This window comes from Cytobacillus horneckiae, assembly GCF_002835735.1.
GTDB classification, from domain to species: domain Bacteria; phylum Bacillota; class Bacilli; order Bacillales; family Cytobacillaceae; genus Cytobacillus; species Cytobacillus horneckiae.
The window spans coordinates 1-57,671 of the sequence record NZ_PISD01000068.1 but is presented as its reverse complement, the minus strand read 5'-3'; the positions used below and the strand labels follow the sequence as shown (position 1 = coordinate 57,671).

Annotated in this window: 53 protein-coding genes (1 of these 53 running past the window's edge); 41 read left to right on the top strand and 12 right to left on the bottom strand. The window is 36.5% G+C overall.

Features of this window, described 5'->3' with window-relative positions; all coding sequences use genetic code 11:
* A protein-coding gene (locus CWS20_RS24335) for an ABC transporter ATP-binding protein (protein ID WP_066198410.1) crosses the window boundary here: on the top strand, positions 1–923 show its 3' portion. 814 nt of this gene lie to the left of the window's left edge; the window shows 923 of its 1,737 coding nt (coding positions 815–1,737); its start codon lies beyond the left edge, outside the window; the stop codon is at positions 921–923.
* Between the two features lie 318 nt (positions 924–1,241).
* Here CWS20_RS24335 and pdxT read toward each other — a convergent pair whose 3' ends face one another.
* Both pdxT and pdxS read right to left on the bottom strand, forming a co-directional pair.
* Positions 1,242–1,829, bottom strand: a complete 588-nt coding sequence (gene pdxT, locus CWS20_RS24330; RefSeq protein ID WP_066198406.1) for a pyridoxal 5'-phosphate synthase glutaminase subunit PdxT — start codon at positions 1,827–1,829, stop codon at positions 1,242–1,244.
* 1 nt (position 1,830) lies between these two features.
* Positions 1,831–2,718, bottom strand: coding sequence for a pyridoxal 5'-phosphate synthase lyase subunit PdxS (gene pdxS, locus CWS20_RS24325; protein WP_066198404.1), 888 nt, complete (start codon positions 2,716–2,718; stop codon positions 1,831–1,833).
* A gap of 124 nt (positions 2,719–2,842) precedes the next feature.
* Between pdxS and pdxR the strand changes: the two genes are divergently transcribed.
* The 14 genes from pdxR (at position 2,843) to CWS20_RS24250 (ending at position 16,379) form a co-directional block, all read left to right on the top strand.
* Positions 2,843–4,243, top strand: coding sequence for a MocR-like pyridoxine biosynthesis transcription factor PdxR (gene pdxR, locus CWS20_RS24320; RefSeq protein ID WP_066198402.1), 1,401 nt, complete (start codon positions 2,843–2,845; stop codon positions 4,241–4,243).
* Between the two features lie 611 nt (positions 4,244–4,854).
* On the top strand, positions 4,855–5,316 hold the full coding sequence (locus tag CWS20_RS24310; protein WP_066198398.1) for a flavin reductase family protein: 462 nt from the start codon (positions 4,855–4,857) through the stop codon (positions 5,314–5,316).
* A 24-nt stretch (positions 5,317–5,340) separates the two neighbouring features.
* Positions 5,341–6,822 (top strand): 4-hydroxyphenylacetate 3-hydroxylase family protein, encoded by a 1,482-nt coding sequence (locus CWS20_RS24305; protein ID WP_066198396.1) that lies wholly within the window; start codon positions 5,341–5,343, stop codon positions 6,820–6,822.
* A 35-nt stretch (positions 6,823–6,857) separates the two neighbouring features.
* On the top strand, positions 6,858–7,604 hold the full coding sequence (locus CWS20_RS24300; protein WP_066198393.1) for an IclR family transcriptional regulator: 747 nt from the start codon (positions 6,858–6,860) through the stop codon (positions 7,602–7,604).
* A 48-nt stretch (positions 7,605–7,652) separates the two neighbouring features.
* Positions 7,653–8,207: a 3-hydroxyanthranilate 3,4-dioxygenase gene (locus CWS20_RS24295; protein WP_066201655.1), complete on the top strand. Its 555-nt coding sequence runs from the start codon at positions 7,653–7,655 to the stop codon at positions 8,205–8,207.
* Positions 8,198–9,196, top strand: coding sequence for an amidohydrolase family protein (locus tag CWS20_RS24290; RefSeq protein ID WP_066198391.1), 999 nt, complete (start codon positions 8,198–8,200; stop codon positions 9,194–9,196). The genes CWS20_RS24295 and CWS20_RS24290 overlap by 10 nt, the downstream gene beginning before the upstream one ends.
* Positions 9,197–9,199: 3 nt before the next feature.
* The gene (locus CWS20_RS24285; RefSeq protein WP_066198388.1) at positions 9,200–9,661 is read left to right on the top strand and encodes a RidA family protein; all 462 of its coding nucleotides are present in this window, start codon (positions 9,200–9,202) and stop codon (positions 9,659–9,661) included.
* Positions 9,662–9,711: 50 nt separating this feature from the next.
* Positions 9,712–11,187, top strand: coding sequence for an aldehyde dehydrogenase (locus CWS20_RS24280; protein ID WP_066198386.1), 1,476 nt, complete (start codon positions 9,712–9,714; stop codon positions 11,185–11,187).
* A gap of 18 nt (positions 11,188–11,205) precedes the next feature.
* The gene (locus CWS20_RS24275; protein WP_066198384.1) at positions 11,206–11,988 is read left to right on the top strand and encodes a 2-keto-4-pentenoate hydratase; all 783 of its coding nucleotides are present in this window, start codon (positions 11,206–11,208) and stop codon (positions 11,986–11,988) included.
* A 427-nt stretch (positions 11,989–12,415) separates the two neighbouring features.
* On the top strand, positions 12,416–13,189 hold the full coding sequence (locus tag CWS20_RS24270; protein WP_066198382.1) for a 2-keto-4-pentenoate hydratase: 774 nt from the start codon (positions 12,416–12,418) through the stop codon (positions 13,187–13,189).
* Between the two features lie 24 nt (positions 13,190–13,213).
* Positions 13,214–13,408, top strand: coding sequence for a 2-hydroxymuconate tautomerase (gene thmT / locus CWS20_RS24265; RefSeq protein ID WP_066198380.1), 195 nt, complete (start codon positions 13,214–13,216; stop codon positions 13,406–13,408).
* Between the two features lie 171 nt (positions 13,409–13,579).
* Complete coding sequence (locus CWS20_RS24260) at positions 13,580–14,605, top strand: TRAP transporter substrate-binding protein (protein ID WP_066198377.1); 1,026 nt, start codon at positions 13,580–13,582, stop codon at positions 14,603–14,605.
* Positions 14,606–14,620: 15 nt separating this feature from the next.
* The gene (locus CWS20_RS24255) at positions 14,621–15,034 is read left to right on the top strand and encodes a TRAP transporter small permease (RefSeq protein ID WP_241504260.1); all 414 of its coding nucleotides are present in this window, start codon (positions 14,621–14,623) and stop codon (positions 15,032–15,034) included.
* Between the two features lie 64 nt (positions 15,035–15,098).
* Positions 15,099–16,379 carry a TRAP transporter large permease gene (locus CWS20_RS24250; RefSeq protein WP_066198374.1) on the top strand — a complete coding sequence of 427 codons (1,281 nt, stop codon included), beginning with the start codon at positions 15,099–15,101 and terminating at the stop codon, positions 16,377–16,379.
* A 339-nt stretch (positions 16,380–16,718) separates the two neighbouring features.
* Here the strand turns inward: CWS20_RS24250 and CWS20_RS24245 are convergent, their stop codons facing one another.
* The 3 genes from CWS20_RS24245 to CWS20_RS24235 are packed head-to-tail and all read right to left on the bottom strand — an operon-like array spanning position 16,719 to position 20,382.
* Positions 16,719–17,849, bottom strand: coding sequence for a Ger(x)C family spore germination protein (locus tag CWS20_RS24245; protein ID WP_066198372.1), 1,131 nt, complete (start codon positions 17,847–17,849; stop codon positions 16,719–16,721).
* Entirely contained in the window at positions 17,850–19,304 is a 1,455-nt protein-coding gene (locus tag CWS20_RS24240; RefSeq protein ID WP_066198369.1) for a spore germination protein, read from the bottom strand.
* Positions 19,291–20,382, bottom strand: coding sequence for a GerAB/ArcD/ProY family transporter (locus CWS20_RS24235; RefSeq protein WP_158237036.1), 1,092 nt, complete (start codon positions 20,380–20,382; stop codon positions 19,291–19,293). Before CWS20_RS24235 ends, CWS20_RS24240 begins: the two co-directional genes overlap by 14 nt.
* On the opposite strand from CWS20_RS24235, the gene CWS20_RS27800 reads away from it, so the two are divergent.
* Positions 20,363–20,659: a hypothetical protein gene (locus CWS20_RS27800; protein ID WP_142385416.1), complete on the top strand. Its 297-nt coding sequence runs from the start codon at positions 20,363–20,365 to the stop codon at positions 20,657–20,659. The two genes, CWS20_RS24235 and CWS20_RS27800, sit on opposite strands and share 20 nt — an antisense overlap.
* A gap of 71 nt (positions 20,660–20,730) precedes the next feature.
* Entirely contained in the window at positions 20,731–21,177 is a 447-nt protein-coding gene (locus CWS20_RS24230; RefSeq protein ID WP_066198363.1) for a GNAT family N-acetyltransferase, read from the top strand.
* Between the two features lie 63 nt (positions 21,178–21,240).
* Here the strand turns inward: CWS20_RS24230 and CWS20_RS24225 are convergent, their stop codons facing one another.
* Both CWS20_RS24225 and CWS20_RS24220 read right to left on the bottom strand, forming a co-directional pair.
* Positions 21,241–21,864 carry a LysE family transporter gene (locus CWS20_RS24225; protein ID WP_066198361.1) on the bottom strand — a complete coding sequence of 208 codons (624 nt, stop codon included), beginning with the start codon at positions 21,862–21,864 and terminating at the stop codon, positions 21,241–21,243.
* Positions 21,865–22,057: 193 nt separating this feature from the next.
* Positions 22,058–23,410: an amino acid permease gene (locus CWS20_RS24220; RefSeq protein ID WP_066198358.1), complete on the bottom strand. Its 1,353-nt coding sequence runs from the start codon at positions 23,408–23,410 to the stop codon at positions 22,058–22,060.
* 185 nt (positions 23,411–23,595) lie between these two features.
* Here CWS20_RS24220 and CWS20_RS24215 point away from each other — a divergent pair, with 185 nt between their 5' ends.
* Genes CWS20_RS24215 through CWS20_RS24205 form a run of 3 tightly spaced genes read left to right on the top strand, consistent with a single transcriptional unit; the run spans position 23,596 to position 27,286 of the window.
* A complete protein-coding gene (locus CWS20_RS24215; RefSeq protein ID WP_066198356.1) occupies positions 23,596–25,101 on the top strand; it encodes a spore germination protein in 1,506 nt (501 codons plus the stop codon).
* Between the two features lie 18 nt (positions 25,102–25,119).
* Complete coding sequence (locus CWS20_RS24210) at positions 25,120–26,220, top strand: GerAB/ArcD/ProY family transporter (RefSeq protein WP_066198353.1); 1,101 nt, start codon at positions 25,120–25,122, stop codon at positions 26,218–26,220.
* Entirely contained in the window at positions 26,201–27,286 is a 1,086-nt protein-coding gene (locus tag CWS20_RS24205) for a Ger(x)C family spore germination protein (protein WP_066198350.1), read from the top strand. The genes CWS20_RS24210 and CWS20_RS24205 overlap by 20 nt, the downstream gene beginning before the upstream one ends.
* 60 nt (positions 27,287–27,346) lie before the next feature.
* Here the strand turns inward: CWS20_RS24205 and CWS20_RS24200 are convergent, their stop codons facing one another.
* Complete coding sequence (locus CWS20_RS24200) at positions 27,347–28,237, bottom strand: selenium metabolism-associated LysR family transcriptional regulator (RefSeq protein WP_066198347.1); 891 nt, start codon at positions 28,235–28,237, stop codon at positions 27,347–27,349.
* Between the two features lie 29 nt (positions 28,238–28,266).
* Positions 28,267–29,313: a YeiH family protein gene (locus CWS20_RS24195; RefSeq protein ID WP_241504259.1), complete on the bottom strand. Its 1,047-nt coding sequence runs from the start codon at positions 29,311–29,313 to the stop codon at positions 28,267–28,269.
* A 192-nt stretch (positions 29,314–29,505) separates the two neighbouring features.
* Here CWS20_RS24195 and CWS20_RS24190 point away from each other — a divergent pair, with 192 nt between their 5' ends.
* From CWS20_RS24190 to CWS20_RS24120, 15 genes are all read left to right on the top strand, one after another.
* A complete protein-coding gene (locus tag CWS20_RS24190; protein WP_066198345.1) occupies positions 29,506–30,672 on the top strand; it encodes a MalY/PatB family protein in 1,167 nt (388 codons plus the stop codon).
* 347 nt (positions 30,673–31,019) lie between these two features.
* Positions 31,020–31,421, top strand: a complete 402-nt coding sequence (locus CWS20_RS24185) for an Rrf2 family transcriptional regulator (RefSeq protein ID WP_066198343.1) — start codon at positions 31,020–31,022, stop codon at positions 31,419–31,421.
* A gap of 75 nt (positions 31,422–31,496) precedes the next feature.
* Positions 31,497–32,402: an NAD(P)/FAD-dependent oxidoreductase gene (locus CWS20_RS24180; protein ID WP_066198341.1), complete on the top strand. Its 906-nt coding sequence runs from the start codon at positions 31,497–31,499 to the stop codon at positions 32,400–32,402.
* 161 nt (positions 32,403–32,563) lie between these two features.
* Positions 32,564–33,571, top strand: a complete 1,008-nt coding sequence (locus CWS20_RS24175) for a permease (RefSeq protein ID WP_066198338.1) — start codon at positions 32,564–32,566, stop codon at positions 33,569–33,571.
* Between the two features lie 3 nt (positions 33,572–33,574).
* Positions 33,575–34,351: a TIGR03943 family putative permease subunit gene (locus CWS20_RS24170; RefSeq protein ID WP_066198335.1), complete on the top strand. Its 777-nt coding sequence runs from the start codon at positions 33,575–33,577 to the stop codon at positions 34,349–34,351.
* A 515-nt stretch (positions 34,352–34,866) separates the two neighbouring features.
* Positions 34,867–35,277 (top strand): DoxX family protein, encoded by a 411-nt coding sequence (locus CWS20_RS24165; RefSeq protein WP_066198332.1) that lies wholly within the window; start codon positions 34,867–34,869, stop codon positions 35,275–35,277.
* A gap of 652 nt (positions 35,278–35,929) precedes the next feature.
* Complete coding sequence (gene ppsA, locus CWS20_RS24160) at positions 35,930–38,545, top strand: phosphoenolpyruvate synthase (RefSeq protein ID WP_066198329.1); 2,616 nt, start codon at positions 35,930–35,932, stop codon at positions 38,543–38,545.
* A gap of 546 nt (positions 38,546–39,091) precedes the next feature.
* Positions 39,092–39,616 (top strand): SMI1/KNR4 family protein, encoded by a 525-nt coding sequence (locus CWS20_RS24155; RefSeq protein ID WP_066198326.1) that lies wholly within the window; start codon positions 39,092–39,094, stop codon positions 39,614–39,616.
* 130 nt (positions 39,617–39,746) lie between these two features.
* Positions 39,747–39,929 (top strand): hypothetical protein, encoded by a 183-nt coding sequence (locus tag CWS20_RS24150; protein WP_066198323.1) that lies wholly within the window; start codon positions 39,747–39,749, stop codon positions 39,927–39,929.
* A 77-nt stretch (positions 39,930–40,006) separates the two neighbouring features.
* Positions 40,007–40,582: a TetR/AcrR family transcriptional regulator gene (locus CWS20_RS24145; protein ID WP_066198320.1), complete on the top strand. Its 576-nt coding sequence runs from the start codon at positions 40,007–40,009 to the stop codon at positions 40,580–40,582.
* A gap of 61 nt (positions 40,583–40,643) precedes the next feature.
* Positions 40,644–43,742: an MMPL family transporter gene (locus CWS20_RS24140; protein WP_066198317.1), complete on the top strand. Its 3,099-nt coding sequence runs from the start codon at positions 40,644–40,646 to the stop codon at positions 43,740–43,742.
* Between the two features lie 167 nt (positions 43,743–43,909).
* A complete protein-coding gene (locus CWS20_RS24135) occupies positions 43,910–44,413 on the top strand; it encodes a DinB family protein (RefSeq protein ID WP_066198314.1) in 504 nt (167 codons plus the stop codon).
* A gap of 708 nt (positions 44,414–45,121) precedes the next feature.
* The gene (locus CWS20_RS24130) at positions 45,122–46,351 is read left to right on the top strand and encodes a cytochrome P450 (RefSeq protein WP_066198311.1); all 1,230 of its coding nucleotides are present in this window, start codon (positions 45,122–45,124) and stop codon (positions 46,349–46,351) included.
* A gap of 150 nt (positions 46,352–46,501) precedes the next feature.
* Complete coding sequence (locus CWS20_RS24125) at positions 46,502–47,038, top strand: PadR family transcriptional regulator (RefSeq protein WP_083957393.1); 537 nt, start codon at positions 46,502–46,504, stop codon at positions 47,036–47,038.
* A 613-nt stretch (positions 47,039–47,651) separates the two neighbouring features.
* Complete coding sequence (locus CWS20_RS24120) at positions 47,652–48,440, top strand: alpha/beta fold hydrolase (RefSeq protein WP_066198305.1); 789 nt, start codon at positions 47,652–47,654, stop codon at positions 48,438–48,440.
* Between the two features lie 170 nt (positions 48,441–48,610).
* Here CWS20_RS24120 and CWS20_RS24115 read toward each other — a convergent pair whose 3' ends face one another.
* Entirely contained in the window at positions 48,611–49,627 is a 1,017-nt protein-coding gene (locus CWS20_RS24115; protein WP_066198302.1) for a 2-keto-3-deoxygluconate permease, read from the bottom strand.
* A 28-nt stretch (positions 49,628–49,655) separates the two neighbouring features.
* Positions 49,656–50,648: a sugar kinase gene (locus tag CWS20_RS24110; protein ID WP_066198299.1), complete on the bottom strand. Its 993-nt coding sequence runs from the start codon at positions 50,646–50,648 to the stop codon at positions 49,656–49,658.
* Positions 50,649–50,954: 306 nt separating this feature from the next.
* On the opposite strand from CWS20_RS24110, the gene kduI reads away from it, so the two are divergent.
* From kduI to CWS20_RS24090, 4 genes are all read left to right on the top strand, one after another.
* Entirely contained in the window at positions 50,955–51,785 is an 831-nt protein-coding gene (kduI, locus tag CWS20_RS24105; RefSeq protein ID WP_066201650.1) for a 5-dehydro-4-deoxy-D-glucuronate isomerase, read from the top strand.
* Between the two features lie 14 nt (positions 51,786–51,799).
* The gene (locus tag CWS20_RS24100; protein WP_066198297.1) at positions 51,800–52,438 is read left to right on the top strand and encodes a bifunctional 2-keto-4-hydroxyglutarate aldolase/2-keto-3-deoxy-6-phosphogluconate aldolase; all 639 of its coding nucleotides are present in this window, start codon (positions 51,800–51,802) and stop codon (positions 52,436–52,438) included.
* 16 nt (positions 52,439–52,454) lie between these two features.
* Positions 52,455–53,231 carry a 2-dehydro-3-deoxy-D-gluconate 5-dehydrogenase KduD gene (gene kduD, locus CWS20_RS24095; protein WP_180321536.1) on the top strand — a complete coding sequence of 259 codons (777 nt, stop codon included), beginning with the start codon at positions 52,455–52,457 and terminating at the stop codon, positions 53,229–53,231.
* Positions 53,232–53,386: 155 nt separating this feature from the next.
* Positions 53,387–54,397, top strand: coding sequence for a LacI family DNA-binding transcriptional regulator (locus tag CWS20_RS24090; protein WP_066198292.1), 1,011 nt, complete (start codon positions 53,387–53,389; stop codon positions 54,395–54,397).
* Positions 54,398–54,493: 96 nt separating this feature from the next.
* Here CWS20_RS24090 and CWS20_RS24085 read toward each other — a convergent pair whose 3' ends face one another.
* A complete protein-coding gene (locus tag CWS20_RS24085) occupies positions 54,494–54,931 on the bottom strand; it encodes a YhfM domain-containing protein (RefSeq protein WP_066198289.1) in 438 nt (145 codons plus the stop codon).
* A 260-nt stretch (positions 54,932–55,191) separates the two neighbouring features.
* On the opposite strand from CWS20_RS24085, the gene CWS20_RS24080 reads away from it, so the two are divergent.
* Positions 55,192–56,523, top strand: coding sequence for a CoA-disulfide reductase (locus CWS20_RS24080; RefSeq protein ID WP_066198287.1), 1,332 nt, complete (start codon positions 55,192–55,194; stop codon positions 56,521–56,523).
* Between the two features lie 301 nt (positions 56,524–56,824).
* Positions 56,825–57,622 carry a nucleotidyltransferase domain-containing protein gene (locus CWS20_RS24075; protein ID WP_066198285.1) on the top strand — a complete coding sequence of 266 codons (798 nt, stop codon included), beginning with the start codon at positions 56,825–56,827 and terminating at the stop codon, positions 57,620–57,622.
* The last annotated feature ends 49 nt before the right edge of the window (positions 57,623–57,671 follow it).

Genomic DNA, 57,671 nt, shown 5'->3' with positions numbered 1-57,671 from the left:
CGGAAATTGTCTCTGCGGGAACGCTATATGCTTTTGTCGATTATTTAACTCGATTATTCAATCCGATTACAAATATTGTGAATCAATTTTCTCAACTAGAGCGTTCACTTGTTGCTGGAAACCGAGTATTCGAGGTAATGGATTTAAAGGGGGAGATGGTATCTGAAGAAAAAATGAATCGTTACGATGGCCATGTGATATTTGAAGATGTCTCCTTCGCATATAAAGACGAAGAATATGTATTAAAAAACCTTTCATTTGAAGCAAAACGCGGAGAGACCGTTGCGCTTGTCGGTCATACAGGTTCAGGAAAAAGTTCAATTATGAACCTATTGTTCCGCTTCTACGATCCTTCAAAAGGAAAAATATATATTGACGGGATAGACATTACGTCATTATCGCGTCAGACAATCCGTGAGCATATGGGAATCGTCCTGCAGGACCCTTATTTATTTACTGGAACTATCGCATCTAATGTCAGTTTAAACAATCCAAACATCTCGATAAAACAAGTAGAGAAAGCTTTAAAAGCTGTTGGCGCAGACCGTGTCCTCCGTCATTTGGAAAATGGGATTGACGAACCGGTTATCGAAAAAGGTAGCACGCTTTCCTCTGGACAACGCCAGCTTATCTCATTCGCAAGAGCTTTGGCCTATGATCCGGCGATTCTCATATTAGATGAAGCAACTTCAAATATTGATACTGAGACCGAGGAAATCATCCAAAATGCAATGGAAGTACTAAAACAGGGAAGAACGACTTTTATTATCGCCCATCGATTATCGACAATAAAAAATGCTGATCGAATTTTAGTACTAGAGCACGGTGAGATTAAAGAACAAGGAACACATGAACAATTAGTTGCAGCTGGGGGAATATACGAACAAATGTATCAAATGCAGGCGAAATCATTGCAAGTTTAAGGATCGAATTTTTTTAGAAGCGCTCTTGCCATGCAAGAGTGGCTTTTTTTGATGATAGATGTTTTACTTTGACAAAGTAATGCCGAAAAGAGGAAAAAGTTAGTATTTAGGGTGTTACTTTTCCAAAGCAGCGCCCCAAATGAGAAGAAAGCACACCCACTACATAAACAACTCTCCATAACCTAGTCTCACAAATAAAACAAAGCGGAAATACTTAAAAAAGGATTTCCGCTTCACAGTAAAGACGTTTTCTTTCCTATTAAAGATTCTCATCATTATCGCAAGGAAAAATCGAGATTGTCATGCAGATTCCTTCAGCTAAACAGTCAATTTCTTGCTGGTTGCTATCATTTCCAAAAATAGCTGAAGGAGTGAACTATCCTCTGTTAGTTCAGGGTGAAAAGAGGTAACTAATAGATGATCTTGCTTCGCTGCAACAATATGGTTATCAATTTTGGCAAGAATCTCAACATCTTCACCAGCTTCAATTATAATCGGCGCTCTGATGAAAACAGCGGGAATTTCATTTTCAATGCCATACACATGTAAGCTTGTCTCAAAGCTTTCTTTCTGCCTGCCAAACGCATTTCTTTTTACGGTAATATCCATTAGCATTAAGTGACTATCTTCTGAATCTAATAAGTTTTTAGCTAACAAAACCATTCCAGCACATGTGCCAAATATCGGTTTATTCGCTTTTGAAAATTCTCTTATTGGGGTGAGAAAATCATAGCGATCAATTAATTTTTTGATTGCAGTACTTTCTCCACCTGGGATAATTAATCCATCAATCTCACTTAATTGTTCAGGGTGCTTGATTTGGATACCTTTAGCCCCTAGCTGATTAATTTGGTTAATATGCTCACTTACTGCTCCCTGAAGGCTCAATACACCAATTGTGTACATTTTACCAGCCACGCTCCTGCATTCTTTCTTCAGCAGACAATTTTGAAATATCGATTCCCTTCATTGCGCTACCAAGTTCTTGAGATAGACGGCCAATTAGGTCATAGTCTGTATAATGAGTTGTTGCCTGAACGATTGCGTTAGCAAATTTTTCAGGGTTTTCTGATTTGAAAATACCTGATCCTACGAAGACACCATCAGAGCCAAGCTCCATCATTAATGCTGCATCAGCCGGAGTGGCAATTCCGCCTGCGGCAAAGTTTACTACTGGAAGCTTGCCGTTTTTCTTAATTTCACGAAGGATTTCATAAGGTGCACCAAGGTTTTTTGCTTCTGTCATTAGCTCATCATCGCTCATCAATGTCACTTTGCGAATTTGTGCCTGTACCTTTCTCATATGACGAACAGCTTCAACAATATTACCTGTTCCAGGCTCACCTTTCGTGCGCAACATCGAAGCACCTTCACCAATACGTCTTGCAGCCTCACCAAGATCGCGGCAGCCACATACAAAAGGAACCGTATATTCACTTTTTAAAATATGGAACTCTTCATCAGCTGGTGTTAATACTTCACTTTCATCTATGTAATCAACACCCATTGCTTCCAGCACTCTTGCTTCAACAATATGACCGATTCTTGCTTTCGCCATTACAGGAATGGTAACGGCATTCATCACTTCTTCGACAATACGAGGGTCTGCCATTCTTGCTACTCCGCCAGCTGCTCTAATATCAGATGGTACTCGTTCTAATGCCATTACAGCTACTGCTCCGGATGCCTCAGCAATTTTTGCCTGCTCTGCATTTACAACATCCATGATGACGCCGCCTTTTTGCATTTGTGCCATTCCTCTTTTAACAGTTTCAGTACCTAATAGTTTATTCATCTTCACTACACCTCTCCATTGCAATTTTTAGATTTGTTTACTAGTATAGAAACTATCTGGTTGTATTAAAAGTATCAGTTTTTAATAAAATAATGAGGTCAGTTGAAAAAAGGAGCAAATCATATTGGAAATGTTAACATGTGAGTTAGATAGAAATAGCCAAGTCCCATTGTACGAACAATTATATTTATATATTAAAAATGAAATCACCAATGGAAGACTAGCTTATGGTACAAAGCTTCCTTCAAAAAGAAAACTTGCAGAATTTCTTGAAATTAGTCAAAATACGATTGAAACTGCTTATGATCAATTGAATGCAGAAGGCTATGTAGAAGTTATTCCACGAAAAGGATATTATGTGCAAACGTATGAAGATTTAGAATATGTTGAGAAAAACGACAAGCATGTCGAAAAAGACCAAAAACTTTCTGACCCTATTCTTTATAACTTTCATCCAAGCCATATTGACACGGTCAATTTTCCATTCGAAAAATGGCGAAAATATATGAAGAACACAATGGATTTATCAAACCATCACTTGCTTTTACTTGGCGATAACCAAGGCGAGCGGGAATTAAGAGAAGAAATTGCACATTATTTATATCACTCCCGTGGTGTTAGATGCAGACCTGATCAAATTATTGTTGGTGCAGGGATAGAAACATTATTGCAGCAGCTCATTCTTCTATTTGGAAATGACATTGTCTATGGTGTAGAGGATCCGGGATATCATCTAATGTTGAAAATATTAAAAAGCTACCCAAACGAGGTGGTGCCGCTTGGCGTAGATGAAGAAGGTGTGAAAGTTGATTGGATCACAGATTCAAAAATAAATGTCGTATACACCACCCCGTCACACCATTTTCCATATGGAACTGTGTTATCTATCAATCGCCGCAAAAAGCTATTAAACTGGGCGACTAGCAATGAAAATCATTATATTATAGAAGATGATTATGATAGTGAATTTCGCTATAATGGAAAAACGATACCATCGTTGCAAGGCATGGATGCCGGTAAAAATGTCATCTATCTAGGTGCATTTTCTAAATCTCTCATGCCTGCTATCAGAATAAGTTATATGATTTTACCAGAGCCTTTATACCATCTTTATCAAAACAAGCTCTCTTTCTATCACTCGACTGTTTCAAGGATTGATCAGTTAGTTCTTACGGAATTCATGAAAAACGGTGATTTTGAAAAGCATTTAAATCGCATGCGGAAAATTTACCGTCGTAAATTAGATATTGTTTTAGGACTTTTAAAGCCGTACGAAGAAAAGGTATCTATTATAGGTGAACGGTCAGGGTTACACATTGTCCTTGTCGTAGAGAATGGGATGGATGAACAATCTTTAGTGAACTGTGCATTGAATTTTAATTTAAGGATTTATCCACTTTCAAGTTATTCCATTAAGGAGAATCATAGTTTACCACCAAGAATAATACTCGGATTTGCTGGAATTCCTGAAAATGAGCTGGAACAGGCGATTTTTACATTACTTCATGCCTGGGGTATGAAATAATCTGACATTGCTCTCTCTTAGGTGTAGATTGTTATATACAAAGTACTATAGCTGATTTTGCACGCAGTTGTTTGGAACGGAAGCGGACCCTTCGCGAAAAGCAAGCGGGATGGAAATCATGAGTTCCTGCAGAATGAAAATCTGCTATATTACATGATTGCAGAAGATAAAAATAATAAACAAAACAAATCGTTACTGAGTGCAAAGAAGAAAGATATCATTAACTCGGCTCTTTTTTGCAGCAAAATCGATGTAAAGATTAAAATATATAGGCTGTTACCTTAATACGGTAACAGCCTTAGTATGTTGAGAAAGTGATATTAATAAAGCCTCGGAAAATCTCAAACCTTTCATTTTGTTTTTGAAATGAGCTTCCCTACAGCCCGTATATTCTTGTCTGAAGAACATGTCAATGTGATTTCCTTTTTTATATTTAAAAATATGTAAGACAGATAAATAGGAGACAAAAGTTTAAGTAAATGGTTATTTTTACTAACTTGAAACATTTATATTTTAAATATTTTAAATAATTTAACTATATGAAATATTCTTATTTTTATATGTGGCATTTCCACTATAATAATGGTTAATAAATAGACGGAGGTGAGAAAATGGATAAACGTTCTCTTAGGGATTGCTTTGGAAAGTTTTCAACAGGCGTGACTGTAGTAACTTGGTTTGATGAAGAAAGGCAAAAAGGGATTACGGTAAATTCATTTACTTCAGTTTCCTTAGACCCACCGCTTGCTCTAATATCAATCAATAAGAGTGCAAAGGCATACAGCGGACTGAAGGGAAAATCATTTTCTATCAATATTTTGGCTAGTGACCAAGAAGCTGTGGCATGGCAATTTGCTGGTCGTCGTCAAGAATCGATAAAACTAAACTGGGACAACTCAGGAATTGCACCTAAAATTAACGGAAGTGCGGCATGGCTGGAATGTGAGCAATGGAAAGAATATGATGCGGGAGATCATGTTCTTTTTGTGGGCGAAATTAAACAGTTTCATTATAGGGACGCAGACTCACTAACCTTCTATCAAGGGAAAATGGGTTCAACAAAGAACTTATAAAATAAAAATTTAAGGGGGATTTGCATGGGAATTAGAACAGGACAAGACTATATTAATGGCATTAAATCTAGAAACCCAGAGGTGTGGCTGAATGGTAGATTAGTAGAAGATATCTATAATGAACCGATTTTCAATCAACCTATTCATGAAATTGCTAAATTATATGATTTACAGCATGATCCAATATATCAAAATGATATCACACATATTTGTGAACAAACAAGTGAGCGTGTCAACAATGCTTTTTTATCCCCTAAAACAGGAGATGATTTGCAAAAAAGAAGTAAATTGTTTGAAGTATATGCACGAAAGACTTATGGCTTAATGGGAAGAACACCAGATTTTTTAAATGTTGTTGTTACATCCATGGCTCACAACTGTTGGTTTCTTGACAAATATAATAAAGACTGGTCGAAAAATATTCAAAATTACTATAAGCACATTCGCGACAATGATTTATTTCTTACACATGCAATCGTTAATCCACAAAATGATCGAAGCAAATCATCACATGAGCAAAAAGATCCTTTTACACACCTAGGAACTGTAGAAGAAACAAAAGATGGTATTATTGTTCGCGGTGCTAAAATGTTAGCAACTTTGGCACCAATTACAGATGAAGTAATTATTTATTCATTTCCTGGCTTTGTACCGGGAGATGAGCGGCATGCTCTAGCATTTGCTCTACCGATTGATGCCCCGGGCCTCCGCATTATTTGCCGTGAGCCAGTTCAGGATGGAAAACGGTCGATGTTCGATCACCCTCTTTCCTCACGTTATGATGAAATGGATGCTTTGCTTATTTTCAATGATGTTCTCGTCCCATGGAATAAGGTTTTCTTATACAACAATGTTGAAGCAGCAAATCTACTCTACCCTATGACTGGAATAGCGGAACAGCCTGCTCACCAGTCTGGCGTACGCGGTTATATTAAGTTAGCATTTGCCGTTGAAGTAGCGTGTAAAGTAGCTGACTCTATTGGAGTTGACGCTTATTTAAACGTTCAAAGAGATCTTGGCGAAGTCGTTCAATCCGTTGAAGTTATTCGTGCATTACTAAGGGTTGCAGAATATGAATACACGATCAATGAACATGGTGAAGCACGGCCAAACCCAGATGCACTAGAAACCATTCGCGGCTTTCTACCTGAAATGTATCCGCGCGCAATTGAAGTCATTCAAACAATTGGTGCAGGAGGTTTATTAATGTCACCAACTGGCGCTGATTTTGATCATCCAGACTTAAGAGAGGATGTGGAGAAATATTATGGAGGAAGAAGCGGGGTATCAGCTGAAGAGCGAGTAAGATTGTTTAAGCTTGCATGGGATTTATGTGGTGAAGCATTTGGGATGCGCCTCCTTCAATATGAGCGTTATTATACAGGAGATCCTGTAAGAAAGAGAGCCATTTTTTACAATAAATACAAAAAAGCTAAAAAATTTTCGATGGTAGATGAGGTGTTGGCTAAACCAACAAATGAGGGGTTAGAAACAATAAATCAATAGTATTTAAAAATTTGAATAATAAGGGGAGGAGTAAAATGATTTCTTCCATTGAAAAGATGACTAAAATACTTGATTTATTTAGCCATGATCATCCATCACTAGGAAATAAAGAAATAGCTGAATGGTTAGGAATTCACCAAAGCTCAGCCCACCATTTAATTAAAACAATGTGTAAAGAAGGCATATTAATTCAAGATAATAATAGAAGATACAGGCTAGGATGGAAACTACTTGAGTGGAGCAACAAGGTAATGTATCAGGAGGATATTCACAATGAAGCAGGACCAATCATAGGCAATCTTGTTAGGCATTATAAAGGAACGTCTCATATTGGTATGTTTCATGAGGGGGAGGTCAGGTTTGTTTTCAAAATGACTTCTTGCGAAATTGATCCAATCTCAACTTATATCGGGGCTAGAAAGCCCGCATATTGTACAAGCAGTGGGAAAGTTTTACTAGCTTATAATCCATCTTTTTTACGGCCGACGATGGCAAAGGGCTTATTAAAACAATCCAATAATACCATTACCTCAATTAATGACTTAGAAAGAGAATTAAAACTGATAAGAAAACAGGGGTATGCAATAAGTGATGATGAAAATGATCATGGGCTATATGGAGTAGCCGCGCCTATTTACTCTTATAATGGCGATGTAGTAGCCTCAGTAAATTTTGTTGGTGAACGACACTATATGAAAGTAAATCTCCCACATATTATTCGATCTGTTGTAAGTTCTGCCCAGACAATTTCTAAACAGCTTGGTTTTATTTCATTTGCTTAATGATTAATTTGAAATTAATTTAAAAATTTGGAGGTCGTATTAATGAGTATGCATACAAAATCAGAAAAGTTAAAGTTTAGATCCTTAGATTTATTAAAGGTGATAGAAGATAATAAGGATTTATTAAAACCCCCTGTGAACAATAAAGTTCTGTGGGAAGATTCGGAATTTATCGTCATGCTACTAGGTGGGCCAAATCGTAGACGTGATTTTCATGTCGATCCATCAGATGAACTTTTTTATCAAATAAAGGGCTCTTGTTATGTTGAGTGTATTAATGATAAGGGAGAACGAGAAGTGGTGGAAGTAAAAGAGGGGGAAATGTTTATGCTGCCGGCAAATGTTCCTCATTCACCACATCGGATTGCTGATACTTATGGAATTGTTGTTGAAAGAAAAAGAGCCGAAGGAGAATTGGAAGATTTCGTTTGGTTCTGTAATCATTGCAATCAAGAAATGCATAAAGTGACAATTCAATTAACTAATATCGAAGTACAAGTCAAACAGGCTATTGAAAACTTTAATGCGAATAAGGATCTTCGCACTTGTGCTGCATGTGGCCACTTGATGCCTGAAGAAGTGGGCGTCTGGGAATGCGAGTAGACTTCCATACCCATATTTTACCATTAGACCTGCCTGACTTAAATAAAAAATTTGGCCAAAGCCGCTGGCCAGTGCTGGAACAAAAGTGTTCTTGCGGTGCAGACATCATGGTAAGTGGAAAATTATTTAGGGAAGTAACTGATCAGGTGTGGAGCGCACAAAAGCGTATTCAAGACATGGATGCAGAAGGAATTGACATACAAGTCATTTCGCCAGTTCCTGTTACATTTTCATATTGGGCTCCTATAGATCAGGCACTTTATATGGCTCAATATCAAAATTATTTTATTTCTGAAACAGTTAATGAAAATCCACATCGCTTTATTGGTCTTGGTACCGTTCCACTCCAAAATACAAAGGCAGCGATAGATGAAATGGAACGCTGCATGTTTCAACTAAATTTAGCAGGTATTGAAATTGGTACAAATGTAAATGGAGAGAATCTAGATACGCCTGGCTTAAATGAGTTTTTCGAGATGGCAAATAAATGGAACGTACCGTTATTTGTTCACCCATGGGAAACTTTAGCAAAGGAGCGTACTGCCAGGCATAATTTCCTTTATACAGTTGGTATGCCAAGTGAAACAGCTTTGGCCGCTGCCAGCCTCGTTTGGAGTGGTATAATGGAAAGATTTCCAAATTTGAAAATATGCTTTGCGCATGGAGGCGGTTCTTTCCCATATCTGCTACCTCGCCTCGATCAAGGATGGAAAGTATGGCCAGACATCCGCAAGACTAATGAGCTACCAAGCTATTATGCTAAAAGATTTTATTTTGATTCTTTAAACTATGACCCAGTTAATATTAAGTATTTAATTGATCGATTTGGCCATGAAAAAATACTGATGGGATCTGATTATCCATTTTTATTGAGAGAAATTCCACCGGGTAAAGTCATAGATGACACACCAGACATTAGTAAAGAAATAAAAAAAGATCTGTTAGGAAGGAATGCATTAAAATTCCTAAACCTAGAGAGAGAGGGTTAAGGTATGCAAAATCAAGTCAAGACACCGGAAGCTAAACTTGAAGAGCTGGGCATTACGCTTTTACATCCAAGAAAGTCTGTCGGAAACTATGTCAGCTTTGTACGTACAGGAAACTTAATATATACGTCTGGACAAGGAGTCGACCAGTATCACGGTAAGCTTGGAGCGGAAATAAATTTGGAGGAAGGCTATTTAGCAGCGAGACAATCAGTCATTAATCTTTTATGTGTATTAAAAGAAGAGCTGGGTCAGTTATCAAAAGTTAAACAAATAGTGAAGATTTTAGGTATGGTAAATTCTGCTCCAGATTTTATCGATCATCCTAAAGTAATGAATGGTGCATCAGATCTTTTAGTTGATGTTTTCGGAGAAAAGGGAAAGCATGCTCGATCGGCAGTCGGAATGGCTCAGCTCCCTAATAATACAGCAATTGAAATCGAGATGATTGTAGAAGTTGAAGATTAATTGGACGGCGAGTTTTGCCGTCCAAGGTTGATAAGGGGAGATGTATTTCTATGAAAATGATAAGTAAAGAAAATAGGAGATCTAAAGCTATTAATTGTAAGCATTACATCGATGGGGAGTTTATCGAATCTGACCAACTAAAAACCTTTAACAATGTAAATCCCGCTACTGAAGAGATTATAGGCTTGGTTGCTGAAGGCGGAAAAGCCGAAGTGGACAGAGCAGTTTCAGCAGCCAGAAATGCTTTAAATGGGCCATGGAAAACATTTACCGATAACAAACGTTCGACGATTTTACGGAAAATTGGCGATTTAATTTTAGAAATAAAAGAAGAACTAGCCGTATTAGAAACACTAGATACTGGCAAGCCGTATAGCCTAGCGCTGGAAATGGATATTAAACGCTCGGCACATAACTTCCATTTTTTTGCTGATTATCTTACCACATTAGGGAATGAATCTTATAATCAGGACAATATCGCGTTACATTATTCTATTAGAAGGCCGGTAGGAGTTGTCGGTATGATTAATCCGTGGAACTTGCCACTGCTATTATTGACTTGGAAACTCGCACCTTGTTTAGCAGCCGGCAATACGACCGTCATGAAGCCTGCTGAACTAACACCAATGACAGCGACAAAATTAATGGAAATATGTAAAGAGGCGGGATTGCCTGACGGAGTGGTTAATCTTGTGCATGGCTTTGGTGCAGATTCGGCAGGGGCCGCTTTAAGCGAACATCCAGATGTCGATGCCATTACTTTTACTGGAGAAACAAAGACAGGAACAGAAATTATGAAAGCGGCCGCACCGACATTAAAAAAAGTTTCTTTTGAACTAGGCGGTAAAAATCCTAATATTATATTTGCAGATGCAAATCTTGAAGAAGTAATAGAAACAACATTAAAGTCAAGTTTTATGAATCAAGGTGAGGTATGCTTGTGTGGCTCTCGAATATATGTTGAGAATGAGTTGTACGAAGAATTCATTGAAAAACTGACTAACCGAACGAAAGCTTTGAAAATTGGTGACCCGTTTAATGAAGAGACAAATATTGGGGCAGTGATTGGAAAAGATCACTATGAAAAAGTTATTCGTTATATTGAATTAGCAAAATCAGAAGGCGCTACGATATTAACTGGTGGAGGCCGACCCGAGCAGTTTGAAAAAGGCTATTTTATAGAACCTACAATAATAACGGGAGTGAATCGCTATTCGCGCTGTGTCCGTGAGGAAATTTTCGGGCCGGTTGTAACAGTCATGCCGTTTTATACTGAGGAGGAGGTCATCGAACAAGCAAATGATACGCATTACGGTCTTGGTGCAACTATTTGGACAAACGAGTTAAGACGAGCCCATCGAGTTGCTTCACTTATAGAAGCCGGAATTATTTGGGTGAATACATGGTACTTACGCGATTTGCGTACACCTTTTGGCGGTATGAAGCATAGTGGAATTGGACGTGAGGGAGGAGCACATAGCTTTGAATTTTACAGTGAAGTCTCAAACATCACTATAAAATTATAAAGGAAGGAAGCGAACTGAATGACCGTCAACATTTCAACTTGGTCGGCCAAGTTTATTGAAGCAGAAAAGACAGGAATAGGTATAAAAGCACCATCAAGTATAGTTCCTAATATAGATGTAGAGGCTGCCTATCAAATTCAGCTAAAAACGATCGAGACGAAAGTATCTTCTGGACAGAAAGTAACAGGTAAGAAAATTGGGCTAACATCTGAAGCTATGCAGAAACTCCTTGGAGTCGATGAGCCGGACTATGGTCAATTATTAAACGGAATGGAAGTATCAAATCAAGGATGTGTATCCACTAGTAATACGATACAACCTAAGGTAGAAGCTGAAATAGCGTTTATTCTAAAGAGAGATTTGGTTGGACCGAATGTGACTGTAGAAGATGTGCTTGAAGCAACGAAATATATAGTAGCTTCAATTGAAATCGTTGATAGCCGCGTGTTGAATTGGAAAATTACGCTGCCAGATACTGTTGCAGATAATGCTTCATCTGGATTTTATATTTTAGGTGAAAATAAAGTTTCATTGACTAATATTGATCTTCCATCTATTCAAATGAGTTTATACAGAAATAATGGTCTAGTGAACAAAGGAAAAGGTGATGCTGTCCTTGGAAATCCGGCTACTTGTGTTGCCTGGCTCGCAAACAAACTGCATGAATATGATACAGGATTAAGGGCTGGAGAAGTCATTCTTTCTGGTGCTTTATCGGCTGCAGTTGAAGCAAAGGCTGGAGATCATTTTTTAGCTGATTTTGGAGCTATTCTCGGAACGGTATCGATTCAATTTAAATAGGAAAAGTGGTGCTTTTATTAAATTTTAGCTTAGAAATTGAGGTTCATGCGCGCAAAAAAATAATGGCGCTTACTGTTGCAAATTCTCTAATAGCGAATCCGCTATCTTGGTGTAGTTGCTGGAAACACGCTAACAGAAGTCGGCATTAGATCGCCTAGGTATGAAGACAAATATAGATATACACAAATTTCAAGATTTAGCAGAATAAGTAGGAGAGACTAAATTACCAAAGATGCAACGAAATAGTGCCTAAAGGTTAATCCGTTTTTCTATTATTTTGTAACATGAAAATAAAGCAGGTCAAAATATAACGATAGATGCAAGAGATATATTAGTGGAACTGACCGCCATAAATTTGTTGGAGGTCAGTATGAAACAATAATTAAGGTGGCAGAACAACTGCCGCTAGGAAAGATGGTGCTAGCAAATGACATTGATGCAAATAGCAAGACAAGTCGCAGAGTCACAAAAAACAGGACAGGAAATGGATAAGATTACCTTAGCCTATCCATCACTGTCAGTGGAAGAGGCCTATGTAATTCAGCGATTAAGCATCGATAGCATGATTTCTGAGGACAATAAAATGATCGGATGGAAAATGGGTTTAACGAGCAAAGCAAAACAACAGCAAGTGGGTGTGGGAGAAGCGATTTACGGACGGCTAACAAAATCAATGGAATTAACCACCCAAGTAATTAATGTAAAGGAATTTATACATCCAAGGGTTGAACCTGAGTTTGCTTTTTTAATCAAAGAAGAGTTAAAAGGAGATCATATTACTGCTAATGAAGTCTGGCCAGCTATTGATTGTGTTTTTCTTGCATTAGAAGTTATAGATAGTCGCTATAGAAACTTTTCATTTACCTTATCAGACGTAATAGCTGATAATGCCTCTTCTGCAAAAATTTTGCTCGGAAATCAACGTTTTTCACCTTATCATACTGATTGGGCAAAAGCTTCAGTTTCTCTTTATCATAATGGGAGAAAAGAAAAAAAAGGAACGGGAGCCGCTATTCTTGATCATCCAATAAACTCAATTGTAGAACTAGTAAAAATGATTAATAGAGAAGGGTTAACTGTAAAGCCAGGTATGGTTGTGCTTGTAGGCGCAATAACAGATGCAGTAGCTGTTCAATCTGGGGATGTAGTAGTAGCGGATTACGGAGAACTAGGAAAACTTAGATTAACAATTAGAGAATAGAAGTAATCAGGAGGAAGGTGTTTTATGCCAATCGTACATGTCCATTTACTAAGTGGGAGAACTGCCGAGCAAAATAGACAGATTATTCGTGAAGTTTCTGAAGCTACAGCCAAAAGTGCAGATGTACCATTAGAAAACGTTCGAGTGCTTTTACATGAAGTTCCAAAAAGTAATTGGGGCACAGGAGGAATATTAAAGGATGAAGTGAAGTCCGATTAAAAATAATACTCACTGACCAATGTTACCTGATAATCATGAAGGTTTAAATGCCTAAGATTATTTGAAATATGATAAACAAACCTTTTCAACACGATTACTGTATGGTGTAGCTCTTTTTAATCCAACTTTTGAAGGTATAGAAAAAAATTTAATGAATAAAGGAGAACTTAAATGAAAAAAAAGGTGAAATATTTTTACTTCGGTGCAATTATGTCCGCGCTGTTGTTTGCGGCAGGATGTGGAAATGGAAATGAAAGCAGCTCTGCTGCTAGTACGACGGAAGATAGCGGTAAACAGCATACATTTAAGCTTGCCCACATTACACCTACAGATCATATGTGGCATCAAGCTTCAGAAAAGTTTGGAGAAGAACTAGAGAGCCGCTCAGAGGGAAGGATGAAGCTGGAAGTTTATCCAGCAAGCCAGCTTGGCACAGAAGCTGATATGGTTCAACAAATTGAAAGTGGTTCTATTGACTTCGGTTTAATTACTGCTGCTTATTTAAGTTCAAGAGCGCCAGAATTTGCCGCATGGTTTATGCCATATGGATTTAAAACACTTGAGGAAGCAAATGAAGCACGAAAGACAGACGTTGCCAAAGAAGTGCTTGCGACTGTTGAAGGAACGGGTATAAAAGGACTTGATTATCTTTTCGCCGGGCAAAGAGTCATGCTTTTTAAAGATAAGGAGGTCAAAAGTCCATCCGATATGAATGGGTTGAAATTACGTGTAACGCCAAGTCCGCCAATGCAGGATTTCTATAAATCTAATGGTGCCTCGCCTGAAGGGCTGCCCCTCCCTGATGTATATGCTGCTCTGCAAACGGGTGTGATTGATGGGATGGATATGGATTTGGATGCGACGATTACAAATAAGTATTATGAGGTAGCAAAATACGGTGCAGTAACCAATCATATGGTTTGGCCAGCGGTAGTACTAGCAAATGAAGCTAAATTTGATGGATTATCACAAGAAGATCAAAAGATTGTTCATGAATCACTGCAGGCAGCAATTGATTTCGCGACGACAACACGATCTGGTCAAGAGCAGGAGTTTAGAGATGAGTTAACTAACAATGGTATGACCATTTATGAAATTCCGTCAGAAGAATTTGAAGACCAAATTAAAGAATTTGACCACAAATATAGCAAAAATTCTCCTCTAATTAAAAGATTTATTGAAACATTTCGTAAATAAAGGAGGTGGGGATAGATGACAAGAATTAGCGACGTAATTACGAAAGTAGAGGAGTGGTTAATGATTATTTTGATTGCAGCTTTGCTCATTATTATTACTCTTTCTGTCGCATTTCGATATTTTTTAAACGATCCGTTATCATGGGCTGGGGAAGTTTCTATTTTTATACTAGTTTGGATTACTTTTTTAGGAGGAAGCTGGGGATTAAAACATAACTCCCAGGCATCTGTGTCATTTTTAATCGATAAATTTTCAGGAAGAATGAAGAAAATGCTTGTTATTATTCAGCTACTATGTATGGTCACCTTCTTAGCATTCATTCTTTTTTTAGTTATAAATGGATTTTTCTTCCCTCTGTACTTGCTCAAAAATCCAGTTCCTTACTTCTCCCGATGTGGATTCCGTACAGCGCTGTTCCAATTGGCCTAACCTTTGCAACGATCCACTTACTCGTGCGCATTTCACAATTTTCAGTAAAAAAGGAGGAAGCAAGGTGACTTTTGTCATTATAGGGTTATTTACCTTATTATTGTTACTAGGCATTCCCATTTCAATCGTGCTAGGTATGATTACGGTTTTGTACTTTGTTCTCATTGGAGATCCTGTTCTCCTTGAATCTACCCCACAAAGGCTATATTCAGGTCTTGAAAATTTTGGATTGTTAGCAATTCCTCTATTTATGCTGGCTGGAGAAATTATGAATGAAGGCGGGATTACATCTAGATTGGTCCGATTTTCTAGAGTTCTAATCGGACATGTTCGAGGTGGACTTGCCTATGTAACTGTTATTTCTAATATGTTTCTTGCATCGATTCTTGGATCGGCAAATGCCCAGGCTGCTATGATGAGTAAAGTGATGGTGCCTGAAATGGAAAAGGAAGGATATTCAAGAGAGTTTTCTTCTGCTTTAACTCTTGGTTCTTCTGTTATTGCACCAATCATTCCCCCAAGTATGATATTTATCATATATGGAACTTTATCAGGGACATCAATCGGCGGATTATTTATGGCTGGCATTATTCCAGGTATACTATTTGGAATAGGTTTTATGTTATTAATCAGCTACTATGGGTTTAAGATGAAGTTTCCCAAAAGTAATAAGGCAACATTTAAAGAAATTTTGAAAAACACTTGGAATGTAATCCCAGCTTTACTTGTTCCAGTAGCTATTATTTTTGGGATATTGAGTGGTGTCTTTACAGCAACAGAATCTGCAGGAGTAGCTTGCTTTATCGCTTTGATAGTAGGGATATTCTTTTATAAAGAATTAAAGCTAAAAAAATTCCCTAAAATATTTGTCAGCACGGTAATAAATACTGCAACAGTTACTTTTTTAATTGCAATGGCCAATATTTTCGGATGGATGATAGCATTTGAACAAATTCCACAGATGATTGTAGATACCATGCTGGCTATTTCCGACAATCCATTTGTTTTTCTATTGATGGTGAACCTTGCTCTACTAATTATTGGCATGTTCTTAGATGGTATAGCAGCATTAATCATATTAACCCCTGTATTTTTACCTCTAATAACTGCATTTGAGATTGATCCAATTCATTTTGGACTAATCATTTGTATTAACTTAACAATCGGCTTACTCACTCCTCCAGTTGGCACAGGACTCTTTATCGTTTCTTCGATTGCGGAAGTCAAGTTTGAAAGGTTGATTAAAGCTACACTCCCATTTCTTGCTGTAGCAATATTTATGCTGTTTGTCATAACCTATTGGAGTGATGCCGTTCTTATCATTCCAAGAACATTTGGATTTTAAATCATAAGGATAGATTTGAATCATTAGATGCTAGTGAAAATATCGATTAAATGCGATGAACTGTTACCTGATGGATAGTTAGATTATAACCGTCAGGTAAATTTTCTTTTGCTCTCCTTTGAAATTAGATGTAAAAATCCATGTAACATCCGATGCTATTGGTATAAAAACACTATTCAGTTTGACGGATAATGACTGCTGAACATTTATGCCTGCAAATACCGAAAGAAACTTCATAGAAGGCTAAAAGCAGCTGAAGAAAAAATTCATTACGCACTTTGCAGCTGATAGGCTACTTTTCATCAAGATACATTAATAACAACAGTTTTAAAACAAGCTTTATTCATAAACACCCCTGCTCTCCAGCTGAAAATCAACAATTACATCTTGCAAAGAATCTGCAGTTAGCTTGTATTTATCCAGTTCGTTAGGTTTAACTCGTTCATGAAAAATTGTGTTTTTTAAATTAAATACATCGATGTCTTTTTTAAGCCCTTTTAAATAAGTGTCTTTAATTTCCTTCTCGATTTGGTCCATAACTATTTTTTCAATTTGGCTTCCAGAAAGATACTCCTCTAAACTCGTCAGTGTGCCTTCTGCTTTTACATGAAAATTGAATTGAAAATTATCTGCTTCTTTCAATACTTTAATCTTTGCAGATGGGTTTGTTATTCGAACAGTGCCCTTAATTTTACCGTCTTTTATTATATTTACCGGTGTATTTTTAGTTTTTGCATCCATCCACCTAATGCCAGAAAGCTCTTCATAAGGTAACCATACCTTTAATTTTCTGTCATAAAGTGGAAAGACACCGTCTATTTTAAGTGTTTCTTTTGGATTTGGCTTCACTTTTGCTTCAGTCCATTTACTGTCATCTATAGCAATGGATGGCAGTAATACAGTGCTGCCTGGCTCACTTAAAAGTGCAGAAAAATTATGCATTCTTAACGGTCTGATATACGAATAAATATAATAGGTGTCAGTAGGTTTATAAAGGATTGTGTATATTGGCGGCATTTGAAAAAATCCTGTAACACTAAGCACTTCCTCAATCGGGTCCTTTGTTCCAAACATCCATGGGGTGTAACGGAATTCTCCATTTTTTCGCAGTGCTTGACCGATTTCATGTAATCCTTTTTTCAATACAGCTTCAGAATAAATTATGGCGCCAATATGTGCCCAATTTATCGATTGCTGCGAGGTTCGATATAGATCATAAATGGCATCATCAATGTTGCGGCCTTTGCCTTTCCCAATATATAAAGGAACAGCTGCGCTTGGTTTCCCGGTTTCCTGTTTAGCGACATTTGAAAAATCGAGAAGCTGAACATACATAAGATAATTTTCATCTTTGTAATCAATAGCTAGCGTTGTTACATAATTTACTTGTCCAATTTCCTTTTCATCCCAGCAGCCAGTAAGAACAAATATTAAACATCCAATTAAGAGCATTAATTTAGTATGTTTCATTTACTTATCACCCTGTCTATCTTTATCTAATGGTCTAAGAATCTTGGCACGCTCATTTTGTTTTGACGTAGGATATTTTGTAATAGCTTTGAGAAAGTCTTTCTTTACAAAAGGAGATACTGGACTTAAATAGGGGATTCCAAATGACTCTAGTTTAGCCAGATGGCCAAGGACCAAAAAGACGCTGATAAAAAAGCCAAACATTCCAAATACAGAGGATAAGATAATGGAACCAATGCGGAGAAGCGATACTGTGCCAAATAATGCTTGATTACCTAACGTAAAAGTGGAAACTGCTGTTATTGAAGAAATAACGAGCATCGTTGGCGATGTTAGACCTGCACGTATGGCAGCATCTCCTACAACTAATCCGCCAACTACAGCTACAGTTTGTCCGACCGCTTTTGGTAATCGCACGCCGGCTTCACGAAACAGTTCAAACAAACCGATCATTAATAATAGCTCCAATGTCGTATTAAAAGGGATGCCGATTCTTGAAGATGCAATTGTCGCTAGTAACGGCAATGGAATTTGATCCATATTAAATGCAGATAGCGACACCCAGAAAGCTGGTAAAAAAATAGATAATATTAAACCAATTAATCTGAGCATCAGCTCAAAAGTGACATAGTAATAAGGAGAATGTTCGTCTTCTGAAGTATGCAATAATAATCCTAAATTAGCAGGCGCAATTAATGCATTCGGAACATTATCAACTAAAATCGCGAATCGCCCTCTTGCAAGACTGCTCACTACACCATCTGGCCGCGAAATGGATTGCAATAACGGAAAAGGAGAATAGTTTGATTCACCAATGAGACCTAATAATTGGTTGTCACTATTAAGGAAGTCAATATCAATTGCATTTAATCGGTTCGTTACTTCATGAATGATTTCATCATTTTGTATATCTGACAGAAAAATAAGCTGCACTTGTGTTTGACTTCGTTGGCCAATCGTAAAGGTCTTAGATACAAGTGAATTGGACTTTACTCGCTTTCGGACTAAAGCCATATTTGAACTTATATCCTCAACAAAGGCGTCCCTTGGACCGCGTATATTTACTTCAGTTGTTGATTCCTCAGTTTTGCGAACAGGAGGATTGACAGTGTTAAAAAAATAGATTGTATCTGCGATGGAGATTCCTGTATATCCATTAAATATTTTCTCTTGTAACTTATCATTGAAATTGTCTTCATTTTCTTCCCAAGATAATCGCATGGAGCTATTTATGTTTTCGGTGCCCTCAAGGCCATTTTGATAGTAATTTGTTTGAATATCAGGGAGAATGCTATTAATTAATAAATTATGGTCAATTAAGCCATTGCAATAAAAAACAAGCATTTGTTCTTTCTTAATTTGACTAAACAAATGATGTTTTTCGACAAAAATATCTGACGAATGCCTGAAAAGATCCATAATGTAAGTTTCATTTGATGTATTATTTTTGTGCATGATTCGACACCTTGTTTTTTGACATAGTAATTAATAAAGCAAGGAAGAGTATGATAAAAACACCGAATATACTACTGTAAATATAATAATAGTGACTTAGAAACATTAAAAACTGTTCATCAGAAATCGGTGCAATAATCAACAAAATATACAAAACACAAATGCCTAATTGTATCATTAGCCGCGTTTTTTTCTTTTTAATCGAAAATGCTTGTGTAATCAAATAAAGGATTATTGCTAATCTGATAAAGTTCCCAGATGTCCATTGATAAATTGATAGAAAATCCAGGTGGTTAAAATAATTGCCGATGCCTAGTATCCGCCATTGAAAAAAAGCTGGATATCTAATATCCGCCGCCTCTTCCACGCCAAAAATAGCAATGCTTCCTAGCAGTGGTCCAATCGTTAAAATTGATAAAAATACAACAAGAAAGATAAGGTGTCTAAACTTTAGTTTTTTAGTCACTTGATGCTGCAGCATAATTAATAAAAATATCTCGATTGCGGAACCAAATGCAAAAAGTGAACCATGAAGTACATCCAGCCATCCATTTTCAACAAGTACAGGAGTAATCAAATGATAGTCTTTATCAGGAATCGTTCCAATAGCAACAAAAATCCCAAATAACACAACAAGTGGCAGCAATACGCCCGCACATATCGCAATGATATTCAATTTGCCATATGAAATATAAATAGAGGACCCCAATATAAAAAACGCTATAAAGAAAACGGGCGTATTCAGCAGATAGGTTTGATGTGTCCACATAACGGTTTCCTTTAATGAGATCCATCCAGTAACAACGAGAAAGGTAGCAATAAGAACAGCAATGATCACACTGAGAACTTTTGAATAATTTGTAGTAATCCATTCAAAAAGTGAAACAGTTTGTAATTGTCTAGTAATGCGAAGGATAAGTAAAGAAAACGCCAAAATCAAAATATATCCGATAATTACACTAATCCAGGCATCACGACCAGAAGAATTAAGTAATATTGGAATTACGATGACATGATTGCTCAAGCCTGTACTTAACAGGAAAATAGCAAATAGTTGTGTGATGGTGATTCTGCCCAATATCTATCATCCGTTCTCAAATTACGTAATTAAATATACATTTATTATTACCAGTAAATTGAATTTTACAATTGAATTAATGGATAGTTCTTTAATTGTGTTTACAAAAATAACAGGAGATTATCATATTGGAGTTGAAAAAATTAATATCCATTTCTATGTTTGCAGCTATTATTGGGGCATTAGAGGTTGTTCCGCTTATATAATATTTACAGGATTATCGCCTGTACCCATTCGTTTGCAAGCATTAGGAGCCATGCCTGCCGGAAGTGTATGAGGGAAAGCTTTGGACAAAATATGCGGCTTTCAGTCAGCGTGTAGCATGATATTGACAAAAGGAGAGAAAGTATGACAGATGCTAACATGAAAATCGTTTGCTACGATCCTAAATATGCTAAGCAAACTGTGCAAATGTGGCGCGACAGCAAGGAAAAAGCGATTGGGCAGAAAGAGAAACACAGTTTTGAAAATCATATCTATTTTTTAAATCATCTTTTACTAAAGGATTATAAAATCGAATTAGCTTTAACTCGTGAACAAGTAGTTGGGTTTGTAGCTTTTAGCGATCACGAAATAAGCCAATTATATGTACACGTAGATTATCAAGGAAAAGGTATCGGACTAGCATTACTAAACAAGGCAAAAGAAAGCTCAAGCGGCAGATTGATATTACATACATTTGAAATAAATTTAGCTGCACAACTTTTTTATGAAAGAAACGGGTTCAAAATAATCAGTAGAGGTCATGAAAATGAAGAAAACCTACCCGATATAAAATATGAATGGAAAAAGTAAACTCTTGATATAATCTAATTTATTCATGTCGATAGCAATCGTATCAATAAAAACCAGTTGTCATTAAAACAGCAGTTTATATGCTTGGATTCCGAAATAGACTCCAAAACCTATTAAGGATAGTCCAGATAATATTGAGATGGCTGCAAGGATTTTCTGATTTAGGTATTTCCTAAAGCTGCTTGCAATGGCAGCCATTGTAATGTCCCATATAAATAGCCCAATAAATATAGCAATACTGTATATGATCACGTGGGCGATATCATATTCTGCTGAGGTTTTGGCGAGAACAGAACCATATATACCTAACCAGAAAAGAATCGTTAATGGATTAGAGATTGACATAAAAAATCCTGAAAAAAAAGAGCGAGCTGGAGACTCTTCATTGCTACTTGTACTTGAAGATACTTTACCTGCGCTTAAAATACTTTCAATTCCGGTATAAACAAGAATAAAAAATCCAAAAGACCAAAGAAATGATTTCATAAAGGGGATTTCAAGGAAATGCACAACACCGAAAAAGACCATCATCATATATATTACATCCGCTGCCATCGCTCCTAACCCGACAAGCCACGCGTGAAAAAACCCGCTTTTTATGCCTTTATCTAATTGTGCTGCGTTTACTGGTCCGATAGGTGCAGCCAAAGTTAAGCCGAGAAAAATATAACCAAAAAATATACCCAAATTATACAACCCCTTTTACACTTTTATACCAACAACATATTTTATTCATGAGATTAGGGTTGTACAACTATTTTATTTGTCATGCGAGAAAAATCTATTGTCCATCACTATATGTGGCTTTATTACACAAAAAAATCAGTTCGTTTTGAACTGATTTTAGGCGGAAAACAAATGCGCTTAAGGCTACTCCAAATTATCGCGCAGGATTTTCATTTTTCCAAACCTTCATGTGCATAATCACTGCGACGACTCCAATGACGGCAAAAAGTAATAAGCTAACATAAAAACCTGGCCGAATGCTTTTTTCCATTAATGTTCCGCTGACAGCAGCGATAATTAGACCGATTCCCATAACCGCAAGCGATTTGCCCCATATTTTTAATTTTAAATTTTTCAGCGCAGAAATAATTATAAATAACCAATTAAATAAAATTAAAATACCTGCGGCAGTTGTAATATATTCATAAATTTTATTTGGCAGCAGCAAAGCTGTAATAATGGAAGCGATTAAACCTATTGTAGCCAGCACCAACGAATAAAAGGGGAGGCTTTTCCATTTTTTTAGTTTTTTAGAAAACATAGCTGGAGCATCACCGCTGTCAGCCATAGTTACAAGAAGCTCTGTTATGCCAAATAAAGAGGCTGTCATCGTCGAAAACCCCGCGACAATGATTGCACCATTTAAAATATGCGGAAGAAAAGCTAGATGATATTTATCTAATGCAGTTACAAACGGACTTTCTTTATCATTAAACGCACCGTATTCTGCCATATATACCGCCAGTCCCAAGGAAATAATATAAATGACTGCTAGCAGGATTAACATCGTTATTCCAGCTTTAGGGGCATCTTCCTTATTTTTTAATCTCATTGCCATCAGTCCGATGACTTCTATACCTCCATAAGCATAGTAGGCGTAAATCAATGAAGTCCAAAATCCTCTAAAGCCTTCAGGAAATAATTCATTTCTTGTCGATGGTAAACCTGGATGGTTGCCGTCTCCGTGAATCCAGCCGATTAGAGCGGCAAATGCGAGAATAATAAACATAATGATTGCTGCTGTTTTAATAACTGCTAACAAATTTTCTACCTTATCAAAGCCTTTATTGCCAGTTCCAACGACAATCAGTGCGAGAACTGTATACACCGTAGCAAAGACCCAGAGCGGGACATTCGGAAACCAGAATCTTGAAAGAATCGAAAGGGCCGTTAACTGGCTTCCCATAATCAATATGTTTGAGCTCCAATAATTCCAGCCGCAGCTAAACCCGGCCCAACGTCCGTAAGCCTTATCGGCATAGTAGCAAAAAGATCCTTTCTGTGGATCTTCAGCTGTCATTTTAGCTAAGAAGTAATAGACGATATAAGTCCCCACTGCTGCTAAGATAAAAGAAATGACGATCGACGGTCCTGTTAGCTTAATTCCGATTGCCGATCCAAGAAAAAACCCCGTTCCAATCGTACAGCCAACACCTATTAATGACAATTGCCACCATTTTAAATCTCCTTTTTCACTACCCCGACTGCTAGGAATAAAAAAATCCATGCCATACCTCCTGAATGCATAGCATTTGTTATATTGGATAATTTATGCATAGTCAATCTGCCTAGATAGTAACACATTCTTACATATGAATTATTGGAGCAGGCTATTTAATCTTCGCATAATTTGTTGCCATTATGAGAAATATTGAAAAGTAACCTTTATTTTTCTATGCAGGTGGTGAAGAGATGAAAAGATGGAAAACTATAAGAAATAAAGAAAATGGGAAGGAGCAGCAAGGAGAAGAACCCTTTCAAGCTTTGCTTCAGCAATTAGTGAATTCTGACGATTTTATTCAGTTTACCTATAAATCTGCTGCAGGATTATTATGCATAGGTTATTATACTTCATTAATTGATGGTAAGATCTTACATCAAGATATCCTTCCAAATATTAAATCTTTAGAATCAATCCATCATTTACACTCTCTAATACCTATTGAAAATATTATTGTCACATCTGATGTAACAAAAATTAAAGACAGCTTATTGAATGGCCATATGATGGTCTTTATTACAAAAGATATTGGGCAAATAGGTCTTGTCAGAGCACCAGTTGACAATACACGTGAAGTCAGCATTCCTGAAGTTGAATTTAGCGTAGTTGGCCCTAAAGAATCATTTGTAGAATCATTGGATAAAAATTTAAATCTAGTTAGAAAAAGATTACCTCTGCCTGAATTGAAGACGATTGAAATAGTAATTGGTACAATATCCAAGACAAAAGTTTCTGTTCTTTATATTGATGGGATTGCCAATAAAGAAAATGTACAAACCGTTACTCAAAGATTATCAGATCTTGAAATAGACCAAGTGAATGATAGTTCCTATTTAACGCAATTAATACAAGATAACCAAAATTCGCCTTTCCCTCAGCTGATAGACACGGAGAGGCCGGATAGGATTGCATCTGCATTAGGTGAGGGAAAGGTGGCCATTCTTGTTGATGGTGCACCGCACGGGCTTATTGCACCAACTAATTTATTCGAATTTTTTGTGGCGTACGAAGATTATTTCTTAAATTGGGCAGTTGCCACATTTTTCAGGCTTGTCCGTTTTTTTGCCGTTCTCTTCTCTATTTTAATTACACCTATATATGTAGCGGTCCTTACATACCATTATGAGTTAATACCAAAAGATTTGGTTAGTACCCTTGTAACTTCAAGAAATCCAATTCCGCTGCCACCGATAATGGAAGCTCTTATTTTGGAATTGGCAATTGAATTGCTGAGGGAGGCAGGAGCAAGGCTTCCTACTAAGGTTGGTCAAACAATCGGTATCGTTGGTGGTATTGTTATTGGGACTGCGTCTGTAGAAGCAGGTCTAACAAGTAATGTTTTACTCATAATAGTAGCTCTAGCTGCCTTGGCTTCGTTTACAACACCTGTTTATCAAATGGGCAATACAATTCGATTGATACGATTTCCATTTTTGCTGATGGCCCATTATATCGGATTAGTCGGAGTAGCAGTAAGCTTCATCTTTCTGCTTATCCACTTATTGAGATTGTCCTCCTTAGGAAGACCTTTTCTTGAGCCAGTTTACCCATTAAGATTACAAGGCTTAGTGGATTCAATCATTCGGTTACCTATTCCTTTCCAGTCGAAGCGTCCTGCACAAAGCCAGGCAGAAGACGACAAGAAGTTTAATGCAATGAAAGCAAAACGAATAAAAGACACCAAAAAGAATGACTAGAAGAGGGAGGTTTTTTCTGTGGAAAAAAAAGAAAAACAAATATCACCTTTTCTTGTTTTCTTCTTAATTCATAAAATCCAGTTAGGCGTAGGCGTTCTTGGATTTCAGCGCGATATAATAAAGTTTGCAGGGAATGATGCATGGATAATAGTCATCGTAGCAGCTATTCTTGTCAGTATTAGCTTATGGTTCATGTATGTCTTGCTAAACAGGCATCAAGTAGATTTAATCGATATTCATAAAGATTTATTTGGAAAATGGGCGGGAGGGGCCCTCAGTATCATTTGGATTATTAATTGGATATTACTAGCGGTTACTGTGTTCCGAAATTATATTGAAATTATTCAAGTTTGGATTTTCCCGATAATTAATGTCGGGATGATTTCCGTCATTTTTATTATTTTAATTTATTATTGCATTTCAGGAGGATTTAAAGTAGTAGCAGGGCTTAGCTTTCTTGGAGTGGTCATTCCATTCTACATTTTTATGACGTTTCTTTATCCGCTTGAGTATGCAAATTTTAGAAACCTATTGCCTGTTTGGAACCACACAATCACAGAGATGGCACTCGGGACAAAGGAAATGATGTTAAGCTATTTAGGCTTTTCAACTTTAATGATGTTTTATCCTTTTATAAAAAACCCAACGAAATCACAAAAATGGGCGCATTTTGGAAATCTTTTTACGATGGTTCTCTATTTATTTCTCATGATAACTACGATTGTTTATTATAGTGAGAAGCAGGTAAACAGATATGTCTGGGCTACACTCAGTTTATGGCAAATTGTAGAGATGCCATTTGTTGAGAGGCTTGAGTATATAGGCATTGTGTCTTGGCTGTTAATTATCCTTCCGAATATTTCACTAAATATTTGGGCTGCTACAACCGGAGCAAAAAAAATCTTCAATATCAAAAGTAACAAGCTGTTGATTGGTTTGCTTGTTCTATTATGGCTATTTGTTATTTTAATAAAAAATTCGGACACAATCGCTAAGCTAAATCAAATATCTTCAATGTTTGGTATGGGTTTGATTTATGGATATGTACCAATCCTGACTGTGATATCTTTTATTATTTTGAAACGTAGGAGGAAAAAAGATGGGAAAGTTACGAATTAATATCGGACTTTTAGCTGTTTCAGCAACCCTCCTCACTGGATGCATGGGAATTGAAACCCAAGTTGTTGATGAGCTTCAATTAGCCACTGCTGCCGGATTTAAACATATAAAAGATGATGAAATCGAAGCAACGATTTCTTTTCCAGTTTTTCTTACGGATAAAACGGTTAAAAATGCAACCTTAACAGCTACAGATACACTTAATAAAGAACTGCGCGATAGACAAAATCTTAAATCGGAAAAACCAATTGTCAGCGGTAAACTTGAAGTTATCCTTTTTGATCGTCAGCTTGCTGAAAGAGGCTTTTTCGATCATTTAGATAGTTTGATGCGGGATCCGTCTATCGGCTCTAAAGTATTTGTAGTGGTGTTAGATGATGACCCGAAGGATGTTTTAAGCAAACAATACGGAAATAAGGATACGGGCATCTACTTATCGAATATAATTCAACAAAATATTGAAACAGGGTTGATTCCAAAGACGAATCTTCACCTCTTCACCTATAACTATTATGCTGAAGGGAAAGATCCGGCAATCCCAATAATGGCACAATCTAGAGATGGTGTAGGAATTAGAGCATTAGGTTTATTTAAACACGATAAGCTTGTACATCAAATAGAAAAAGATGAACTTTTTTTTTATAAAGTTCTTTTTGATTCGAACAGCAGCGGTGAGACTATGGCAATTAAATTTAACGAGGATAAGAAAGCATCCATCATTAATGTTGAATCAACAAGGAAATATGAAGTATTGCAACCAATGTCAAATGCGGAAATTAAAATTAAGGTAAAGGCTAAAATGATGATTCGAGAATATAATAACGGTTTATTAAATAAAGACAAAATGAAGGAAATGGAAAATTTCATTAAAAAGAGATTTGAAGAAAAGTCAGCAGAATTAATTCAGCAATTTCAACAAAAGGGTACTGATCCTCTTGGAATTGGGGAGCAAGTAAGAACAAGAACTAGAAATTGGGATAAAAAGAAATGGGATGAATTATATCCAAATATCCCGATTACAGTACAAGCTGAAATAGAAATGATAGAGTCAGGATTAATAAATTAATCACCCTTGGTGAAAGTTTTTAAAACTCGAGCTTCCCGGGGAGGACCTGAGAAGCCTTTTTTATATTGGGTGATTATTGATCATTTCGATTAACTTCCTGCTTGTTTGACTTAATGCTTCTTCGTGATAAATCATATAAAAGCTTCTATGGAGTGATAGCCCATCAATTTTCAACTGCTTAATCGTTTGAAGCTGTAGTTCTTTTTTTACTGCCGATTTTGATAAAATAGAAATGCCGATACCTGCTTCAACAGCAGATTTGATTGTTTCTGTTTGCTGTAATTCCATAATGATATTCAAGTTTTCAGGATTAATCTTATTTTTTCTTAGTGCATCTTCCATTACCTGTCTTGTGCCTGATCCCTTTTCACGGATGATAAATGGCAAATGAAGCAATTCTTCAACAGAAATTATTGTAGAATTAATATGCTTATTAAAGGGAGAGACAATAATTATCAGCTCATCTTCTGCAAAGGGAACCTGCTTCAGCGCAGGATATGAAAGCATCGACTCAATAAAGCCTAAATTAATTTCATGCTTGTGAAGCTTCTCAACAATTTGTTCTGAATTATAAACTTTTAAATACATATTCACTTTAGGATATTGGCGGTTATACTCGGCAAGAATAAATGGCAGGATATGTTCTCCGATTGTTAGGCTCGCGCCGACTTTTAAGTCTCCATGAACGAAGCCTTTTAATTGTTGCAATTCATTTTCTGTTTGCTTCATAACAGATAGCATTTTCTTTACTTGTCTATATAACACTTCTCCGGCAGGAGTTAAAGATACTTTTTTTGTCGTTCGCTCAAATAACAGGCAGTCCCATTGCTCTTCCAAATGTTTAATTTGAAGACTGACGCTTGATTGAGAGACATGGAGATCCTTAGCCGTTTGAGAAAAGCTTTTATTATTAGCTGCCACATAAAAGACTTTTAAAGAATCAAGGTTCATTGGAAAATTCCTCTCACATCATTTTGATCTTATAGATAATTATATATTAATAAAAGAATTGGAGAAATAGCGAGTAAACCAACGAAACCAATTACAGCAACGGCTATCGGTTTGAAGCCGACAGCTGCAAAGTCTTTCCATTTAATATTTAGTCCTAACCCTGCCATCCCCATCGCAAGCAGATAAGTACTAGCCAATAACAAATAATCAATTATTTGTTGCGGAATCCACTGAAAAGTGTTGATGATACTCATAAGAATGAAGCCAAAAATAAACCATGGAACAGGTAAATCTCTTAGCTTTCTTGAATGGTTCTGTTTTTTTCTATTCAGAAAATAACTGATTAAGACAGCTACTGGAATAAGAAGAAGTACTCTGCCTAGCTTTACTAAAACTGCAGAATCACTGCTGATATCACCGCCAGGAACGGCTCCTGCAATTACGTGGGCGAGTTCATGCAAGCTTGCACCTACTATGATTCCATACTCTTTATCAGTTAAAGGTAAATATGGATAAAGGAAGATAAAAAGCAAAGCACCAATTGTACCTAAAACAGCGATACACGACACAGCAATTGCTGTATGTTCATGTTTACTTTTAACAATTGGTGCTAGAGCAACAATGGCAGCAGCTCCGCATATAGCTGTTCCCGCTGCCAATAATGCAGCAAGATTCATATTAATATTAAACCATTTTCCTAATGTTAAAATAAAACACATTGTAAAAGCGATAACAATTACATCAATAATTAGGATAGAAAATCCAGCATCAATGATTTGCTGTAGATTTAAACGAAAACCAAGTAAAATGATTCCTGTTCGTAACAAAATTTTGCTGCTAAATGTAATTCCTGCTTGTGCACTTTCAGGAACTGAAAATAAATTCCCATATAGCCCACCTAAAATTATGGCAAGTATCATCATTCCCATTATTGATAATAGCGGAATATTTGCCAGTTGGCCGGCTAAAATAGCCAAGAAGAATGTAAGCGCTATGCCTTTTACCAGGGCAGCTGCATTTTTATTTATTGGGGGCTTTGGCTTAACTTGATTGTGCCTAATTTGCTGTCTTTCCACTTTGACCCCTCCTGTTAAAAAATTATACTTTAACCGTATCACGTTTCTTGTTTTACACTTCATCGAATATGTAATAGCTTATATTGGATTTATTAATAAAACGAAAATTTAATATTTAATATTAAATTGCTTCGATTTTCTGTATAATATGGATGTCTTAGCAATTGGCCATATAGGATAGGAGAGAAAACCATGCAACTAGAAAAATTTATTGATCGAAGGAAAACACATTCGGTTAAATGGTACATAGAGGACCAGGATATTATTCCTTTATGTATAGCTGATATGGATTTTCAAGTTTCAGAAGAAATAGTAAATGCTATAAGCCAAAAAGCAACGCACGGAATTTACGGTTATAGTACGTTTTGCGAACGTTATTATGATGCGGTTGAGTATTGGTGGAAAACACAGTATGATTGGGAACTAAAACGTGAGTGGATTTCTTTTAGTCCGGGAATTATCCCTGGGATAAATTTACTATTAAAAGCATTAACCAATCCCGGTGATGGCGTCATCGTCCAAGATCCAGTTTATTATCCGTTTTTTTCGACGATAGAAACACAAGGCTGTAATATATTAAACAATTCTCTTGTTTATACAAACGGTACCTATGAAATGGACTTTGTGGACTTTGAGGAAAAAGCATCTTTGCCTAATACGAAAGTATTTATTTTATGCAGCCCTCACAACCCAGTTGGCAGAGTGTGGACAAAAGCAGAATTGCAAAAAATAGGTGAGATTTGCGACAAGCATGGTGTCATTGTTATCTCAGATGAAATGCACGGTGATTTAACTTATTCTGGGTACACACACACACCTTTTGCAAAGGCTCACTCAAATCATTTAAGCTATTCAATTACATGTGCTGCACCTAGTAAAACATTTAATATTGCGGGGATGCAAAGCTCTATTTTTATCATCCCGAATCAAGAAGTAAAAGAAAAATATGAAGCGCTATTAACAGGATTCGGTTTAATGCGTCCAAATGCTTTTGCAGTAGAAGGGACAATTGCAGCCTACTATAGAGGATTACCTTGGCTCCAAGAAGTTAAGGAGTATTTAGAAGAAAATCTTCAATACGTTTGTAATTTCCTTAAAGAATATATACCATCTATTAAAGTTGTTAAACCAGAAGCAACCCACTTGATCTGGCTAGATTGTCGAGAACTCGACATCCCAACCGAAAGCCTACACGCATTTTTCTTGGAAAATGCTAGAGTGCGCCTTGATGAAGGAATGAAGTTCGGGCGCGGTGGATATGGTTTTGAACGCATCAATATTGCCTGTCCGCGTGAAGTCCTTACGGAGGCATTATTGAGAATAAAAGCAGCAGTAAAAGCAAAAAAAGAAACATGCTAACAATGTAGTGAAAAATGATGGGGAAATAAGCTCATTTTAAGACGCTTATTTTTGGTGCCTTCACAGAGATAAAAGGGATATATCTCTGTGAATGGACTCATTTTTTGTGTCTTCACGTAGATAAAAGAGATTTATCTCTGTGAACAAGCTCATTTTCGGTGTCATCACCTAGATAATTGGCTTTGTCTTGGTTCCTTTTGTTCTACATGTAGCAGAATTTAAATAAGTGCCTAAATTTAACCTACTTCGAATACTGTTTCTTATATTCTTGACACTAAAGTTAATAAAATTATAATAGATATTATAGATATATTAAGTTTTTAATTAAAATGAAGGGGATCATTAAATTGAAATTTTCAAAGGCTACGAATTATGCACTGCATACAATGTTGTTTTTGGCATTAAATCCGCCTGAAAAGCATATTGGAGTTGCAAAACTTGCTGAAAAACAAGATGTTTCGACTACTTATTTATCGAAGATTTTAACTAAACTTGTGAAAGCGGGCATGGTAGAATCGATTTCAGGTGCGAATGGCGGCTATAAATTAAAAATGGGGTGGGAAGATATATCTATATTGGATATTATCGAAGCCATTGAAGGACAAAACCCTTTGTTTGATTATTGTTTAAATCATAATCCGGAATGCTTGATTCAAAAGGCGATAGAGTCTGCAGAGGAAAAAATGCTTGATGAGTTAAGAAGTCGTAAATTGGTTGAAATTGCCAATGAAGTGATGTCATTAAATTAAATGACATTTATTTTACACCTATTATAGATATAATAACTCTATGATAACTATATAAGATGAAAGGATGGTCAATAAATGAATATTTTCGATTGTATTGTGATAGGAGCAGGTCCTGCTGGCATGAGTGCAAGTTTAACTTTAGGGAGGGCTAGGCGGAAAATTGCTATATTTGACGATGGAACCAATAGGAATAGAGTGACACAAGAATCACATGGTTTTATTACTAGAGATGGCATTACTCCACATGAATTTAAAGAAATTGGGATTTCAGAATTGAGGAGATACCCTTCCATATCGTTTTATAAGACAACAATTATAGATATAGAGAAAAGTGAAAACAGCAAATTATTCACGGTGGAAACTTCGGACAAACAGAAATTTCATGCAGAAAAAATTCTGTTGGCGACAGGTGTGCAGGAAGAGTTCTCTGTTCCAAATATAAAAGAATATTATGGTAAATCCCTATTTAGCTGCCCCTATTGTGATGGATGGGAACTAAGAGATCAACCATTAGTAGTTATAGCCAATAGTGAAGAACATGCATTGCATATGGCGAAGCTCGTTTTTAATTGGTCAAATGACCTCATTGTGTTAACGAATGGTGCAAAACTATCACTGGTAGGGGCAAATGAGTTAATTCAAAGAAATATTAAGGTTCTTACCGAATCAATCAAAAGTTTGCAAGGTGAAAATGGGGTTTTAAAAGGAATAGAATTAGCTTCTGGGGAAATCATTCCAAGAACAGGCGGTTTTGTAGTACCTTCTTTTTACCGGCCGAACAAATTTGCGGAGCGATTAAAATGTGAATTTGGAGAAAATGGCGAAGTTGTGACAGATGGCAATGGGCGAACTACACAAAAAGGTGTTTATATTGGAGGAGAAATGGAGAAAGGAGGACCATCTTCCTTAATGTTCGCTGTTGCAGACGGAAGTAAAGCTGCTTTTTCGATTAATACAGATATTACAGTGGAGCGTTTTTAAATAAATTATCGGAGAAAGATAGGCTATCATTTTTGATAGTCTATTTTAATGCAAATAACTATTACTCTATCAATGATCGTCAGCAAAAAATAAAAGAATAATTACATGCTACCAGGAATAGTATTTTAATAGAAACGGAAAAATTAGTAGGGAGGAGCTTAATGAGTTTTTCTAATAACTTCAAATATCTGCTATTGTACGTACTATTTATTTGGTTGATATACATTTTTCTATTTGGCAATGAAGAACTGCTAGACTCCATTGGCATAGTGCTTAAATATGAATCCCGTTCCGTTTTTGTCATTTTCCTTGGAATCATCCTAGAAGCATTCCCCTTTATTATTTTAGGTGTTGTGTTTTCCTCGATTATACAAGAGTTTGTTAGTGAAGATATGATACGGAGGCTTATCCCTAAAAATCCAATAACTGCGTTATTTACAGCTTTATTTGTAGCCATATTAACTCCTGTTTGTGAATGTGCAATTATTCCTGTGGTCAGAAGACTCATACAAAAAGGGGTTCCAGTCCATGCTGGCACTGCTATTTTAGTAGGTGCACCCATTCTGAATTTTATCGTTTTTAGTTCAACCTTTTACGCATTTCAAGGCCAGCCTTATATATATATTGGAAGAATTGTATTATGTATTGTCACAGTTATGATTGTAGGGGTTGTCATATATTTGAAATTTTCTAGTGTAAATATACTGAGAACAGATAAACAAATTTCTGCAAATTTGAAAGCAGAAAATAGGGAGTCGAAGCTGAAAAGCATTGCAAATCACAGTATTAATGAATTTTTCTTAGTAGGCAAATATTTTATGATAGGGGCCTTCTTTGCTAGTATCGCACAAATATTTATAAATCGTTATGCACTTGCTGAAGCGACTTCCCAATCTGTTAATGGTGTTGTCATTATGATGGGATTAGCCTTTTTGCTTTCATTATGCTCAGAAGCCGATGCCTTTGTTGCGGCATCCTTCCAACAATTTATGTCCTCAGTGTCTTTGCTTGCCTTTTTAGTATATGGACCGATGATAGATTTAAAAAATACTTTAGTCATGATTGCTAGTTTTAAAATGAAATTTGTGGTTTATTTTATTGCTTTAGTAACCATTGTCGTTTTTGTTCTTTCTCTACTATCGGGTGTTTATCTTCGGTTTGGGGGTTAAAAGGTGAAGAGTCGTATACAGGATAAGCAAATTAATAATGAATTGCAGGGAATCATTCTTATTTGTTTTGGTCTATTAATTTTTAAATTATTTCTTTCGCAACAGATTTCGTTAATTTTATCTCCAAAGATGATTCCATTTACAGCTTTTTCTATGATCGCTTTCTTTATTTTGGGAGCATATAGAATGTTTAGCAATGATAGTATGAGCAATGGTTGTGGTTGTGATGGATGCGATACAAAGTCAGCCGGAATCAAGAGATATTTGCAGTATAGTATATTATTTATTCTGCCATTGGTTATCGGCTTTAATTTGGAGAGTTATAATTTAAGTTTAGATTCTATAACGAAAAGAGGCGTTTCTAGTGATGTTACTTTGAGGAGTGATGGTGATCTTCTTTCCGAAGTTGTGAATTTTCAAGAAAAAACGATTGAAGTAACAGATAGTAACTTTTTTAAAGTGATGCAAGTCCTAAATGAAAATATGCAAGAAGTTGAAGGCTTTACGATAAACATGAAAGGATTTGTTTATAGAGATGATAATTTTAATGAAAATGAAGCAGTAATCGCAAGGCAAGCTATGTCTTGCTGTGTTGCAGACTCCTCTGTATTTGGATATATGCTTAAAGGCGAAGTAAATACATTGGAGACCGGGAAGTGGTATGAGCTAAAAGGAAGGGTAGAGAATATAGAAATGGGTGATGAGATGACACCAGTAATTAAAGTGATTTCTACCAAAGAAATGAAAGAGCCTAAGGAATTATACATTTATATTATTTAGCAGCTAATTGAGTACGCAGTAATAAACCCTCCTTTACTAATTCAATGAGTAAAAGAGGGTCTTGGTGCTTTAACGGCTACAACTCTGTCAAGATTCAATTAGCTCCTCAAGAGTAGCATTTAGCTCTTCAGTCAATTCAAGAACCTCCTTTTCTAGGTCAGCAAAGTGGGGATTGTCTTTTTTTATGGTTCCAAAAACAAACATGATTATCACCTCCTAGCTACAATCCTAAATCATCACGTAACGTGAGGTGCAATGGAATATGTATATTCCCCGCAAGAGGTAACACCGAGATCACTCATATTTCAAAAGAAGATTGCGCTCCTAATAAACTTAATTGGTAATTTGGATTTAGTAATTCACAGGACTAAGGTAGTGATTTAATCAAATGATGTTAATTCCGATTAAAAAGATTTGAATAATAAGGTTATTTGTGTAAATATTTGAACAAAAGGGTGAGAAAACTTTCAGATTAAGAGATAGGAAAAAATAACTTATAATGGAGGAGAGTGGAGATGGTAAAGAATCAAATAGCTGCTGCTATTTTGAGAGTAGTTTTAGGTGTAGTTTTCTTTATGCATGGTGTAAGCAAGTTTCAGGACGGAATCGTGAATACAGTAGGTTTTTTTGAAAGTTTAGGGCTGCCTGGCTTTACAGCTTATATAGTTGCACTAATTGAGTTAATTGGTGGACTTGCAATGATATTAGGAATAGGTACCAGAATTATTTCGATTTTATTTGCTCTTATTATGATAGGTGCGATTACTATGGTAAAAATAGGTGAAGGATTTTTTGGTATAGAGTTTGATTTAGTGTTAATGACAATGTCTATTTGTCTTGCTATAGTAAATAAATCTTACCTAGCATTAGATAATATTTTATCACGTAATAAAAATCAAAATGATGATTACTCAATAACAAAATGAAAGCAAGCTCAACTTTTTATTAATATCGCTAAAGTTTTTCGTAGAGTATCCTGCAATGGGGTCGAATCATTAATCTAGTATAAATGAGCTTGTGAATCAATGAACTAAATCGTAATGGCGTTTCTCTAAAATTTAAAAAATAGGTTGAAGCTTTACTCATAACTAATCCATCCAGTGATGTATTAGTTTGTAAAAGTAATCATTGGATAGCTAATACGATGGAGTAGACGGTGAGGTTAATTGAAAAGGAATAAAAAAATCTAGTTCTAACTAAAGTGTAAATAATGTATAGTGGGCTTTCCATGAATTAAGGAAAGCTTTTTTATGTTGCTATAGGACACGTATGGTTATTAAGTGCGTGAAATATCAAATTAGCACAAGGTATTCTGGGGATAACAAACAGGTTAGATTGAAAATTGAAATTAACCATAATCAATGTGGCTTAAGGGGTTTCGAAGGGATGAACAAGGTTAACAGGTTATTGTAAAAATTGAACTCTTACTATTGCTAATTTAATTATAGCATATAAAAACTGGAAAATATAGACTATTCATTCATATTTGCTACTGCTAAAATTCAATAGAACTTTAATTTAGGGTTGTGGAGAGGAGTAAAATTAACAAAGAAATTTAATGGTTAGGGGAGGTTTGGAATGAGTTCTTTAGTTCTCGGTTTTCAGGAAATCGAAAATACGCAGCTTTTGCTAGTTGGCGGAAAAGGGTTAAATTTAGGGAAATTATCAAAAATTGAAGGAATACAAGTACCAGCAGGATTTTGTGTTACTACAATTGGATACCAAAAAGCCATCGAACAAAACGAAACGTATCATGCTTTGGTGGACCGGCTAACAATGCTAACGGTAGAAGATCGAGATCAAATAAGCGACATTAGTAGGGAAATTCGACAAATCATTATGGAAGTAGAAATTCCTTCCGATGTTGTGAAGGAAGTTACTCATTATCTCTCCCAGCTTGGTGATGAACATGCTTACGCAGTTCGTTCTAGTGCGACTGCTGAAGATTTACCGCATGCATCTTTTGCTGGTCAACAGGACACGTTTTTAAATATCATTGGCAAAGAAGCAATCTTGCAGCACATCAGCAAATGCTGGGCTTCCTTATTTACAGATCGCGCAGTGATCTACCGTAAGCAAAATGGATTTGACCACAGTCAAGTTTATTTATCCGTTATCATCCAAAGGATGGTTTTCCCACAGGCCTCAGGGGTTTTATTTACCGCTGATCCGATTACGTCTAACCGAAAGCTGGTATCAATCGATGCCAGTTTTGGACTTGGAGAAGCATTGGTCTCTGGCTTGGTCTCTCCCGATTGTTATAAAGTACAAGAAGAAAAAATCGTCGATAAAAGGATAGCTTCAAAAAATTTAGCTATCTATGGACTAAAAGCTGGCGGAACAAAGACCGAACAGGTAGATTCCGATCAGCAAAAGGCACAAACACTTACCGAACAACAAATTTTGCAACTAGCACGCACAGGAAGACAGATTGAAGCATATTTTGGTTGCCCACAAGATATCGAATGGTGTTTAGTTGATGATACATTTCATATTGTTCAGAGCCGGCCAATCACGAATTTATACCCGATTCCTGAAGCGAATGATCAAGAAAATCACGTTTACGTATCTGTCGGTCATCAACAAATGATGACCGATCCGATTAAACCACTGGGACTGTCTTTTTACCTGTTAACGACTCCAGCACCGATGCGTAAAGCAGGTGGAAGGTTGTTTGTTGATGTTACACATATGCTGGCTTCACCTGTAAGCAGAGAAACTATATTAGATACCCTCGGACAATCCGATCCGCTCATTAAAGACGCACTTATGACGGTAATAGGGCGAGAAAATTTTATAAAATCGTTACGAAATGATAAAAAAGAGCAGCGTACCAGTAAAAGCAATAAAGATATGTCCAATATGAATTTTCAGGCACAAATCGAAAGCAATCCGACCATCGTTTCTGATTTGATACAGAGTAGTCAAACATCGATAAAGGCGTTAAAGCATAACATCCAGTCGAAATCAGGATCGGATTTATTTGATTTTATTCTAGAAGATATCGTGCATTTAAAGAAAATCTTATTCGACCCACAAAGTTCAGGTGTGATTATGACCACTATGGAAGCTGCATCATGGATCAATAATAACATGAACAAGTGGTTAGATGAAAAAAACGCAGCCGATCCGCTTTCCCAATCTGTGCCCAACAATATTACTTCGGAAATGGGTCTGGAGCTATTAAATGTCGCAGATGTGATTCGTCCTTATCCAGATGTAATTGATTATTTACAACATGTAAAAGATGATAACTTTTTGGAGGAATTGGTTAAGTTTGAAGGCGGGCAGGAAACCAAAGACGCTATTTATGATTATCTCAACAAATACGGAATGCGATGTGCCGGAGAAATTGATATTTCGAGAACTCGTTGGTGTGAAAAACCAATTACACTTGTCCCAATGATTCTTAATAACATCAAAAACTTTGAGCCAAATGCAAGCAAACGGAAATTTGAGCAAGGGCGACAGGAAGCCTTGAAAAAAGAACAAGAACTATTAGATCGATTGCAGCAATTACCTGATGGTGATCAAAAAGCGAAAGAAACAAAACGAATGATCGATCTAATCCGGAATTTCAGCGGGTACAGGGAATATCCAAAATACGGTATGGTCAATCGCTACTTTGTTTACAAGCAGGCTTTACTGAAAGAAGCAGAACAACTCGTACAAGCGGATGTTATTCATGAAAAAGAAGAGATATACTATCTCACTTTTGAAGAACTTCATGAAGTTGTTCGCACAAATAAACTAGATTACCGCATCATCAGCAAACGAAAAGAAGAGTACAAAATATTTGAAAAGCTTACTCCACCACGTGTTATCACGTCTGATGGTGAAATCATCGTGGGTAAGTACAAACGAGAAAATATCCCAGCGGAAGCGATTGTAGGTCTACCTGTTTCTTCCGGAGTAATAGAGGGGCGAGCACGTGTCATCTTAAATATGGAAGATGCTGATTTAGAAGATGGAGATATATTAGTCACGTCCTTTACTGACCCGAGCTGGACGCCATTGTTTGTATCCGTAAAAGGACTAGTCGCCGAAGTTGGTGGACTGATGACCCATGGAGCAGTGATCGCACGTGAATATGGCTTACCAGCAGTTGTTGGGGTGGAGAATGCTACTAAACTGATAAGAGACGGACAACGAATTCGGGTGCATGGTACAGTAGGGTTTATCGAATTATTGTAATTGCTGAATACCTTACAGTTTGAAAGATTTAATTTTAAATTTTTCGTTATATTTAATATTGACGTTTCTGTTCTACTATTGATGGCGATTTTTCATAACGAAGAATCGCATTTTTTATGTAACCAAAGGGTGCAGTTTAATTGATCGAAAGGTAGATAGTTGTTAAAATGGAAGAATTATCAACAATTGGGGTTGCATGAATGAATAGTTCAAATAAAAGAGTTGATTACACAATTGTTTAAGCGAAGAATGCGCTAAAAAAAGAAATAGAAAATAGAGCTGGCAAAGAGGTAATCATTGTTTACGATTGGCGTAAAACTCATAGTGGCATGCAAATTCTTTTATTTGCATTTGAAAATTAGTCCAAAAACTGGAAATTCTTTCATTATTAAAGATTTGTCTTTTCTTATGTCGTAAAAGCGGCAGTATTGTGCTACATGATGTTCTTCATCAGCCTTACATTAGTAGAAAAGCATGTCTTAATAGGAATAGTTGTGAAATAAAATTAAAATAAATTGAAAATAAAATTTAACTGGAGTTGTTAAAATGGCATTTGAGGGTTTTAGTTTTAATGATTTTTGGGATGACTGCGAATATGCGAAAAAAGAATATATCAGTAACCCGCCAACCGATGAACTTATTTCAGAAGTTGAACAAGAATTGGGGTATAAGCTTCCAGAATCATTTATCTGGCTTATGAAGCAGCATAATGGAGGCATTCCGGTGAATACCTGTTATCATATAAATAAGCCGACAAGCTGGGCTGAAGACCATATTGCTATAACAGGTATTATGGGAATTGGACGGGATAAACCTTACGCTATCTGTGGCGAATTGGGCAGCCGTTTTATGATGGAAGAATGGGGATACCCTAATATTGGAGTGGCAATATGCGACTGTCCATCTGCCGGACACGACATGGTATTTTTAGACTACAGGGAGTGCGGCCCACAAGGTGAACCTAAAGTCGTGCATATTGATCAAGAGTGTGACTATGAAATAACCTTTCTTGCTGACAACTTTGAGGAATTTATTCGAGGGCTTGTAAATGAGGAAGTTTTTAATTCATAAGAATAAGCTAAAGAAGAAGATTTGCAGATGGTTCACTTTTCCCATTTTGGCAACTTCATTCAAATTTTGCTTTATCCAAACAATACAGAAGAACAATATATAGCTGATTAGTACAGGTGGATATGCTGTAGTGGTTATTACCGATTGGCTGGAGCAACGAAGAAAAGAAGGTATTATTGTCGAAAGAAACGGCATAATTTCTTTGACGAATGAGGCACAGAAATATCTAAAAAAATGGTTGTGTTTTAAAGAAGCGTGTTCATTTTTCCTGCTGAACGGTGTCCATCGTTTTTTCTTTTTACTTGTGAAATAGAACCGAATGAATTAATCTATTATAGGTAGGGAATGAATATTCATTCCGTATATGAGTATTTTTTAAGGAGCGAGAGAATGACTGAACAAAAACCAACCAAGCGCCAGGATATATTAGATGCCGCAATTGTACTTTTTGCCGAAAGAGGCTACAACGGTACAACTGTGCCCATGATTGCAGAAGCGGCTAAAGTAGGGGCCGGGACGATTTATCGTTATTTTGATCATAAGGAAAATTTGGTCAATGTGCTTTTTCAGGAAAAGGTAAAACAGTTGTCTCATCATTTGATGCAAGGTTATCCTAATGATTCCAGCATACGTGAGCAATTTCGTCATATATTTCAAAGGATCCATCATTTTGCAATAGGCGATAGTCATGCGTTGCATTTTATTGACTCGCATTGCAGTGAAATCTTTTTAACTGAAGAAAGCAATCAAGTTTTTGATTCTTTTATCCAATATATTTGTGATGTAATTGAAGTCGGGCAAAAAAGAGGAGAAATCATTCTCATGCAGACAGAGGCACTAATCGGGATCGTTTATGGTGCTATCGTCCAAATATTAAAAATGTTGCGTTCGGATGTTCTAGATGGAAGTGAGCACTTGATGAAAAGTATTGAAGAATGTTGTTGGAATGCCATTAGATCTCATTAATCTATTGGCTTGGAATAAAAGGAATGAATATTCATTCCGTAAAATAGAGAGGAGAAACATTTTGTCTAAACTTAAAAATATTAGAAGCTTACTCTTTATTGGATGGATTGTCATTGCGTTCGTCAGTTTTCTATGGATGCCAAATATGGAACAGCTTGTAAGAGAAAAGGGACAAATAACGATTCCTGAGGATGCGCCTAGTAAAGAAGCAGCTCAATTATTAGAAGAGATGAATGAAAATGCAAATACTTATGACTTTATTGCTGTTTTAGGTTCAAGTGATGGAAAAGAAATGTCGGACCAGCAGAAAAATGAAGCTGAAGATATTCTTAATCATTTACAGGATGAACAAACATCGCTTGGGATTGAAGAGATGACTACTCATTTAGATGGTGAGGAAGCAGCGAAGCTTTTAACTGCCGAAGATGGTTCAACAATTTTAGCTCAAATCTCGGTCGATCGCGATAAGGGTGAGCTGGAAGAAGTAACAGAATCGCTGAGACAACAATTACGAGCAGATACAATCGAGGTCTCATTAACAGGTAATGAGCTGATTATGGAGGATTTCGTGCAAGCTACACAGGACGGTATAAAGAAAACTGAAGCAATTGCAGTTGTGTTTATTCTTATTGTGCTTGTATTAGTATTCCGCTCACCGATTATCCCAGTTATATCATTATTGGCAGTAGGCGTCTCTTATATTGTATCAATGTCTATTATCGCTAATTTAGTCGATTCATTCAATTATCCATTTTCCAATTTTACACAAGTATTTTTAGTCGTTATTCTCTTTGGAATTGGAACAGATTATAATATTTTACTATTTACTAGATTTAAAGAAGAACTGAGTATGCAAGAGAGCGTGCTTGAGGCATTAAAAGTTACGTATCGAACAGCTGGAAAAACGGTTTTATATAGTGGCTTAGCAGTGTTTATTGGCTTTGTTGTCTTGTTATTCGCTCAATTTGGATTGTATCAAGCAAGCTCAGCTGTTGCTATTGGTGTAGCTATTTTAGTTGCTGTGCTTTACACATTTAATCCATTCTTTATGTATATGCTAGGTAAGAAAATGTTTTGGCCTTCAAAGAGGTTTGATGGTCATGCAGATAGTAAATTTTGGGGGTTTTTATCAGGGCATACAATTAAAAGACCTTTCATCTCCCTTTTGCTTGTATTATTAATATCATTACCATTTGTATTCAAGTATTCCGGGGATTTAAGTTATAATGATTTGCTTGAAGTAGATGATTCATTTGAATCAAAGCAAGGTATTAATAGGATTGAAGAACATTTTCCTGCTGGTTTTTCAGCACCAGCGACATTAGTCATTAAAAGCGAGCAGCCGCTCAATCAGCAAGAAGCATTACAGTCAATCGATGAACTGACAGAGAAGATCCTCTCAGTTGATGGTGTCTCTAAGGTTCAATCCATAACAAGACCAGCGGGAGAAAAAATACCAGAATTGTACTTGAATGACCAAACTGATCAGCTAAATCAAGGAATTGGTGATGCAGACAGCGGTGTAGGGACTATTCATGATGGCTTATCTACAGCTGAAAACGAATTATCAGCTAATCAAAATAGCGACCAGTTGGCAGATGTTCAAACACTGATTGATGGTACAGCTAACGCAAGAAACGGGGCTGCCTTACTTTCGGATGCACTGAACCAATTGTCTGCGGGTATTCAATCTGGAAATAGTGGTGCGGAAGAATTGTCTAGTAGTGTAACAGAAGTGAAGAACAGTGTAGAAGAGCTTTCGAATGCGTCATCTACACTAGTAAGCGGTTATTCTCAGCTGGAAACAGGACTTTCAAGTATGGGGCATATATTCACGCAAATGAGCTCAGCTGCAGAAGGAATGCTGGAAGCTTTTAATCAAATAGAACAATCATTGTCTGGCTATATAAAAAATAACCCAGAAGCTGCAGCAGACCCACAAATTCAGACAGCACTAGGAACAGCTACAGCAGCAAAAGAACATGTAAACAGCCTAATTAATCAACTAGAGGATGCCTATCCACAATACGAGGCGGCGATGTCACAGTTTGCACAAGCGAATGATGGCCTGATGAACTTAGACAATGGATTATCATTACTTCATTCTGGATTGAATGATTTAGAAGCTGGAGCAAATAAATTGCAATCAGGTTTGGAAGATGGGGTAAACGCCTCTAAAGAGATGGCTACCAAGTCATCAGAATTAGAAACAGGTCTTGGAAAAATAAATGAAGGACAAACGCTGCTTCAAACAGGACTTAGTGATCTAAGTGAAAAAATGGTGGAGTTACAAGCAGGATTAGCTGAAAGTACAGAGGGTTTAAATCAAGTGGGTAATGGTTTACAGGAAGCTCAAACCTATTTAGGTGGTTTAAGCCAATCGAAGGCTTCGGATAAATTCTTTATCCCTGAAGAAGTATTAGAGGGTGAAGAGTTCAAACAAGCAATGAATTTATACCTGTCAGAAGATTATCATATGACTTCTCTAACCATTGTACTCGAGGAAAACCCATATACGAATGATGCAATGAAGGTCATGGAAGAAGTCAATCAACAATTGCCAGCAGCTTTTAGTGCTACAGCATTACAAAATGCTGAATATGCAATCGGCGGACAGACGCAACAAAATATCGATTTGCAAAATATAGCAACTGATGATTTTGCACGTACCGCAACCATTATGTTGATAGGTATCGGTATCGTATTGATGATAATTACTCGTTCCATCATGCAACCGATCTATATCATTGCAGCATTGTTGCTGGCTTACTATACTTCGCTCGGGATAAGCGAGTGGATTAGCCAAGCGCTCTTTGATGTGAGTGAGCTAGCTTGGAATGTGCCATTCTTTGGGTTTATTATGATTATTGCCCTTGGGGTAGATTATAGTATTTTCTTAATGATGCGTTTTAACGAGATAGAAGGGAATCCTGTAGAAGCGATATTAATCGCTGCCAGAAATATTGGAGGAGTGGTCATCTCAGCAGCGATTATATTAGGAGGAACCTTTGCAGCATTAATACCTTCTGGAGTCATCACTCTTATTGAGGTTGCACTTGTCGTTATTATTGGGTTAATTATGCTAAGCTTTTTGATGCTACCGGTATTAGTTCCTTCGTTTTTAACTATTGGTGAAAAGTTAAAGAGAAAAAGAGAATAGTTAGGTCAACAAAAAGAGGGAAGCGATTGTGCTTCCCTCTTTTTGTTGACAAATGGGGCAGAATATTCAAACTTTAAGTTATCGTATAATATCTTGTGTTTCCATATAAATAGAAGGTAATTTAAATTATTTAGAGAAGTGATTATATAAAAATAGGAGGATTAATAATGTTCATAACCATTGACCATTTTTTGAAATCTTGGGAATATGAAGCAGGAATGACCCATAAATTACTAAGTAATTTAACTGATGACTCACTTAAACAGGAAATTACTACAGAGAATTGGACATTAGGAAGTTTAGCTTGGCACACCGTTGCTTCCATTCGCATCATACTATCAAATACAAACTTAGCGTTTGACGCCCCATCAAAAGATTGGCCCGTCCCTGATTCGGCTCAATTTATAGTAGACAGCTATCAGCAAGCTAGTGCTTCATTTATTCAGTCATTAAAAACTCAATGGATCGATAGAAATTTAGAAGAACGAATAAACTTTTTAGGTCAAGACATTCCAATTGGCTCACTTTTGTTGTTTTTGATTCAGCATCAAAATCACCATCGTGGGCAAATGACAGTTCTAATGAGACAATCAGGGTTGACCGTTCCAGGTATTTATGGTCCGTCAAAAGAAGAATGGGCTAATTTTGGTATGGAAGCTCCAAAAATGTAATCTGCCCAATATTTTATATGGTTCTATATTAAGACAGACTTTTTCTAAATAAGAAAAAGTCTGTCTTATTTTATACTAGCAATATATCTCTGTGAAGCTCCTCAATTTCAGTGCCTTCACGAAGATAAAAGCAGTATAACCTCTTACTAGCAGAGACTTTACAGTGCTTGAAACAGGCTTACGCTTGCTACCTGATGCATTGTTAAACGCATTAATGTCTCCTATAACTGGCCGGTTACACGATAAATTCGTGGCAAAAGGACTAGTAATGGTAGGTTTACTGTTTACTATACATGCGATATGGGGGAGTACTAGTCTAAGTGAAACAACTAGTTACAGCTAATTAATGTTCAGGACAATTGTATTGCGCTTCTGCTTGTCATTTCTAATGATATATTACTACTGCCGGACCTAGATCACTCACGGATCAGCAGTGGTTAATCCCGCTCGTCAAGTCGCAGGTGCAATTGGGCCAGCATTGGTTATCAAGGGCTCTTATGAAGTTCCTTTCAGGTGAAAGACATTCTTGCTTCATGTTTCAGAGGAAAAGCCTTTATTTCCTAGTCCGATAGAACTCAAATCAGAATCATTACTTAAAGCTTATTGACCATAACAATTTATAGCATTAGGATAATTATATACTTTAATTAAAGTACTTTGATTTATAAGTTTATAAACTCATGAGAATAGCATAAGGAGGATTGTATTTTGAATAAAGAAATCATTGCTTATGAAGATATTAAAACATTCACGACACGATCTGAGGAATTCCATCCACTCAATTGGTATAAACAAATGTTATTAAATGAGCCTGTAAGTTTTAACGAATTATCGAATACATGGCATGTGTTCAAATATGATGATGTAAAAAGAGTACTAAGCGATTATGAACATTTTTCCAGTGAGGGCAACCGTACAACGATATCTGTAAAATTTAGCGAGGATAATCTTAAGGAAAACAAAGTCAACTTCGTTACGATGGATCCGCCTAAAAATAGAAAAGGACGTGCATTGCTGGCATCTGCTTTCACACCAAGAAGTCTAGCAAATTGGGAACCTCGCATTCAGCAAATTGCCACTGAACTATTAGAAAATCTAGGTGACGAAGAACTGATAGATGCGGTTGAAGGCCTATCCAATCCAATGCCTGCGATGGTGATGTCGGATTTGCTTGGCATTCCATCACCTGATATTGCAGCATTTAAAAACTGGGTAGACATATTGTTTCTTCCATATCAGAAAGAAAATCAAGAAGCTATAGAACAAAAGAAGAGCAAAGCCATTCAGGAATTTTATACGTACTTACTGCCAATCATTATGCAAAAGCGGATAAATCCAAGCGATGACATCATTTCAGATTTAATTAAAGCAGAAGTTGATGGTGAAAAGCTGACCGATCAAGAAATAGTGGAAATGACTATGGCTATTTTGGGCGCCGGTGTTGAAACAACGAGTCACATGATTTCAACTACATTTTATTCACTTTTATACGATGATGTAAAATTATATTCCGAACTACGTGATAATCCAGACCTAATAGATGCCGCAGTAGAAGAGATGCTGCGCTATCGTTTCCATATGAGCAGAAGAGATCGAACAGTTAAAAAGGATAATCAATTATTGGGGGTTGATTTGAAGAAAGGTGATGTTGTTGTTGCATGGATGAGTGCGGCAAATATGGATGAAGATATGTTCAATGAACCGTTTAATCTTAATATACACCGTCCGAATAACAAAAAGCATTTAACCTTTGGAAATGGACCTCATTTTTGTCTCGGTGCGCCGCTTGCGCGTTTAGAGTTAAAAACGATTTTAACAGCCTTTCTGCAGAGATATACAGCAATTGAACGAGTTGCAGCATTTAATTTAGAAAATAATTTAACAGATTCAGCGACAGGACAGACACTTACTTCACTCCCTTTAAAAGCGTACAAATAACTAGTTTGTAGACATTATTTACATTTCCCTATCTAGGGATATATAAATAATGTCTTTTTTATTATGCAAGCAACTGTTATTAAAAATTTTGTGAACATATTTGTCATTTGATAAGCTATTATAGGTCATGAGGTACTGAAAGGAGGGTTAATGTTGATCAGGATTTATATTTTAGGCATGTTGGCTAAACAAGATAATTATCCATACATGCTAAGAAAGCAATTATTAGAAGTACAACCATTTACCGCTCTAAGTGAAGGTAAATTTTACTATGATTTTGAGGCGCTAAATAAAAATAAATTTATTGAACCAGTAGAAACTATTCACGAGCAGAAGCGCCCCGACAAAACAATTTATAGTATAACAAAATCAGGACGTGAATATCTCCAAGAAGAACTTTATAGCTGTTTCAAAAAAAATGCTGAAATCGAGGACTTATACATTGCAATTTATTTTTTAGATTTTATAAATATTAAAAAGGCAGCAATGATTTTTGAAGAAACTATCGAAAGAGAAAAGAGACTTTGGGAAAAGCATGAAGAAAAGAAAGATTTATTATTAACAACCGAGAGCATTTCTATTACTAGTCAATTGATAACTGAACACGCCTTTAATAAAGCGCACTTTAATATTGAATGGATGGAAAGACTGCTCGTATTTATTAAAAATTATAAAGGCCAAGAGTAAACCTTGGCAACAGAATCGTTTTATTAACCAGCTGTTACTCAAATGTTTTTGTATAAATTTAAGTTTGTGAACTTATTCTTTTTTATTTCAAGCGTCGAATTAGATCGATCACATCATTAAATATTTAAATTGCATCAAAAAAAGAACGGGTAACAGTCCGTTCTTTTTCGATACTTAAGTCTTAACCAGCCGTAATCATTTTTCTACAGCGGTTTTGTTAATAGAATATAGTTGCGGTTCTATACCTTATCCACTTGCTATCGCATTCATAAAACTAAAAAATACTTAACCAGAAATAGATACCTGACCTTTGAATACAAAAGGCGCAGTATAGCAAACATTCAATAGTAAAATGATAAAAATCCAGAATATATTTTCTCTTTGATCGGAAATATGTTTTAAACAATTACCAACAAAAATTAAGTGGTTTTGCTCATTGTTCATCAATGGAACAATAGGAAGCAATCAAGAGAATGTATGAAATATTTTTATGTGGTTGAAGTGAATTTCAATAAATATAGGCTAAAGAATATTAAAGCTCGAAAAGATGCACACTATAAATACATATTTTAATAAAGATGTTGAGTAACATTTGATTGAGGTGATTCATAAGATGCCTATGTTGGATATAAACGGGACAAGTTTGTTCTATACAATAAGAGGTTCTGGAACTCCGATTGTTTTTATTCATCCACCATTACTTACAAGTGCTAATTTTATTTATCAATTAGAAGAATTGTCTCGAGATTATCAAGTTATCACCTTTGATATTAGAGGACACGGAAGAAGTGAATATTCAAAGCAGCCTATCACCTATTCACTAATTGTTGAAGATATTATATCCTTATTGGATTATTTAGGTATAAAGAAAGCATTTATTTGTGGGTATTCAACGGGTGGCTCTATCGTATTAGAGTTTTTTTTGACAAAAGCTAGTAGAGCATTAGGAGGCATTATTATTAGCGGAATGTCTGAAGTGAAGGATCAATACTTAAAGCTGAGGATATCTTTGGCAGCCAAACTTGCTGAAGCGAATGCCATTCCTTTTTTGTCACTTGCAATTTCATTTGGTAATTCCAATAATATGCAAGTATTTAAAAAAATGCATAAGGAAGCATTGCATGGAAATGCAAAAAACATTCAGCAATATTATCGTTATAGCTTGCAATATAATTGTACAAATAAACTTCAAAATATCGATTTGCCTGTTTTGCTCATCTATGGCACGAAAGATAAAGCATTTCATAAATATGCGCAAATTTTGCATGAAAAGCTGCCTTTAAATAAATTATTGTTTTTTGAAAAAGAAAGACATCAAATACCTACTAAAGTAGCAAATAAATTAAACGAAATGATTAGTGAATTTGTTTACAAAGTGAATAAAGAGTATGAGAATAGTTAATGTTTTTATAGTGAATGTAGCTGGGAGTTGTTAATGACAGCTTCGAAGTAATTTCCCTTTTCCAATTTATTTTCAAATCAAATATAAATAGCCTTACTGCAGCTTGAGCGCAGTAAGGCTATTGTTTTCTGAAAAATCCAGTATGCATCTCTATGAAAATAAACCGCTGTTTATATAATTTTAGATTGATCAGAATAGCTATTCGAAGAGCCGTTTTTATACTTCCTTTGCGGAATGCCGCGTTTGATTTGAAGCTTGGCAACCCACATGGTGAAAATAGGTGTTAATAACGCAGTGACTAGTACACTTGTTGCAATAATGGCCGTGGCTGATTCAGCTACGGGTGCGAACTGAGGGTTTAATTCCGCAATGATGAATGGAACGGCTACTGCAGCTCCGGCTGTAGATGAAGCGGCTACACCAGCAACTCCATCAGAACCGGTTATGTAACGGTCCATCAAATATAAAACACCGCCAGATAATAATACGACAGCAACTCCCATTAATACTCCCATGAAGCCGGAACGGACAATCATTCCGAAATCAAGCCCAAAGCCTAGTGATAGGGCAAAGAAAGGAATTAAGACAGGGACAGCCTGCCCAAGAAATGCTCTCATTTCCTTATCAATATTGCCAATAATCATTCCTGCAGCAAATGGAATAAGCGTAGAAACGATTGTTTGCCACGGAAATGTGGCTAAACCGCCAACTCCAAGTATAATCATCGTGAAGAAAGGACCGCTTTCTATGCTGATGAAGGGGAAGGCAGCTGCATCTTCTGTCCGCCCTAGTTTCGTCATTAATGCAGTATATAACCCTCCGTTCGTTTCGTTAAACGCCGCAATGATGACAAGAACGGATAATCCTGCGAATAGTCCTGACTGAATACCGTTTTCAGGTAAAAAAAGCGCAGCTCCGTAGCCAAGCAGTGCAGCGAAACCGACTTTTCCGATGAGCAGAGTTAACCCTTTTTTTGCGATGTACCCGGATTGTTTGACATCAATCGTTGCACCGACGCAAAAGAAAAAGACAGCAAGAATAGCAGACGTACCAGTTAGCAGCGCTCCGGTGAAGCCACCGAAATATGTAGCTGTTTCCGGTGCAAGCGTGTTTAATAGTGCGCCAAAAAACAATGGAACAACCATCATTCCCCCAGGGATTTTCTCAATGCCAGCTTTTATTCTCATATAAATTCTCCTCTTCAGCTAAATTAGTTTAAATTTCTTGTGACAATCTAGTTGGGAGATCTGCTATGTTTTCCAATTGCTGCTGTTGCATAAATTCCTCAAGTGTTTTACGATTTGGCATGCCATCCATGTCGCCCGGTGACATTACTTGGAGCGCGCCAATTGCATTCCCTCTTTTTACTGCTTCACTTATTGATTTCCCTTCAAGATAACTGGAGATAAATCCGACAGCAAAACCATCTCCCGCTCCGACTGTATCGATAACTTGATTAGGCTTGTATCCGGGAACAAATCCTTCTTCTTGACCGGTTTTATAGTAAGCTCCTTCTGGTCCGAGTTTGATGACGATTGTCTTTATGCCTTTAGCTAAATAATAATCCGCGATATCTTTTGGATTGGTTAGACCAGTTAATGTTTGCGCTTCTGATAAACCCGGCAAGAACTGGTCACTTAAATAAGCGAGCTTGTTCACAGTATCAACCATCGTTTTCTTATCTTTCCACAAACTCGGACGTAAATTTGGATCGAAGGAAACCGACTTGCCGTGAGTCTTCATATGATTCATAACATTCTGCGTAAAATGATGACAGTCATTTGAAAGGGCAGAGGGTATTCCAGTTGCATGAAGATGCCGCGCTTTCGTAAAGTCAGCTTTTGAGAAATCATTCATACTTAACGTCGAGGCAGCTGAATTTTTCCTGAAGTATTCCACTTCAGGATCGCCTTGCAAAACTTTTGATTTCATAAGCATTCCTGTTGAATGGCTATTAGAAAATAAAATGCCATTCGTATGGACGTTTTCACGATTTAATGCTTCAATAATGAACTTTCCAAAGCTGTCATTGCCTAGTTTAGTTATATAGCTGACTTGTAAATCTAAGCGTGAGATCCCACAAGCTACATTGGCTTCTGCGCCAGCTAATGCTCTTGAAAAAGAATTTGCGGCATGAAGCGGTTCTGGATGATTTGCATAGAACATAACCATCGGTTCTCCAAAGGTCACAACATCTAAATTAGTCATATTTGTTTCCTCCATAGTTGATAAACGGTTTAGTAAAAAAATAATAAAGTAAGCGCTTTCTGTATTATTAAAAATGAGATTATCATATAAACCGGTTTTTTACAATAAGTTTTTAGAAAATTAAATTTTATGAGAAAAAATAGTGATAAACGACTGAAAACAATAGATTTTCTATAATACACCGAAAATATTTAATAGAAATAGTTTGACTAAATTTATAATTTTCTTTATATTTTAAATGTAATAACACATAAATCAGCAGTTTTTTATCATAAACCGTTTTATCAGGAGGGGAAATTCATGAAAATTGATAAGCGATACTCGATTCACCCGACACAGGCAAAGCAGTTTAGCACAGAGGAACTACGAAAGAATTTTTTAATTGAAAACCTTTTCATGCCGGATGAAGTATCACTTTGTTACTCCTTGGACGACCGAATCATTATAGGAGGGGTTGCTCCAGTCGAAACTGAGGTAATTCTTGGAGGAAGCGATGTAATTAAGTCAGATTATTTTTTGGAAAGACGGGAAATTGGCATATTCAACATTGGCGGTCCTGGAAAGATCGCAGTTGATGGCAAAGAATTTTTGATGGCTAACCGAGATTGTCTCTATATTGGTCTAGGCTCTAGGGAAGTGACCTTCATTAGTGAATCAGCCGCCGAACCTGCTAAGTTTTATTTGGCTTCCGCGCCGGCTCATAAAGAATATCCTATTCAGCATGTTGCCTTCGAGGACATCCCTGGAGATGAGATGGGGGAAACAGAAAAGGCCAATAAGCGTAAAATTCGCCGTATGATTCATCAAAATGGTATCCAAAGCTGTCAGCTTTGTATGGGGATGACTGAGCTTGAAACGGGCAGCGTTTGGAACTCGATGCCTCCGCATGTTCACGACCGCCGTGTAGAGGTTTATTTATACTTTGATTTGCCAAAGGGTGAAATTCTATTTCATATGATGGGAGAACCGAGCGAAACACGACATTTAATCATGCAGAATGAACAAGCTGTCCTTTCTCCGCCATGGTCTATTCACTGTGGTGCAGCAACCAGCAGCTATACTTTTATATGGGCAATGGCTGGCGAAAATTATACATATGAAGATATGGATAAGTTCCCGCTAACAGAAATGAAATAAGAGGAGGATACTGGATGAAGAAGCTTTATATCCTGCAAAATATAATCAAGTCGCCGATTGTTGCTGTTGTTCGAGCGGATAATGCAGAACAGGCCGTCCGAATTTCAAAAGCATGTGTGGAAGGCGGCATTACTAATATAGAGGTCACTTTCACGGTGCCGGATGCGGATGAGGCAATCGCACGGTTGAGGCACGAGTATCCTCAAATAAAAGTCGGGGCTGGTACGGTGCTTGATAAAGTCACAGCGAGGCTTGCCATCCTAAAAGGAGCACAATTTATTGTAAGCCCTTCATTTGATGAGGAAATTGTAAAGTTATGCAATTTATATCAAATCCCATATATTCCTGGATGTGAAACGATTACGGAAATGGTCAAGGCGATGTCACACGGAGCAGATATTATTAAGTTATTTCCAGGAAGTACATTCGGACCTGAATATGTAAAGGCAATAAAAGGACCTCTTCCTGATATTAATTTGATGCCGACAGGTGGCGTTAGTTTAGATAATATCAATGATTGGATCGACAACGGATGTATCGCAGTTGGTGTTGGTGGAAAATTGATTGAGCCAGCCAAAGATGAAAACTATCAAGAGATTACTAGATTAGCTTCAGAATATATACAAAAAGTGAAGGATAAAGTGAGAACATGAGAAAGGGGAATGAATGATGAGCTTAGCTGATTTTTCAATGGATTATTTTAGCTTAAAAGGAAAGGTTGCAATTGTAACAGGGGGGAATACAGGGCTAGGACAAGGATATTCAGTTGCTCTAGCAAAAGCAGGCGCGGATGTTTTTGTAGTGACTCATGGAGATAATTGGGATGAAACAAAACAATTAATAGAAGAAACTGGACAAAAAGCGATTTTTTATCAAGCAGAGCTGGCAGATAAGGAAAACCTTGCAGGAATTGTGGATGGCTGCCTTGATTCACTTGGACGTATCGATATACTGGTGAATAATGCTGGAACAATTCGAAGGTCGCCGCTGCTTGAATATAAAGACGAAGATTGGGAAGCGGTGATAGATATTAACCTCAATGCTGTTTATTATTTGAGCCAGATTGTTGTTAAAGAGATGGTTAAACAAGGCAGCGGTAAAATTATTAACGTAGCATCGATGTTAACGTATCAAGGTGGCAAGTTCGTACCGCCTTACACAGCAAGCAAACATGGTGTGGCAGGACTGACAAAAGCGTTCGCCAATGAAATGGCAGCATATAATATTCAGATTAATGCAATTGCACCAGGATATATCGAAACGAAAAATACTGCGCCGATTCGCTCGGATGAATCCAGAAATGCGGAAATTCTATCAAGAATTCCGGCTGGGAAATGGGGAACACCAAGTGATGTGATGGGAACAGTTGTCTTCCTTGCGAGCAGTGCATCGGATTATATGAATGGCCATATTGTTGCAGTTGATGGCGGATGGTTAGTTAGATAAGAAGGTTGAATCAAGAGCTCTTGGCGATATTCTTTCGCTAAGAGCTCTTGCCATAAAGGAAGAAATTGCATTACAATTTTGGTATGATGAGTATGACACGGTATTTCCTATTCACTAAATAGGGAAGATTTAGAATTTAGAGACGGGAGATGCTTATGAACGTAAAGAAGAAAATCACCATATCAGATGTAGCAGAAAAAGCGGGAGTTTCAAAGAGTACGGTTTCCCAATATATTAATCAACGCTATAAGTATATGAGCTCGGAAACGAAGGAGCGAATAGAACGGGTAATCAATGAGCTGAATTTCCGTCCTAATGACAATGCCAGGAATCTGAAAGTAAAAAAAACAAAGGTAGTTGGAATTCTTGTTGCCAATATTCTACATACCCTTTCCACAGAAATCATTCAAATAGTTGAAGACAGATTACAGCATAATGGTATGAAAGCATTTGTCTGTAATTCGGCTGACGATCCGGAAAAAGAGAAAGAGTACATTGACCTTCTGATTGCCAAACAAGTAGATGGCATCATCATTTTTCCTGTCGGCAATGATTATACTGTATACAACTATTTGATTAACTACTCTATTCCTATTGTTTTTGTTGACCGGCTGGTAGATGGAATCACGACTGATTCCGTGCTATTGGATAATCATGCGGCAAGTTTTTTGGCTGTTTCCACCCTTGCAGAAAAAGGGCATGAGAATATTGCTTTTTTTACATTGCCGATTGATTTTCCGGTTACTCCGAGAATAGAAAGAATAGACGGTTACAAGAAGGCAATGGCTGCCTGTCAGTTAAAGCTAAGGGAGGAGCTGATTTTTTCCATATCAAAGGACAAAATTCAAGACGCCTTACAAAACTGCCTTCACTTTAACAAGCCACCAACTGCAATAATTGCAGGAAATGATTTAGTTCTGCTTCAAATATTGAAATATTTAAAAAAGAATAATGTTTCTGTCCCAGAGAAGATGGCTGTTATTGGAATTGATAATGTTCTTTATGCAGATTTGTATGAACCTTCAATTACTACTATTGCCCAGCCAATTCAGCAAATGGGGTTGAAGGCAGCGGAGCTGCTGCTGGATAGAATTAAAAATGAGTCTCAACATCCATTTATCACTTATCGATTTGCACCTGAGATTGTTGAAAGAAACTCAATTTAACTTTTTGTGTAAAATGCAGCCTACATAACTTAGAAAATGTTAATCACACAAACCCTTATCCCATTTCGATACGGTAAATGGGATAGGGGATGCCGACTATTCAATGACCGATTCCATCATGTCAATCAATTGATTGGTTTCTTTTATTATCACCGTATAAACGGTTTGAGTATCGTCTGTTTTCATTAATGTAATGGTTTTGTCTTTTTCTCCAATCCATAAATAAAAGTCGTGCTGTTTTTTGTCATCATACTGAACACTCAAGGAATATCTTGGGTCAGTCATATTCACTATGCCCTCAACTTTCATGACACTTGAAAAGATCGTTTGTAGCGTATTAAGAGATTCCTTATCATCAATAATAAGTGTATCATCAGCCTTTAAATTTGAGATGTGTATGCTGATTAAACGACTGCTTGATTCAAAGATTGGATTCACGTTCGATTCAATAGTGAAGGGCTCTCTTGGCAGACAACCAGCAAGACAGATTGACAGGAAAGCGCTAGATAACAGCAAACAGATTCCAGTTTTCAAGTATCATACCCCCAAAAAGATTCAGTTTCTAATGAGACGTAAGTTAAACAAAGATTGTTACCAATATGAAATTGAAACAACAGCAAGCATGAACAATTATTATCCCTTTTTCACAAAAAGTATTAACTCAGCAAATATCAATGTGAAAGGTGGATTCATTATCATAATCATAAATTTTGGAAATAACTTTAATGAAGCGGTCTTCTCTTTTTAAACTTGCAATTGTTTATAAAGAAAATATCCAAAGGAGGGAGATCATAATGAAGGTAATCATAATTGGCGGTGATGCAGCAGGAATGAGTGCTGCTATGCAAATTGTACGGAATAGCTCCGGACATAATATTACCGTGCTTGAAAAGGGAGAGATATACTCATACGCGCAATGCGGCCTTCCTTATTTAATAAGCGGAAAAATAGAAGCTAAAGAGAAGCTTATTGCAAGAACACAGACAACTTTTCGAGAAAAATACGGAATTGATGCACGAATTTTTCATGAAGTTCTCCATGTTGATGTGCAAAACAAATTTGTATCTGGGGTCAATCAATCAAATGGGGAAAGTTTCAAATTCCCTTATGACCGCTTGCTGATTGCAACTGGTGTAAGTCCTGTTGTTCCTGATTGGCAAGGCAATAATTTATCAGGAATTTTTTCGTTGAAGACGATACCAGATGCAACGGAAATAATGGAGCATCTTAATCATTCGATTGAAAATGTGACAGTAATTGGCGGAGGCTATATTGGACTTGAAATGGCTGAGAGTTTTGTTGAACTTGGAAAAAAAGTAACAATTATTGAAAGAAACAATCAACTAGCAACAATTTTCGATAAGGAAATGGCAGAACAAATTCATAATGAAGCAAATAAAAATAATATCCAACTAAAGCTGGGGGAATCAGTGGAGTCATTCTCTGGTAGCAGCCATGTTGAATATATTAAAACGGATAAAGGTGTGTATAAAACAGACCTTGTATTAGTCGCTGTTGGTGTTAAACCAAACACTTCATTCTTAAGAAATACTGGAATTGCTATAAGTGTAAATGGTGCTATTCAAGTAAATGCCTATATGGAAACAAATATTGAAGATATTTTTGCTGCTGGTGATTGTGCAACCCAATATCATCGTATAAAGGAAAAGGATGACCATATTCCTTTAGGGACTCATGCAAATAAGCAAGGCCAAATTGCGGGATTAAATATGATTGATATTCCTAAAACCTTTAAAGGGGTAGTTGGCACATCAATCATCAAATTTTTAAATTTAACGCTCGGACGTACAGGGCTATCTGAAAAAGAAGCAAGCTTGTTAAAAATCCCATACAAAACGGTAACAATCGAAGCCTCCGATATAGCAGGTTATTATCCTGATACGAAAAAAATGGTCTTGAAATTAATTTATCATAAAGAAAATCATTTAGTGCTTGGCGGACAAATAATTGGTGAAAAAGGGGTAGATAAACGAATTGATGTTTTAGCAACAGCGTTATTTAATAAGATGACAATGGAGCAAATATTAGACTTAGATTTAGCCTACGCACCTCCTTATAATGGGGTATGGGATCCAATCCAACAAGCAGCTAGAAGGGTAAAATAATATAAAGGTAGGGCAAGTGGAAGGCCCAATCAACCTGTAAAATTGTTATTGGGCAGCACTTTTCACCATTTATAAAAACATTCACATTGAGCGTAGCTTTTTGAAATGAAAATCTACTTTATTATTGCTATAGTTTATAAAATCTCACAATTTTACTTTGGATGGGTATGACAGTTGAAGTTAGCTGTCAGTGAACGATTCAGAAGATGTGAGTGAAATGACTATGAATAAGAATGAATTTTTAACAAATTCCAGTTTATTCATGCTAATATACAAATAAAACTATAGTCTGGAGATAACAATGAAAGATAAAATTCTAAAAGAACTAAAACAAATTGAAGAAAATTACAATGTAAAAATTTTATATGCGTGTGAATCTGGTAGCAGGGCATGGGAGTTTCCGTCTAAGAATAGTGACTATGATGTGAGGTTTATTTATGTGCATACAATAGATTGGTATTTATCAATAGATCATAAAAGAGATGTAATTGAATTGCCAATAAATGATTTATTAGATATCAACGGATGGGAGTTAACAAAAGCTTTAAGGCTATTTAGAAAATCTAACCCGCCATTACTCGAATGGTTAAATTCAGGTATCGTTTATTATCAAAATTTCTCTGCAGTAGACAAAATGAAGGAAATAAGCAATATAGTATATAAGCCAACTGCAGCATTACATCATTATTTAAACATGGCAAAAGGAAATTATAGAGAGTATTTACAAGGTGACGAAGTGAAAATAAAAAAATACTTCTATGTATTGAGGCCAATCTTAGCATGTAAGTGGATTGAAAAATACAATACCATTGCTCCTTTGGAGTTCCCAAATTTATTAGAAAAAATTGTACCGGAAGGAGAGCTTAAAAACGAAATAAGAATCCTACTTAAAAGAAAAATCAGCGGGGATGAACTTGATTTGGAACGAAGAATTGATTTAATTAACGAGTTCATAGAAAGTGAAATAGAGCATCTTTCTGAATTTGTTAAATCTCTGAATGTTCAGCAGGAAGATCCAACAGAAGAATTAGATGAATTGTTTAGAGCAGTTTTAACAGAGGTTTGGAAAAATCCTATTTATTTAGCTGAAAAACGTTGAGTTATTCCTCTGAAGAAAGTGATCTCCCAGTGTTTCAGGCGAATAAAGA

Bases quoted from the DNA above. Each gene is read 5' to 3' on its own strand.
- ppsA (WP_066198329.1), top strand. From the start codon at position 35,930: ATGAGTTCTTTAGTTCTCGGTTTTCAGGAAATCGAAAATACGCAGCTT.
- CWS20_RS24285 (WP_066198388.1), top strand. From the start codon at position 9,200: ATGCAAAATCAAGTCAAGACACCGGAAGCTAAACTTGAAGAGCTGGGC.
- CWS20_RS24230 (WP_066198363.1), top strand. From the start codon at position 20,731: ATGACAGATGCTAACATGAAAATCGTTTGCTACGATCCTAAATATGCT.
- CWS20_RS24190 (WP_066198345.1), top strand. From the start codon at position 29,506: ATGCAACTAGAAAAATTTATTGATCGAAGGAAAACACATTCGGTTAAA.
- CWS20_RS24175 (WP_066198338.1), top strand. From the start codon at position 32,564: ATGAGTTTTTCTAATAACTTCAAATATCTGCTATTGTACGTACTATTT.
- CWS20_RS24280 (WP_066198386.1), top strand. From the start codon at position 9,712: ATGAAAATGATAAGTAAAGAAAATAGGAGATCTAAAGCTATTAATTGT.
- CWS20_RS24205 (WP_066198350.1), top strand. From the start codon at position 26,201: ATGGGAAAGTTACGAATTAATATCGGACTTTTAGCTGTTTCAGCAACC.
- CWS20_RS24125 (WP_083957393.1), top strand. From the start codon at position 46,502: ATGTTGATCAGGATTTATATTTTAGGCATGTTGGCTAAACAAGATAAT.
- CWS20_RS24115 (WP_066198302.1), bottom strand. From the start codon at position 49,627: ATGAGAATAAAAGCTGGCATTGAGAAAATCCCTGGGGGAATGATGGTT.
- CWS20_RS24120 (WP_066198305.1), top strand. From the start codon at position 47,652: ATGCCTATGTTGGATATAAACGGGACAAGTTTGTTCTATACAATAAGA.
- CWS20_RS24145 (WP_066198320.1), top strand. From the start codon at position 40,007: ATGACTGAACAAAAACCAACCAAGCGCCAGGATATATTAGATGCCGCA.
- CWS20_RS24165 (WP_066198332.1), top strand. From the start codon at position 34,867: ATGGTAAAGAATCAAATAGCTGCTGCTATTTTGAGAGTAGTTTTAGGT.
- thmT (WP_066198380.1), top strand. From the start codon at position 13,214: ATGCCAATCGTACATGTCCATTTACTAAGTGGGAGAACTGCCGAGCAA.
- CWS20_RS24240 (WP_066198369.1), bottom strand. From the start codon at position 19,304: ATGCACAAAAATAATACATCAAATGAAACTTACATTATGGATCTTTTC.
- CWS20_RS24075 (WP_066198285.1), top strand. From the start codon at position 56,825: ATGAAAGATAAAATTCTAAAAGAACTAAAACAAATTGAAGAAAATTAC.
- CWS20_RS24080 (WP_066198287.1), top strand. From the start codon at position 55,192: ATGAAGGTAATCATAATTGGCGGTGATGCAGCAGGAATGAGTGCTGCT.
- CWS20_RS24290 (WP_066198391.1), top strand. From the start codon at position 8,198: ATGCGAGTAGACTTCCATACCCATATTTTACCATTAGACCTGCCTGAC.
- CWS20_RS24135 (WP_066198314.1), top strand. From the start codon at position 43,910: ATGTTCATAACCATTGACCATTTTTTGAAATCTTGGGAATATGAAGCA.
- pdxT (WP_066198406.1), bottom strand. From the start codon at position 1,829: ATGTACACAATTGGTGTATTGAGCCTTCAGGGAGCAGTAAGTGAGCAT.
- CWS20_RS24215 (WP_066198356.1), top strand. From the start codon at position 23,596: ATGAAAAGATGGAAAACTATAAGAAATAAAGAAAATGGGAAGGAGCAG.
- CWS20_RS24110 (WP_066198299.1), bottom strand. From the start codon at position 50,648: ATGACTAATTTAGATGTTGTGACCTTTGGAGAACCGATGGTTATGTTC.
- CWS20_RS24090 (WP_066198292.1), top strand. From the start codon at position 53,387: ATGAACGTAAAGAAGAAAATCACCATATCAGATGTAGCAGAAAAAGCG.
- CWS20_RS24295 (WP_066201655.1), top strand. From the start codon at position 7,653: ATGCATACAAAATCAGAAAAGTTAAAGTTTAGATCCTTAGATTTATTA.
- CWS20_RS24220 (WP_066198358.1), bottom strand. From the start codon at position 23,410: ATGGATTTTTTTATTCCTAGCAGTCGGGGTAGTGAAAAAGGAGATTTA.
- CWS20_RS24260 (WP_066198377.1), top strand. From the start codon at position 13,580: ATGAAAAAAAAGGTGAAATATTTTTACTTCGGTGCAATTATGTCCGCG.
- CWS20_RS24300 (WP_066198393.1), top strand. From the start codon at position 6,858: ATGATTTCTTCCATTGAAAAGATGACTAAAATACTTGATTTATTTAGC.
- CWS20_RS24100 (WP_066198297.1), top strand. From the start codon at position 51,800: ATGAAGAAGCTTTATATCCTGCAAAATATAATCAAGTCGCCGATTGTT.
- CWS20_RS24305 (WP_066198396.1), top strand. From the start codon at position 5,341: ATGGGAATTAGAACAGGACAAGACTATATTAATGGCATTAAATCTAGA.
- CWS20_RS24245 (WP_066198372.1), bottom strand. From the start codon at position 17,849: ATGAAACATACTAAATTAATGCTCTTAATTGGATGTTTAATATTTGTT.
- CWS20_RS24155 (WP_066198326.1), top strand. From the start codon at position 39,092: ATGGCATTTGAGGGTTTTAGTTTTAATGATTTTTGGGATGACTGCGAA.
- kduD (WP_180321536.1), top strand. From the start codon at position 52,455: ATGAGCTTAGCTGATTTTTCAATGGATTATTTTAGCTTAAAAGGAAAG.
- CWS20_RS24200 (WP_066198347.1), bottom strand. From the start codon at position 28,237: ATGAACCTTGATTCTTTAAAAGTCTTTTATGTGGCAGCTAATAATAAA.
- CWS20_RS24270 (WP_066198382.1), top strand. From the start codon at position 12,416: ATGACATTGATGCAAATAGCAAGACAAGTCGCAGAGTCACAAAAAACA.
- CWS20_RS24275 (WP_066198384.1), top strand. From the start codon at position 11,206: ATGACCGTCAACATTTCAACTTGGTCGGCCAAGTTTATTGAAGCAGAA.
- pdxS (WP_066198404.1), bottom strand. From the start codon at position 2,718: ATGAATAAACTATTAGGTACTGAAACTGTTAAAAGAGGAATGGCACAA.
- CWS20_RS24255 (WP_241504260.1), top strand. From the start codon at position 14,621: ATGACAAGAATTAGCGACGTAATTACGAAAGTAGAGGAGTGGTTAATG.
- CWS20_RS24310 (WP_066198398.1), top strand. From the start codon at position 4,855: ATGGATAAACGTTCTCTTAGGGATTGCTTTGGAAAGTTTTCAACAGGC.
- CWS20_RS24180 (WP_066198341.1), top strand. From the start codon at position 31,497: ATGAATATTTTCGATTGTATTGTGATAGGAGCAGGTCCTGCTGGCATG.